General features: G+C 70.4%; 47 protein-coding genes (2 of these 47 running past the window's edge). 26 read left to right on the forward strand and 21 right to left on the reverse strand.

Features of this window, described 5'->3' with window-relative positions; translation table 11 throughout:
* A protein-coding gene (locus NR792_RS19125) for an MTAP family purine nucleoside phosphorylase (RefSeq protein WP_375761446.1) crosses the window boundary here: on the reverse strand, positions 1-708 show its 5' portion. 183 nt of this gene lie to the left of the window's left edge; the window shows 708 of its 891 coding nt (coding positions 1-708); its start codon is at positions 706-708; its stop codon lies off the left edge, out of view.
* 95 nt (positions 709-803) lie between these two features.
* Here NR792_RS19125 and NR792_RS19130 point away from each other — a divergent pair, with 95 nt between their 5' ends.
* Entirely contained in the window at positions 804-1,619 is an 816-nt protein-coding gene (locus NR792_RS19130; protein WP_375761447.1) for a hypothetical protein, read from the forward strand.
* 882 nt (positions 1,620-2,501) lie between these two features.
* Here NR792_RS19130 and NR792_RS19135 read toward each other — a convergent pair.
* Genes NR792_RS19135 through NR792_RS19145 form a run of 3 tightly spaced genes read right to left on the reverse strand, consistent with a single transcriptional unit; the run spans position 2,502 to position 5,013 of the window.
* Positions 2,502-3,428 carry a DMT family transporter gene (locus NR792_RS19135; protein ID WP_375761448.1) on the reverse strand — a complete coding sequence of 309 codons (927 nt, stop codon included), beginning with the start codon at positions 3,426-3,428 and terminating at the stop codon, positions 2,502-2,504.
* Positions 3,425-4,450, reverse strand: a complete 1,026-nt coding sequence (queG, locus tag NR792_RS19140) for a tRNA epoxyqueuosine(34) reductase QueG (protein ID WP_375761449.1) — start codon at positions 4,448-4,450, stop codon at positions 3,425-3,427. Before queG ends, NR792_RS19135 begins: the two co-directional genes overlap by 4 nt.
* Positions 4,451-4,452: 2 nt before the next feature.
* Positions 4,453-5,013: a cob(I)yrinic acid a,c-diamide adenosyltransferase gene (locus tag NR792_RS19145; RefSeq protein WP_120528091.1), complete on the reverse strand. Its 561-nt coding sequence runs from the start codon at positions 5,011-5,013 to the stop codon at positions 4,453-4,455.
* Between the two features lie 103 nt (positions 5,014-5,116).
* Between NR792_RS19145 and NR792_RS19150 the strand changes: the two genes are divergently transcribed.
* The 4 genes from NR792_RS19150 (at position 5,117) to NR792_RS19165 (ending at position 9,169) form a co-directional block, all read left to right on the forward strand.
* Positions 5,117-5,911: a thymidylate synthase gene (locus tag NR792_RS19150; protein ID WP_375761450.1), complete on the forward strand. Its 795-nt coding sequence runs from the start codon at positions 5,117-5,119 to the stop codon at positions 5,909-5,911.
* The gene (locus NR792_RS19155; protein WP_375761451.1) at positions 5,908-6,420 is read left to right on the forward strand and encodes a dihydrofolate reductase; all 513 of its coding nucleotides are present in this window, start codon (positions 5,908-5,910) and stop codon (positions 6,418-6,420) included. Before NR792_RS19150 ends, NR792_RS19155 begins: the two co-directional genes overlap by 4 nt.
* A gap of 122 nt (positions 6,421-6,542) precedes the next feature.
* On the forward strand, positions 6,543-8,423 hold the full coding sequence (locus NR792_RS19160; protein WP_375761452.1) for an FTR1 family protein: 1,881 nt from the start codon (positions 6,543-6,545) through the stop codon (positions 8,421-8,423).
* Between the two features lie 11 nt (positions 8,424-8,434).
* A complete protein-coding gene (locus tag NR792_RS19165) occupies positions 8,435-9,169 on the forward strand; it encodes a GlsB/YeaQ/YmgE family stress response membrane protein (protein ID WP_375761453.1) in 735 nt (244 codons plus the stop codon).
* A 14-nt stretch (positions 9,170-9,183) separates the two neighbouring features.
* Here NR792_RS19165 and NR792_RS19170 read toward each other — a convergent pair whose 3' ends face one another.
* Together NR792_RS19170 and NR792_RS19175 are read right to left on the reverse strand one after the other, a co-directional pair.
* Entirely contained in the window at positions 9,184-10,710 is a 1,527-nt protein-coding gene (locus tag NR792_RS19170; RefSeq protein ID WP_375761454.1) for an MBL fold metallo-hydrolase, read from the reverse strand.
* Positions 10,711-10,727: 17 nt separating this feature from the next.
* On the reverse strand, positions 10,728-12,026 hold the full coding sequence (locus tag NR792_RS19175) for an HD domain-containing protein (protein ID WP_375761455.1): 1,299 nt from the start codon (positions 12,024-12,026) through the stop codon (positions 10,728-10,730).
* A 168-nt stretch (positions 12,027-12,194) separates the two neighbouring features.
* Here NR792_RS19175 and NR792_RS19180 point away from each other — a divergent pair, with 168 nt between their 5' ends.
* The 3 genes from NR792_RS19180 (at position 12,195) to NR792_RS19190 (ending at position 15,280) form a co-directional block, all read left to right on the forward strand.
* Positions 12,195-13,295 (forward strand): D-alanine--D-alanine ligase, encoded by a 1,101-nt coding sequence (locus NR792_RS19180; RefSeq protein WP_375761456.1) that lies wholly within the window; start codon positions 12,195-12,197, stop codon positions 13,293-13,295.
* Complete coding sequence (locus NR792_RS19185; RefSeq protein ID WP_375761457.1) at positions 13,186-13,662, forward strand: GNAT family N-acetyltransferase; 477 nt, start codon at positions 13,186-13,188, stop codon at positions 13,660-13,662. The genes NR792_RS19180 and NR792_RS19185 overlap by 110 nt, the downstream gene beginning before the upstream one ends.
* Positions 13,663-13,747: 85 nt before the next feature.
* Complete coding sequence (locus tag NR792_RS19190; protein ID WP_375761458.1) at positions 13,748-15,280, forward strand: transglutaminase family protein; 1,533 nt, start codon at positions 13,748-13,750, stop codon at positions 15,278-15,280.
* A gap of 56 nt (positions 15,281-15,336) precedes the next feature.
* Here NR792_RS19190 and NR792_RS19195 read toward each other — a convergent pair whose 3' ends face one another.
* Positions 15,337-17,427 (reverse strand): thioredoxin domain-containing protein, encoded by a 2,091-nt coding sequence (locus NR792_RS19195; protein WP_375761459.1) that lies wholly within the window; start codon positions 17,425-17,427, stop codon positions 15,337-15,339.
* Between the two features lie 161 nt (positions 17,428-17,588).
* Here NR792_RS19195 and NR792_RS19200 point away from each other — a divergent pair, with 161 nt between their 5' ends.
* Both NR792_RS19200 and NR792_RS19205 read left to right on the forward strand, forming a co-directional pair.
* A complete protein-coding gene (locus NR792_RS19200; RefSeq protein WP_375761460.1) occupies positions 17,589-18,935 on the forward strand; it encodes an ArnT family glycosyltransferase in 1,347 nt (448 codons plus the stop codon).
* On the forward strand, positions 18,932-19,714 hold the full coding sequence (locus tag NR792_RS19205; protein WP_375761461.1) for a hypothetical protein: 783 nt from the start codon (positions 18,932-18,934) through the stop codon (positions 19,712-19,714). The genes NR792_RS19200 and NR792_RS19205 overlap by 4 nt, the downstream gene beginning before the upstream one ends.
* A 51-nt stretch (positions 19,715-19,765) precedes the next feature.
* Here NR792_RS19205 and NR792_RS19210 read toward each other — a convergent pair whose 3' ends face one another.
* Complete coding sequence (locus tag NR792_RS19210; protein ID WP_375761462.1) at positions 19,766-19,969, reverse strand: hypothetical protein; 204 nt, start codon at positions 19,967-19,969, stop codon at positions 19,766-19,768.
* Positions 19,970-20,083: 114 nt separating this feature from the next.
* Here NR792_RS19210 and NR792_RS19215 point away from each other — a divergent pair, with 114 nt between their 5' ends.
* Positions 20,084-21,403: a hypothetical protein gene (locus NR792_RS19215; protein WP_375761463.1), complete on the forward strand. Its 1,320-nt coding sequence runs from the start codon at positions 20,084-20,086 to the stop codon at positions 21,401-21,403.
* A gap of 48 nt (positions 21,404-21,451) precedes the next feature.
* Here NR792_RS19215 and NR792_RS19220 read toward each other — a convergent pair whose 3' ends face one another.
* Genes NR792_RS19220 through NR792_RS19240 form a run of 5 tightly spaced genes read right to left on the reverse strand, consistent with a single transcriptional unit; the run spans position 21,452 to position 27,495 of the window.
* Complete coding sequence (locus tag NR792_RS19220; protein ID WP_375761464.1) at positions 21,452-22,357, reverse strand: hypothetical protein; 906 nt, start codon at positions 22,355-22,357, stop codon at positions 21,452-21,454.
* Positions 22,354-25,050 carry a PEP/pyruvate-binding domain-containing protein gene (locus tag NR792_RS19225; protein WP_375761465.1) on the reverse strand — a complete coding sequence of 899 codons (2,697 nt, stop codon included), beginning with the start codon at positions 25,048-25,050 and terminating at the stop codon, positions 22,354-22,356. The genes NR792_RS19220 and NR792_RS19225 overlap by 4 nt, the downstream gene beginning before the upstream one ends.
* Before the next feature lie 14 nt (positions 25,051-25,064).
* Complete coding sequence (locus NR792_RS19230) at positions 25,065-26,039, reverse strand: NAD-dependent epimerase/dehydratase family protein (protein WP_375761466.1); 975 nt, start codon at positions 26,037-26,039, stop codon at positions 25,065-25,067.
* The gene (locus tag NR792_RS19235; protein WP_375761467.1) at positions 26,027-26,674 is read right to left on the reverse strand and encodes a methyltransferase family protein; all 648 of its coding nucleotides are present in this window, start codon (positions 26,672-26,674) and stop codon (positions 26,027-26,029) included. Before NR792_RS19235 ends, NR792_RS19230 begins: the two co-directional genes overlap by 13 nt.
* Positions 26,671-27,495: an AfsA-related hotdog domain-containing protein gene (locus NR792_RS19240; RefSeq protein ID WP_375761468.1), complete on the reverse strand. Its 825-nt coding sequence runs from the start codon at positions 27,493-27,495 to the stop codon at positions 26,671-26,673. The genes NR792_RS19235 and NR792_RS19240 overlap by 4 nt, the downstream gene beginning before the upstream one ends.
* 431 nt (positions 27,496-27,926) lie before the next feature.
* Here NR792_RS19240 and NR792_RS19245 point away from each other — a divergent pair, with 431 nt between their 5' ends.
* From NR792_RS19245 to NR792_RS19285, 9 genes are all read left to right on the forward strand, one after another.
* Positions 27,927-30,518, forward strand: coding sequence for an HYR domain-containing protein (locus NR792_RS19245; protein WP_375761469.1), 2,592 nt, complete (start codon positions 27,927-27,929; stop codon positions 30,516-30,518).
* 53 nt (positions 30,519-30,571) lie between these two features.
* Positions 30,572-31,114 (forward strand): DUF350 domain-containing protein, encoded by a 543-nt coding sequence (locus tag NR792_RS19250; protein ID WP_375761470.1) that lies wholly within the window; start codon positions 30,572-30,574, stop codon positions 31,112-31,114.
* Between the two features lie 8 nt (positions 31,115-31,122).
* On the forward strand, positions 31,123-31,998 hold the full coding sequence (locus tag NR792_RS19255) for a hypothetical protein (protein WP_375761471.1): 876 nt from the start codon (positions 31,123-31,125) through the stop codon (positions 31,996-31,998).
* 66 nt (positions 31,999-32,064) lie between these two features.
* On the forward strand, positions 32,065-33,357 hold the full coding sequence (locus NR792_RS19260; RefSeq protein WP_375761472.1) for a chitosanase: 1,293 nt from the start codon (positions 32,065-32,067) through the stop codon (positions 33,355-33,357).
* Positions 33,358-33,423: 66 nt separating this feature from the next.
* Complete coding sequence (locus NR792_RS19265) at positions 33,424-35,343, forward strand: AAA domain-containing protein (RefSeq protein ID WP_375761473.1); 1,920 nt, start codon at positions 33,424-33,426, stop codon at positions 35,341-35,343.
* Positions 35,344-35,544: 201 nt separating this feature from the next.
* Positions 35,545-35,730 carry a hypothetical protein gene (locus NR792_RS19270; RefSeq protein WP_375761474.1) on the forward strand — a complete coding sequence of 62 codons (186 nt, stop codon included), beginning with the start codon at positions 35,545-35,547 and terminating at the stop codon, positions 35,728-35,730.
* Between the two features lie 53 nt (positions 35,731-35,783).
* Entirely contained in the window at positions 35,784-36,671 is an 888-nt protein-coding gene (locus NR792_RS19275; protein WP_375761475.1) for an alpha/beta fold hydrolase, read from the forward strand.
* Positions 36,672-36,908: 237 nt separating this feature from the next.
* Positions 36,909-39,905 carry a choice-of-anchor D domain-containing protein gene (locus NR792_RS19280; protein ID WP_375761476.1) on the forward strand — a complete coding sequence of 999 codons (2,997 nt, stop codon included), beginning with the start codon at positions 36,909-36,911 and terminating at the stop codon, positions 39,903-39,905.
* A 135-nt stretch (positions 39,906-40,040) separates the two neighbouring features.
* Positions 40,041-41,711 (forward strand): serine/threonine protein kinase, encoded by a 1,671-nt coding sequence (locus NR792_RS19285; RefSeq protein WP_375761477.1) that lies wholly within the window; start codon positions 40,041-40,043, stop codon positions 41,709-41,711.
* Between the two features lie 84 nt (positions 41,712-41,795).
* On the opposite strand, the gene NR792_RS19290 is transcribed toward NR792_RS19285, so the two are convergent.
* Genes NR792_RS19290 through ttcA form a run of 3 tightly spaced genes read right to left on the reverse strand, consistent with a single transcriptional unit; the run spans position 41,796 to position 44,293 of the window.
* Positions 41,796-42,620: a phosphate/phosphite/phosphonate ABC transporter substrate-binding protein gene (locus NR792_RS19290; RefSeq protein WP_375761478.1), complete on the reverse strand. Its 825-nt coding sequence runs from the start codon at positions 42,618-42,620 to the stop codon at positions 41,796-41,798.
* Positions 42,621-42,632: 12 nt separating this feature from the next.
* Positions 42,633-43,457 carry a tellurite resistance TerB family protein gene (locus NR792_RS19295; protein ID WP_120528546.1) on the reverse strand — a complete coding sequence of 275 codons (825 nt, stop codon included), beginning with the start codon at positions 43,455-43,457 and terminating at the stop codon, positions 42,633-42,635.
* Positions 43,436-44,293 (reverse strand): tRNA 2-thiocytidine(32) synthetase TtcA, encoded by an 858-nt coding sequence (gene ttcA / locus NR792_RS19300; protein WP_375761479.1) that lies wholly within the window; start codon positions 44,291-44,293, stop codon positions 43,436-43,438. Before ttcA ends, NR792_RS19295 begins: the two co-directional genes overlap by 22 nt.
* A gap of 65 nt (positions 44,294-44,358) precedes the next feature.
* Here ttcA and NR792_RS19305 point away from each other — a divergent pair, with 65 nt between their 5' ends.
* Both NR792_RS19305 and NR792_RS19310 read left to right on the forward strand, forming a co-directional pair.
* The gene (locus tag NR792_RS19305) at positions 44,359-45,528 is read left to right on the forward strand and encodes a ribonuclease D (RefSeq protein ID WP_375761480.1); all 1,170 of its coding nucleotides are present in this window, start codon (positions 44,359-44,361) and stop codon (positions 45,526-45,528) included.
* 192 nt (positions 45,529-45,720) lie between these two features.
* The gene (locus tag NR792_RS19310; protein WP_375761481.1) at positions 45,721-46,077 is read left to right on the forward strand and encodes a hypothetical protein; all 357 of its coding nucleotides are present in this window, start codon (positions 45,721-45,723) and stop codon (positions 46,075-46,077) included.
* A gap of 17 nt (positions 46,078-46,094) precedes the next feature.
* Here the strand turns inward: NR792_RS19310 and NR792_RS19315 are convergent, their stop codons facing one another.
* Positions 46,095-47,600 (reverse strand): carboxypeptidase M32, encoded by a 1,506-nt coding sequence (locus tag NR792_RS19315; protein ID WP_375761482.1) that lies wholly within the window; start codon positions 47,598-47,600, stop codon positions 46,095-46,097.
* Positions 47,601-47,643: 43 nt separating this feature from the next.
* Between NR792_RS19315 and NR792_RS19320 the strand changes: the two genes are divergently transcribed.
* Positions 47,644-48,186 carry a hypothetical protein gene (locus NR792_RS19320; protein ID WP_171415836.1) on the forward strand — a complete coding sequence of 181 codons (543 nt, stop codon included), beginning with the start codon at positions 47,644-47,646 and terminating at the stop codon, positions 48,184-48,186.
* 18 nt (positions 48,187-48,204) lie between these two features.
* Here NR792_RS19320 and NR792_RS19325 read toward each other — a convergent pair whose 3' ends face one another.
* Together NR792_RS19325 and NR792_RS19330 are read right to left on the reverse strand one after the other, a co-directional pair.
* Positions 48,205-50,199, reverse strand: coding sequence for a hypothetical protein (locus tag NR792_RS19325; protein WP_375761483.1), 1,995 nt, complete (start codon positions 50,197-50,199; stop codon positions 48,205-48,207).
* A gap of 17 nt (positions 50,200-50,216) precedes the next feature.
* Positions 50,217-51,845, reverse strand: coding sequence for a peptide chain release factor 3 (locus NR792_RS19330; protein WP_375761484.1), 1,629 nt, complete (start codon positions 51,843-51,845; stop codon positions 50,217-50,219).
* A 121-nt stretch (positions 51,846-51,966) separates the two neighbouring features.
* On the opposite strand from NR792_RS19330, the gene NR792_RS19335 reads away from it, so the two are divergent.
* Together NR792_RS19335 and NR792_RS19340 are read left to right on the forward strand one after the other, a co-directional pair.
* Positions 51,967-52,365 (forward strand): RidA family protein, encoded by a 399-nt coding sequence (locus NR792_RS19335; protein WP_375761485.1) that lies wholly within the window; start codon positions 51,967-51,969, stop codon positions 52,363-52,365.
* A 64-nt stretch (positions 52,366-52,429) separates the two neighbouring features.
* Complete coding sequence (locus NR792_RS19340) at positions 52,430-53,335, forward strand: helix-hairpin-helix domain-containing protein (protein ID WP_375761486.1); 906 nt, start codon at positions 52,430-52,432, stop codon at positions 53,333-53,335.
* 60 nt (positions 53,336-53,395) lie between these two features.
* Here the strand turns inward: NR792_RS19340 and NR792_RS19345 are convergent, their stop codons facing one another.
* Positions 53,396-55,567, reverse strand: coding sequence for a Kelch repeat-containing protein (locus NR792_RS19345; RefSeq protein WP_375761487.1), 2,172 nt, complete (start codon positions 55,565-55,567; stop codon positions 53,396-53,398).
* 130 nt (positions 55,568-55,697) lie between these two features.
* Here NR792_RS19345 and NR792_RS19350 point away from each other — a divergent pair, with 130 nt between their 5' ends.
* Positions 55,698-56,636, forward strand: coding sequence for an MBL fold metallo-hydrolase (locus tag NR792_RS19350; RefSeq protein WP_375761488.1), 939 nt, complete (start codon positions 55,698-55,700; stop codon positions 56,634-56,636).
* Positions 56,637-56,640: 4 nt separating this feature from the next.
* Here the strand turns inward: NR792_RS19350 and NR792_RS19355 are convergent, their stop codons facing one another.
* A protein-coding gene (locus NR792_RS19355; protein ID WP_375761489.1) for an ABC transporter permease crosses the window boundary here: on the reverse strand, positions 56,641-57,018 show its end. The gene runs 417 nt beyond the window's last position; 378 of the gene's 795 nt are visible here — the last part of the coding sequence; its start codon lies off the right edge, out of view — the gene reads right to left on this strand; the stop codon is at positions 56,641-56,643.

A 57,018-nucleotide genomic window follows, 5' to 3' on the forward strand; every position in this document is an offset into this window, starting at 1 on the left:
GACGGCGTCCAGCCGCTGGGCGAACTGCGGCAGGAGCGCTTCGGGCTCCTGGCCCACGGGCTGCGGGCGCCAGGAGTCATGGTCGGTGGGCAGCGCGATGAGGGCGTAGTGCAGCTCCGCCTCGCGCGCGAGCCGCGCCTCCGGCATCGCGGTGAGCCCCACGAGGTCCGCGCCCCACGCGCGGTACAGCTGGCTCTCCGCCTGGGTGCTGAGGGAGGGGCCCTCGATGCAGACGTAGGTGGCCGAGGAGTGCACCACGGTGTCGCTCTTGCTGGCCGCGTCCGCGAGCGTCTGGCGCAGGGTGGCGCAGAAGGGCTGGGCCAGCTCCACGTGCACGGCGACGTCGTCGTAGAAGGTGCAGGGGCGGCGGTAGGTGCGGTCGAGGACCTGATCCGGCAGCGCCAGGTGGAGCGGCTGGATGGCGTCGCGCAGGCTGCCCACGGTGCCGGTGGCGACGACGTGGGTGACGCCGAGCGTTTTCAGGGCGAAGAGGTTGGCGCGGTAGGGGGCGCGGGTGGCGTTGTGGACGTGGCCCTGGCCGTGGCGGAAGACGAAGACGATGGGGACGCCGTCCAGCTCCGTGGCGATGAGCGGGGTGCTGTGGGGGCCGAAGGGCGTCTCCACGGAGAGGTGTTCGCCGCGCCCCTGGAGTCCCAGGGCCTGGTAGAGGGCGTTGCCCCCGATGATGCCCACCTTGACCGCCGGCATGCGTCTCCTCTCGCCCGGTCGCCGGGCGTGGGCCTGACGATATCGCGGGGGGCTCGCCCAGGAAGCGCGGAAGACTGGTAGCTTTCACATTTGCCATGCGTCTTCTTCCGCGCCTCGTCGTCCTCAGCGTCCTCTTCGGCACCCCTGCCCTGGCCGGCCCCGTCCCGCCCGGCTGCGAGGAGGACGCCACCACGTGCAAGGAGGACTGCACCATCGAGTACGGCGGCAACGGCGCCGCCATCAAGAAGCTGACGCGCTGTTTCGACGGCTGCCTGGACAAGCGCACGCAGTGTGCTCGTCAGTTCAACGCGCTGAACAACCGGGCGCCGGACGCACCGGAGGCCGCGCCCGAGCGCCGGGGCGGCATGACGGAAGCGGCCAAGCTGCGCGAGATCCAGGAGAAGGACCGCCGCCGCGAGGAGGACCCGTTCGGAGACGAAGAGAACAAGCAGCCGCGCGCGCGGCCGGTGCGCGACTCCTACGACGATCCGCCGGAGCCGCCCCCGGAGCGCAAGGGCTACCGCGCGTCGGATGAGAAGCCCGCGAGGAACAACCCGCGTCCGCAGGCCACCGTCCCTGCGCGAGCCACGGAGCCCGCGCGCCCGCCGCCTCCGCCGCCCTCCCCCGCCGTGGCGCCGGAGCCGGAGCCCAGGCGCTCCGAGGCCCCCGACATCGAGGCCTTCGCGGAGCCGCCGCCCCGCGCGGAGCCGCCGCCGAGGAAGCCCGAGCCGAAGCCGGTGGTGGCCGAGCCCGCACAGCCGAGCCGGTCGGACGACGAGGACCTGCCTCCGCCGCCCCCGCCGGTGGCGAAGAAGGAGCCGCCGCCCCGTATCTCGGAGCCGCCGCGCCCCACCATCCCGCCGGAGCCCGCGAAGAAGGACATCTCCGAATGGGACCCCAACGGCGACTGAAGCAGGGCCGTCAGCCCGCGGTTGCGCTCCAGGTGATGCCTCGTTCGTTGCGCTCGAACGCGCCCTGACGCCAGGGCGTTGAGCGCGCCAGGCCCCGGACATCCAAGCTGTCCTCCTCCGCCCGACGCGGTCGTTCCAACCGGTCCGACTGTCGGACAGGTTTCCGCTGCTCGAATGGAACGGGAGCCTCCCCCGCCCGACGCGGTCCCAACCGGTCCGACTGTCCGACAGGTTTCCGCTGCTCGGCTGGAACAGCCCCCTCCCCCGCTCGACGCGGTCCAAACCTGTCCGACTGTCCGACAGGTTTCCGCTGTTCGGCTGGGACACGAGCCTCCCCGGCTGCGGTCGTCCAAACCTGTCCGACTGTCCGACAGGTTTCCGCTGTTCGGCTGGGACACGAGCCTCCCCGGCTGCGGTCGTCCAAACCTGTCCGACTGTCCGACAGGTTTCCGCTGCCCGGCTGGAACAGGCGCCTCCCCGGCAGTGGCCGTTCCAACCGGTCCGACTGTCGGACAGGTTTCCGCTGCCCGGATGGGACACGAGCCTCCCCGGTAGCGGCCATCCAAACCTGTCCGACTGTCGGACAGGTTTCCGCTGCCCGGCTGGAACAGGCGCCTCCCCGGCTGCGGCTGTCCCAACCTGTCAGACAGTCGGACAGGTTTCCGCTGCCCGGCTGGAACAGGCCCCTCCGCCGCCGCGGCTGTCCCAACCTGTCGGACAGTCGGACAGGTTCGTGCCGTGCGCCGCCGCCGGGAGGTCCCAGCAGGGCTCCATCTTCTCAGCGGACAAGAACGCAGGTCCGAGGGCCGGCGCCGGTACCCGAAGCACCGCCTGGAGGGCGGGGGCCGCCGCCGCGGCTGAACGCGCCCTTCCTCAAGTCCGTCAGCCCGCGCGCACCACCACCGGCGCGGCCTTCATCGGTGTGCCCTGCGTCAGCCGCACGCCCACGAGCACCAGCGCGCCGCCCAGCGCCAGCTCCCAGTGCAGCGCTTCGTCCAGGAAGAGCCACGCCACCAGCGCCGTCACCGCCGGCTGCAGGTTGGAGAAGATGGCCACGCGCGACGCGGGCACCTTCGACAGCGCGTAGGACCAGAGCAGGTACGCCACCACCGACGTCATCAGCCCCACGTACACGATGGACGCCTTCGCGGCGGTGCTGGAGGCCCACACCGCCTCGGGCTCCAGCACGAACGGCACGAGCGGGAGCTGCAGCACCGTCGCCACCGTCATGGTCCACGCCGTCGCGCGCAGCGGTCCATGCTCGGAGGCCAGGGGCTTTCCTTCCGTCGTGTAGACCACCCACGCCACCACCGCCGCGAGGATGAGCAGGTCCCCCTCCAGCGTGCCCCGCGCGCTCGCGAGCCCCCGGCCCAGCAGCAGCACCACCACGCCCACCAGCGCCGTGAGGATGCCCGCCGTCGTCCGCGCGGAGGCCCGCTCCCGGCCCAGCACCAGGCTGGCCACGTACACGCCCAGCGGCGTGAGCGCGTAGAACAGCGCCGCGTGCGCCGCCGTGGAGCGCGACAGGCCGGAGAAGAACAGCGTCTGGTTCACCGGCCCGCCCATCAATCCCAGCAGCGCCACGCGCGGCCACGCATGTCGCGGCGGCAGCTTGCGCCCCGGCGTCAGCGCGAGCAGCGTCACGAACGCGGCGCCACACACGAGGAAGCGCCACAGCACCACCGTGAACGGCGACAGCTCCGTCATCGCGCGCTTGGCGGCCAGGTACGTGCCCGCGCTGATCAGCACCTGCACCGTCAGCGCCGCGTACACCCGCCCGAGCGGCGGCGGCGCGGCAGGAGGCGTCACGGCTCCAGTTGCAGAAGCGCCCATCGTGCGGCGCTGCGTACCAGCTCACTGTCGTCGCCGCTGAGTTTTTCGAGCAGCGGCCGGGCGTGCGCCTGCCGTGCGACCCCCAGTGCATAGACAGCGTTGCGCCTCAAACCGTCGTACCGCGCGCGCGCCAGCGCCGTGCCCGGGATGAGTTCCTTGTATTGCTCGGGGGTGAGCGCCGCCAGCTCCAGCGTGCCCAGCGACGCCACCGCGCGGGGCACGAAGCGGTCGTCCTCCGCGAACACCGGCTTCCTGTTCAGCGGACACACCTGCTGGCAGATGTCGCAGCCGAAGATGAGGTTGTCGAACTTGAGCCGGAACGCCTCCGGCACGTCGCGGTCGCGGTTCTCGATGGTCTGGTACGACAGGCACGCCCGCGCATCCACCTGCCGGTTGCCCACCAGCGCGCCCGTGGGACAGGCCATGAGACACCGCCGGCAGGAACCGCAGCGGTCCGCCACCGGCCCCTCCGGATACGCGTCCACCTCCGCGTCCAGGATGAGCGTGGCCAGGAGCACCCAGGAGCCGTGCGACTCCGTGATGAGGCAGCCGTTCTTGCCCACGTAGCCCAGGCCCCCGCGCGCGGCCCACACCTTCTCCATCATGGGTCCGCTGTCCACGCCGCCGTAGGTGCCCAGCCCCGGGTACCAGGCGTTGAGCGTCTTGCGGAACGCCTTCATCCGGTCGCGCAGCGTGGAGTGGTAGTCGCGGCCCCTCGCGTACCGGGCGATGGGCGAGCCCTGCGCCGGCGTGTCGTCCCGCCAGTAGTTGTTCGCGAAGGACAGCACCGTGCGCGCGCCCGGCAGGAGCACCGACACGTCGAGCCGCTCCTCCGCGCGCGACCCCATCCAGTCCATGTCCGCGTCGTAGCCGGCCTCCAGCCACGACATCAGCGACGACGGCGGGATGGGCTCCGCGCGCGCGAAGCCGATGAGGTCGAAGCCCACGTCCTGGGCGAGCTGCCTCAAGCGGGCAGTGGGCAGTTGCGTCGCGTACACGGCTACTTCGTCGGCTTCTCGGGGATCCACTTCACGTCCGGCAGGCCGGCGCGGAAGTTCACCAGCCGGGCCACCACGAAGAGCAGGTCCGACAGGCGGTTCAGGTACATGGCCACCGCGGGCGGCGCCTTGTCCTCACGCAGGAGCGTCACGACCCGGCGCTCGGCGCGCCTGCACACCGTGCGCGACAGGTGCAGCGCCGCGGCCGCGGGCGCCCCTCCCGGGAGGATGAAGTGCGTCATCTTCGGCAGCTCCTCCTCGTAGCGGTCGATGTGGCGCTCCATCTCCTCCACCCACTCCGGGTGCAGCTCCGGGATGTGGGCCGCCGCCTTGGTGTGCGGCGGCGTGGCCAGCACCGCGCCCACCGTGAAGAGCTGGTCCTGGATGCGCTGGAGCAGGTGGTCCAGGTCCGCCGGCAGCGGGGAGGTGCGCGCGAGGCCCAGCGTGGCGTTGAGCTCGTCCACCTCGCCGTACGCGTCCACCAGCGCGTCATCCTTCGCCACGCGGCCTCCGCCGAAGAGGCCCGTCTCTCCCGCATCGCCGGTCTTCGTATAGATCTTCATGGCAGCCCTTTTTATAGCGATGCAACAGATGCAACGCCGTGCGGAGGTGACCCGCGATCAATATTTTGATCACCCGTTCCACCCCGCCTAAGGAAAAAGCCCCATGCGGCCATACCTGAGTCTGATGGAGCACGTCCTGAACCACGGGACGAAGAAGGGCGACCGGACCGGCACGGGGACGCTGAGCCTCTTCGGCCACCAGCTCCGCTTCGACCTCACCCAGGGCTTCCCCCTGGTGACGACGAAGAAGCTCCACCTGAAGTCCATCATCCACGAGCTCCTGTGGATGCTCCGGGGGGACTCGAACGTGCGCTCGCTCCAGGAGGTGGGCGTCACCATCTGGGACGAGTGGGCCAGCGCCGACGGCAGCCTGGGGCCCGTGTACGGCCACCAGTGGCGCTCGTGGAACACGCCGGACGGCGGCCACGTGGACCAGATGAAGCAGCTGGTGGACGGGCTGAAGAAGAACCCGGACTCGCGCCGTCACCTGGTGAGCGCGTGGAACGTGGCGGACGTGCCCTCCATGAAGCTGCCGCCCTGCCACGTGATGTTCCAGTTCTACGTGGCCGACGGGCGCCTCTCCTGCCAGCTCTACCAGCGCAGCGCGGACATCTTCCTGGGGCTGCCCTTCAACATCGCGTCGTACTCGCTGCTGACGCTGATGGTGGCGCAGGCCACGGGCCTCACCGCGCACGAGTTCATCCACACCATTGGTGACGCGCACCTGTACCTGAACCACGTGGAGCAGGCCCAGGAGCAGCTGAAGCGCGAGCCGCGCCCCCTGCCGCGCATGCGCCTGAACCCGGACGTGAAGGACCTGTTCGCCTTCCGCTACGAGGACTTCACGCTGGAGGGCTACGACCCGCACCCCGCCATCAAGGCGCCCGTGGCCGTATGAGCCCGCGCGTGTCCGCCATCGTCGCCATGGCGGCGAACCGCGTCATCGGCCAGGGCAACACCCTGCCCTGGCGCCTGCCGCAGGACCTGGCGCGCTTCAAGCGGCTGACCCTGGGCCACACGCTCGTCATGGGCCGCAAGACGTACGACTCCATCGGCAGGCCCCTGCCCGGCCGCACCACCGTGGTCCTCACCCGCCAGCGGGACTGGGCCGCGCCCCAGGGCGTCCGCGTGGCCCACACCGTGGAGGAAGCGCTGGCGCAGGCCCGGGACGACAGCGAGGTCTTCATCGCCGGGGGCGCGGACCTCTACGCACAGACGCAGGCGCTGTGGCACCGGCTCTACCTCACCCGCATCGAGCGGGACTTCTCCGGCGACACGTTCTTCCCGCCCGTGGACCTCTCCGGATGGAGGCAGGTGGAGGAGGAACGGCACCCCGAGGGCGACCTGCCCTTCGGTTTCTTCACCTACGAGCGTCAGGGCCAGCCCCTGTTCCGGGGGCTGCCCTGAGTCATCCCGGGGAGCACCCCGAGTGTTGACCCCCGCGCCCCCTTCGGTTTCGGAGGGGGTGCGATAATTTGATCTTGATTCGCAGAATTGAACGCCCGGGGGGCGGTTGGTAGAAGACGGCCGTGAATCGCGCCGCCTCCCTCTCGCTGTGCCTGCTGCTCGCGCTGTCCTCTTCCGCCCGGGCTGAAGCGCCGGCGTCCGACGAGGGGCGCACCTGGCACCGGCTGGTGGGCATCCTCCAGTACCTCCAGGCGGACTACCCGGCGGCGGTGTCGTCGCAGTCGGAGTTCGAGCTGACGGAGCAGAAGAGCTTCGCGGCGGAGGCGCTGGCGGCGGCGAAGGAGCTGGGCCCGGCGGCGGCCACGTTCGTGCCGCGCGTGGAGGCCATCCAGGCGCGCGTCAACGAGGCCACGGACCCGGAGGGCGTGAGCCGCGACTGCGGAGAGCTGGTGGAGAACCTGGTGCTGGCGGGGGGCCTGGCGCGCAGCCCTCGCGTGGCGCCGGACCTGGAGCACGGCAAGAAGCTGTTCCAGGCCAACTGCGCGGCGTGCCATGGCGCGGAGGGCAAGGCGGACGTGGCCATCGCGGCCACCATGGAGCCGCTGCCGGCGAACTTCCACGACCCGGAGCTGATGGAGGACGGCCTGACGCCCTACAAGGCGTTCAACACCACCAGCTTCGGCGTGCCCGGCACCGCGATGCCGGCCTACCCCACGCTCACCGAGGACGACCGCTGGTCGCTGGCCTTCTTCGTCTTCACGCTGCGCCAGCCGCGGTGCCAGGGCGAGCCGCCCAACGTGTCGCTGGAGCGGTTGGCCACGTCCACGGACGCGGAGCTGACGAAGGCGTTCGGCGCGGACAAGGTGGCGTGCCTGCGCCAGAACATGCCGGACGCGGACGAGGAGAAGGTGCTGCTCGGCGCGCGCGCGGCGGTGGGCGACGCGCTGCGCCTGGGCGCGGACGGCGACTACGCGGCGGCGAAGACGGCGCTCCTGGACGCGTACCTCAACGGCCTGGAGCCGGTGGAGCCCAAGCTGCGCGGGCGCGACCCGGTGCTCACCCAGAAGCTGGAGGAGGCCTTCCTCCAGGCGCGGCTCGCCGCCGAGCGCAAGAGCCCGCACCTCCAGGATGAAGGGCGCGAGCTGCTGTCGCTGTTGGACCAGGCGCGCAAGTCCACCGGCAGCACGACGGACCTCGTGTCGGTGATGTGGCTGACGCTGCTCATCCTGCTGCGCGAGGGCTTCGAGGCGACCATCATCGTCACGGCGCTGCTGGCCGCGCTGAAGAAGATGAAGGCCATGGACCAGGTGCGCGTGGTGCACGCGGGCTGGGTGTCCGCCCTCATCGTCGGCGCCCTCGCGTACATCCTGGGCCGCAAGCTGCTGGCCGGCGCGCAGCGCGAGTGGCTGGAGGGCGTCACCGCGCTCGTCGCCGTGGCGATGCTGCTGTACGCGGCGCTGTGGCTCAACGCGCGCGCCAACGTGAGCCACTTCATGGGCGAGCTGCGCCAGAAGATGCAGGGCGCGCTGGGCAGGGGCAGCACGTTCGGCCTGTTCGCCATCGCGTTCACGTCCGTGCTGCGTGAGAGCTTCGAGACGGCCATCTTCCTCCAGGGGCTCGCGGTGGACTCCGCGGCGGGCGTGGCCTGGGGCGTGGTGGCGGGCGTCGCGGCGCTGGCGCTGCTGGTGCTCTTCGTCAACCGCATGGGCTACCGGCTGCCCATGAAGGCGCTGTTCAACCTCTCCACGGTGGTGATGGTGGTGACGGCGGTGATGCTGCTGGGCAAGGGCATCCACTCGCTGCAGGAGGTGGGCGCGCTGCCGCTGGTGCCGGTGCGCTTCCTCTACGTGGACATGCTGGGGGTGTACCCGGACGCCCTGTCGTTGGTGCCGCAGGCGTTGCTGGCCGTGGCGCCGCTCGTCTACCGGGCCCTGCGCCGCCGGCCCCGCATGGAGACGCCCGCCTCCGGGGACGGGGCGACGCCGACGCCGCCCTTGCGGTAGCGTGGGTCCTGGTGAAGCTCCCCCGTCTGTTCCCACTCCTCGCCCTGCTGCTCGTGTCGGGCCTGGCCTCCGCCCAGGAGGCCCCCGCCGAGCCGGCCCAGGCTCCCGCCGGGAGCCTCACGCCGCCACCGCTGGTGGGCGCGCCGGACGAGGACGTGCCTCCCCCGCCGGACGTCACCCCGCCGGAGCTTCCCACGCGCACCTCCGTCGCGCCGGAGGCCCTGCCGTCCGTGAAGGCCGCGCCCGCGAAGGACCCGGTGCCGCGCGTGGCGGTGGAGGTGCTGAGCGGCACGGCCGGCGGCGTCGTGGGCGCCACCGTCCTGGGCTCGGTGGGCTACCTGCTGGGCTCCGCCACGGTGGGCTGTGACGAGTGCCTGGTGATGGCCGTCGCGGGCGCCGCGGCGGGAGGCATCATCGGCATCCCGGTGGGCACGTACGCCGGCGGCCGGTTCATGGGCGGGCGCGGGCGCGTGGGCCCCACGGTGGCAGGCAGCATGGTGGGCTGGGGCGCGACGTTCCTGGCGCTCACGCTGGTGAACAGCGGCGGCACCGAAGCGCCCCCGGCCGTCAACGCGGCCCTCTTCATCCTGCCGGTGGTGGGCGCGAGCGCGGGCTTCGAATTGTCCCACGGCAAGGTCCTGCGCCTGGAGGCCGAGGCGCGGGCCTCCACGCCCTCCGTGAGCCTGATGCCCGTGGCCACCTACAGCAGCAGGGGCCCGCACCTGGGCCTGATGGGCAGCTTCTAGGCTGCGTCGCCGCTTCAGGCCCCGACGCGGAACCAGGTGAAGGAGTCCTCGCGCACGCGCCCTTCGGCCACCAGCTTCTCCAGCGAGGCCAGGGCGCTGCGCTCCGCCACCGGGTGCAGGATGGGCGGCGTGTCCGCGTAGGCCGTGGCCACCACCTCCGCCAGCGTCGCGCCCGTCGCGGGCACCGCGTCCAGGATGAGGGCCTCGCGCTGGGCGCGGTGGCGCAGGTACTCGTTCAGCTTGCCCGGGCCGTCCGGCACCGGCGAGCCGTGCGCGGGGTACAGCGTGGTGACGGGCCAGTCGCGCAGCCGCTTCAGCTGCTCGAGGTAGTCCACCATGTTGCCTTCCGGCGGGTCGATGACGATGGAGCCCACGCTCGCCACCATGTCGCCCACGACGGCGGACTTGCTGCGCGAGTCCACCAGGCACAGGTGCCCGCGCGCGTGCCCCGGCGTGTGCAGCACGTGCCAGCGCTGCACCATTGGCCCGTCGAGGTTCAGCACCTCGCCGTCCTCCAGCAGCCGCTCCACCGGGAAGTCCAGCCGGTCCGCCGTGCGCGCGTGGCACCAGAGCGGGATGCCCAGCCGCTCCTTCACCGCGAACGCGCCGCCCACGTGGTCACCGTGGTGGTGGGTGAGCACCACCGCCACCGGACGGGCGCCCTCCGCCTTCAGGCCCGCCACCAGCGACAGGAGCTTCGCGTACTGCTTCACGTCGGACGACCCCGGGTCCACGATGAGCAGGTCGCCCGTGCCCAGCACGTACGCGTTCGTGTGCGTCGCGGGCGGCAGCGTGGGCGTCTCCAGCGCCACCACCCGCACGCCGCGCTGGAACTCGATGCGCTGGGCCACGTAGCCCGGGCAGTACGGCGGCGTGCACAGCTTCGCGCGCGCGTCCGCTTCGTCCGTGAACTCCGACAGCACCTGCAGCGCGTGCTGCGCGGGCGGATGCAAGAGCGCCGTGCCGTCGCTCCAGCGCGACAGCCCGTCCTCCGGGCGGATCCACGCGCCTTCGGTCAGCTCGCCGGGGATGATGCTCGCGGCGGCGCCCTCCGGCAGCTCCACCAGGTAGAAGCGCGTGTCGAAGCGCACCGGGATGGCCGGCGGCGTCACCCACCGCCCCGCGGGCTTGAGGTCCTCGGCGCGCAGGCTCAGCGTGTGGCGCACCAGCCACTCGCTCCACTTCACGCTGCCCGCGAGCAGCGCCGCCCTCCCCTCCTCCAGCGTCTGGGGCGACAGCGCTCTCGCGCCTTCCGCCACCAGCACGCCCGCCTCCTCGAACAGCTCGCGCGCCGCCGCGGAGCGCAGCGCGGCCTCCTCGCCCTGGGCGCCCTGCACGGGCACGTCGTGGTCGTCCTTGTCCAGCTTGCCGCCGGGGAAGGCCTGGAAGCCGCCCGCGAAGGTGAGCGCGCGCTCGCGCTTCACCCAGAACACCTCCACGCCGGCATGCGCGCGGCGGTAGAGGATGACCACCGAGGAGGGCCGTGGCTCCACGGGGGTGTGGGGCCCGAAGAGGCCCATGCCGGGAAGGGGCTCGCTCATGGTTGCACCGTCGTCCTTCAGGGTTGCGTCGTCTGGCCGAGCAGCCGGCCCATCATCTCGCGCGCCCGCTCCGCCTGGTCCGGCCGGACGTAGAGCCGCGTCAGTCGCACCGCGCCACTGTAGCGCTGGTAGAGCGGCGTGTAGCGCGCCACCTCCGTCAGCCTTCCCGTGGACACGTCCAGGATGAACAACCCCGGGTTGCCGCCGCCCCCGGAGGACCCCACGTACTTGCTGAGCGCCCCCTTGGACTGCACGGTGTAGTGCTCGAAGCCGCCGCTGGTGAGCGCGCTGCTCAGCACCTCCAGGTCGTAGCCCGTGTCGCGCTCCGTGAACTGCGCCAGGAGCTTGAAGCCCTGCCGGCGGCTGATGCGCTCCGCCCACCGGTTCTTCGACCGGCGCAGCGTGTACCAGAGCGCCGCGTCGTCGCAGAGCAGGAAGGCCTCCGGGTCGTGCGGAATCTCGAACTCGCCGGGCGTCTCCTCGTAGTACCGGCGCAGCATGTGGTCGAAGTTCACCGACGTGTGGTGCAGGTACACCGACACGAACATGTGGTAGCGGCTGAGCAGGAAGTCCTCGAACGCGAACGCCGCCGCGCGCGACAGGGCCAGCACCGCCTTGCCGTCCTTCAGCGCCGGATTCAGGTTGGAGACGATCCAATCCATGTCGTACCGGCCGTAGTTCACGCCCGTGTAGAACGAGTCGCGCAAGAGGTAGTCCATCCGGTCCGCGTCCAGCTCCCCGGAGACGATGGCGCGCAACAGCGGCGTCCAGTCCACGCCCTTGTGGGTGAAGCCCGGGTCCTTGGGCGGCTTCGCGCCGGTGATGAGCGCCACCGCGGCCATGGGGGTGATGCCGCGCGAGCCGAACTCGCGCTGGATGATGTCCGTGAGAGAGCTGTCCAGGAGCAGCTTCGCCGTGTAGTCCTCGTGGGTCGCCTGCTCCCCTTCCGCCACGGAGTCCAGCCAGCCGGGCAGCCGCAGCAGTGAGCGCCGGGGCGCGATGCGCTCGGACGCGTGGGAGAAGGGCATGTGCCCCAGGTCGTGGCAGAGCACCGCCAGGCGCACGGCGGTGCAGAAATGTTCACGCACATCGTCCGGCAGGTCGGACCGGCTGGCCACGGCGTTGAAGACGCGCGAGGCGACGTACATGGCGCCCAGGCTGTGGGCATGGCGGGTGTGGGTGGCGCCGGGGAAGGCCAGGTCCCCAAAGCCCAGCTGCCGCACGTAGCGCAGGCGCTGATAGAAGCGGCTGTCGATGACGGCCTTCTCCGGGTCGCTCACCGGGATGACGCCGTGGATGGGGTCGCGAATCCGCATGTCGTCCTTGCCGGGCCCCTGCTCACCCAAGAGGCCCGGAACTGCTCCTACAGGTCACCCACCGTAGCGCATACCCTGGCAGGCGGTAGCCCTGTGAGGGGCCGACCGGCCACCATGTCACAGGCTGGGAAGGTCCCTGGGGACGTGCTAACCCTCGGGTCACTCCGAATGCACATCATCCTGCTGCACAATCGTGACCACGACCTCCTCGAGGACGACCCCGGGCGCGAAGCCCGCGAGGACGTGGTCCGGGTGGCCGAGAGCCTGGCCCACGCGCTCAGCCGGGACGGCGTGAACGCCGAGCCGCTCGCCATCGAAGGGGACAAGCTGGACTTCGTCGAGGCCCTGCGCTTCCTCCAGCCCGACCTCGTGGTGAACCTCTGCGAGTCGCTGGCCGCCGACAGCCGCGGGGAGATGGCCGTCCCCTGCCTCCTGGACGCGCTGGGGCTGCCGTACACCGGCTCGTCCGCCCTGTCGCTGGGGCTGGCGCTGCACAAGCCCAAGGCCAAGGACATCCTGCGCGCCCATGGCGTCTCCACGCCCGCCTCCTTCCTCGTGAAGAAGCGCGAGGACGCACTGGCGGTGGACCTGCCGTGGCCGCTCATCGTGAAGCCCGCGCGCGAGGACGCCAGCGTGGGCATGGACTTCGACTCCGTGGTGACGGAGCGCTCGGCGCTCGTGCGGGCGTGCGAGTCCGTGCTGCGCACCTTCCACCAGCCCGCGCTCGTGGAGCAGTTCATCCCGGGACGCGAGGTCTACGTTCCGCTGTTGGGCAACAGCCCCCGTCAGGCGCTGCCGCTGACGGAGATCCACTTCGGCCGCGCGTTCGAAGACCGGCCGAACATCGTGTCGTACCGGGCCAAGTGGGAGGCGGAGTCGCCGGAGTACCGGGACTCGCCCACGGGGCCCTGCCGGCTCGACGCAGTGCAGGAAGCGCGTTGCATCCAGACGGCGCTGGAAGCATTTGCAGCGCTGGATTGCCAGGACTATGGACGCGTGGACCTTCGGGTGTCGCCCGAGGGTGTGCCGTACGTCATCGACATCAACCCCAACTGCGACCTGCACCCGGGCGCGGGGTTCGCGAAGGCGGCGCAGGCCGCCGGCATGGACTACGCGACCCTGGCCTCCCGACTCGTGGAGGTCGCTCTCGAAAGAGCCCATGGAAATCCGCACACTCGAAAGAAAGGACCGGGAGCCGCTCGCCGCGCTGATCCGGCGAATCGAAACCTTCTCGCAGGAGGAGCAGGACTGCGCCATCGAGCTGGTTGACACCGCGCTCACGGCGGGCAACCGCGACTACACCATCCTGGTGGCGGACCGCGGCCAGGACGGGGGCGGGCTGGTGGGCTACGCCTGCTACGGCCCCACGCCGATGACGGAGAACACCTTCGACCTGTACTGGATCGCCTCCGCGCCGGAAGTCCGGGGCCAGGGCATCGGCGCGGGGCTCATCTCCGCCATGGAGGCCGACCTGCGCCGCCGCAAGGCGCGCATCATCCGCGTGGAGACGAGCGCCACGGAGGCCTACGGCCCCACGCGCGGCTTCTATGCCTCCATGAAGTACGGCGAGGAAGCGCGCATCAAGGACTTCTACAAGCAGGGCGACGACCTCATCATCCTGACCAAGCGCCTGTAGTCCCCCGCCGTCCCAAACCCCTGGGCGTGAAGACGCCGCCCGGGTCCCCGTCAGGAGGGGGCAGATGCCTTCCATGAACCGACCGATGCGACGCACCCGTCTGGGATTGTTGAGCCTGCTCGCCCTGCTGACAGGGGCCCCCTCCGCCGCCTGGGCCCAGGCCCCCGCCGCGCTGAAGAACCAGGCGAAGGCCGCGGCGGCCAAGGCCCAGGCCAGGACGGCCGGCGCCCCACAGGCGCAGGAGGTCTCCGACGTGCTGAAGGCCCCGCGCCCCAAGGGCGGCGAGTACTTCGGCCTGTACCTGATGGACAAGAAGGTGGGCTGGTTCTTCACCGACCTGACGGCGCTGCCGGGCAACAAGGTGCAGAGCATCAACGAGCTCATCTTCAAGGCGCAGGTGGGCACGCGCGTGTCGGAGCGCGTGCACCGCGAGGTGCGCGTCTACGAAGCGAAGCCGGGCGGCAAGCTGCTGTCCTTCACCGTCACGCAGAAGGGCGACGGCGGGGACAATGAGCTCGTGGGCACGGTGACGGGCGACGCGTTGCGCGTGGTGCGCAAGCGCCCGGGCCAGCCGGATGAAGTCCTCAAGCCGCTGCCCCTGCCCAAGGAGACGGTGGAGGACGCGGACCAGGCGCGCGTGGCGCTCCTGCGCGGCCAGAAGGTGGAGGGCGTGGCGCTGGACGGCACGGACCTGGAGGGCTACCGCACCGTCACGACGGTGGAGGCCCCCGAGGAGCAGGTGCTGGGCGGCGTGAAGGTGAAGCTGTCGCGGGTGAGCACGCTGTCGGACAAGGAGAAGGTGCCGGTGGCGGCCTTCCTGACGACGGACGGCAAGATGGTGCGGGTGGACTTCGGCCAGACGATGCAGGCGCGCGCCGAGTCCGAGTCGGTGGCGAAGCGGCTGGACCTGGTGGAGGTCTTCGGCCTCACGCGCGTGGTGCTGCCGCAGCCCCTGCCCGCGAAGGCGCGGGAGGTGCCCGGCCAGGTGAAGCTGGTGATGAAGAACCTGCCGGAGAAGTTCCAGCAGGACACGTACCGCCAGAAGTACAAGCGGCTGCCGGACGGCCGCGTGGAAGTCACGCTGATGGCGGCGCCGCCTTCTCCCAAGGGCCGGCTGCCCCGGCCGGTGGCGGATCCCGACAAGGGGGAGAACCTCAAGTCCACGCTCGCGGTGGAGGCGGACGCGCCGGCCATCAAGGCGCAGGCCAAGAGCATCATCCGCGAAGAGAAGGACGCGTACACGGCGGCGCGGATGCTGTCCGCGTGGGTGTACAGCAACCTGCAGAAGGACTACGGCGCCAGCGCGGACCGGGCCACGGACGTGCTGCGCCAGAAGAAGGGCGACTGCACGGAGCACTCGCTGCTCACGGTGGCGATGCTGCGCGCGTCCGGCATCCCCGCCCGCCGCGTGGACGGCGTCATCTACATGGTGAACTCCGACGGCGTGCCCGCGCTGTACTGGCACGAGTGGGTGGAGGCCTACGTCGGCGAGTGGACCCAGCTGGACCCGACCTTCAACCAGCCCGTCGCGGACGCCACCCACTTCTACGTGGGCTACGAGGGGAACGCGGAGATCACCCCCCTCATCGGGTCGCTGCAGGTGACGGACGTGAAGTAGTTCGCGGCCCGGCCGCCGCGGTTCTCCCAACCTGTCCGACTGTCGGACAGGTTCGTTCAGTGGCCCGGGGCCGCCACCAGCCGCTCCGCGAGCAGGCCTGCTTCCGTGATGGGCCGCTCGCAGACGAAGCCGCGGCAGAGGTACGCGGCGCCCTTGCCCTCCACCGGGTCGCGTCCCGCGAAGAGCTCCTGGAGGCGCGCGGGCGGAGCGGAGCCCGTGTCGTGCCAGCCGAAGGAGAACACCGGCGCGTAGGTGCGGTTCGCGGACGCCAGCAGCGGGGCCACGGCCTCGCGCGTGCCCGCGAAGGTAACGCCCGACGCGCCGTCCAGCAGCGAGTCCGCCGCGAGCGCCAGGTGGCCGTAGCCCAGCGGGTTGCGCACGAGCTGATCATGCAGCTTGGCCACGTAGTGCTCCGGGTGCTCCAGGTGGCACACGTCGCCGGTGAGCGCGGAGAGCGTCACCTGCGCCTCCGTCAGCGTGGACGCACCGGACGGGAAGGCGTTGTCGAAGAGGGAGAAGGCCGCCACCACCAGGTCCTTCTGTCCCCGGGGCGCGGAGAGGTACGCCTGCTTCTCCTCCTCCCAGAACAGCTCCACCGCGCGGTGCGCGAGCGCGTCCGCCGCGTCCAGGTACTTCGCGTCGAACGTGGCCTGATAGAGCGCGGTGAGCCCGGAGGCGAAGTCGCCGTAGTCCTCGAGGAAGCCGTCGATGCGGCCCTGGCCGTCCTGGTGCGAGCGCAACAGCCGCTTGCCGTCCCACATGTTCGCGAGCACGAAGTCCGCCGCGTTCGCCGCGAGCTTCGCCCAGTCCGGGCGGTTGAACACGCGTGACGCCAGCGCGAGCCCGCGGATCATCAGCCCGTTCCAGCCCGCCAGAATCTTGTCGTCGCGGCCCGGCTTCACGCGCTGCTCGCGCAGGAGGAAGAGGACGCGGCGCGCTTCGGCCAGCTCCTTCTCCACCGCCTCCACGGGGCGGCCCTGCTCCTTCGCGAGCTGCTCCACGGGGACGACCACCTCCAGCACCGTGGCGCCGTGCTCGAAGTTGCCGCCGGGCTTGATGCCGAAGTGGCGCAGCACGGTGTCCGCCTGCTGGCCCACGGCCAGGGCCGCGCGGACCTCCTCGGGGCGCCAGACGAAGAACTTCCCCTCCTCGCCCTCACTGTCCGCGTCCTGCGTGGCGTAGAAGCCGCCGGCCGGGTCGGTCATCTCGCGGCGGACGTACTCGACGGTCTCCTCCACGACCTTGCGCCAGAGCGGCCGTGACTCCACCTGCTCTGCTTCCGAGTACAGGTGCAGGAGCTGGGCGTTGTCGTAGAGCATCTTCTCGAAGTGGGGCACCAGCCAGCGCTCGTCCACGGAGTAGCGGTGGAAGCCGCCGCCCAGCTGGTCGTAGATGCCGCCCAGGGCCATGCGCTCCAGCGTGCGGAACACCGCCGCCTTCAGGGGCTCCCCGCCGCCGCGCCGCCATGCGCGGAGCAGCAGCGCGACGTTCATGGGGTTGGGGAACTTGGGGGCGTTGCCGAACCCGCCGTTCACCGGGTCCATGCGCTTGAGCATCGCCTGGCCCATGGCCACGATGTCCTCCGCGGACAGGTGCGCGGGGTCGGCGTCCAGGCCGTGCGTGGACAGCTCTCCCAGTCCCTCCTGGAAGCGGCTGGCCTGCTCCTCGATGTCGCTGGCCTTGTTCACCCACGCGTCGCGCAGCGCGGAGAGCAGGCGCGGGAAGCCGGGCCGGCCGTAGCGGTCCGACGGAGGGAAGTAGGTGCCGCCGTAGAAGGGGCGCAGGTCCGGGGTGAGGAACACGGTGAGGGGCCAGCCCCCGCCCTGCCCCATGAGCTGCACGACGCCCTGGTAGATTTGATCCAGGTCGGGGCGCTCCTCGCGGTCGACCTTGATGTTGATGAAGCCGTCGTTCATCAGGCGCGCGATGTCGGGGTCCTCGAAGGACTCGTGGGCCATGACGTGGCACCAGTGGCACGCGGAGTAGCCCACGGAGAGCAGGATGGGCTTGTTCTCCGCGCGGGCGCGGGCCAGGGCTTCGTCCCCCCAGGGGTACCAGTCCACGGGATTCGTGGCGTGCTGGCGCAGGTACGGCGACGGCTCCTGGGCCAGACGGTTGGTTTTTCCAGAGGGGGGATGGTCGTCCATGGGGTACTCCCGGTGCGAAGCGGCTTCGCGGCCCTTCACATTGTGAGCCTGGGTGCGCGGGGGCAAGCTGAAATGGCCTCACTCCCCGCTGGCCAACGGCCTCCCGGTGCGCTTTGTCCAGGGGCGTGCGTGCGTCCGCCCACTCCAGCCCCGGCCCGGGAATGAAGACGTGCCTCGCCCTGGTGGCACTGGGCGTGGGGGTGCGGCTCGCGCTGGCGCTGGGAACGGACGTCTACTTCGACGAAACCTATTACTGGCAATGGGCCCGGCATCTCGCATGGGGATATTTCGACCATCCGCCGATGGTGGCGTGGCTCATCGCCGCGCTGGGCATCCGGGGGACGGCGCTCCTGTGCGGGCTGGGGACGGGCGTGGCGGTGTGGGGGCTGGCGCTGGACGTGTACCGGTCCAGGGACGCGGCCTGGCGCGCGGTGGCGCTGTGGAGCGCGGTGCCGGTGGGCATCCTCTCCGGCGTCTGGGCCACGCCGGACTCGCCCATGCTGTTGTTCTGGGCGCTGGGGTTGTGGGCGCTGTACCGCGAGAAGTGGGTGCTGGCGGGGCTGACGTGTGGGCTCGCGCTGCTGTCGAAATATCCGTCCGTGCTGCTGGGGCTCGCGTTCATGGTCGCGGCGCTGCGGGCGCGGAGGCTGCCGGCGGGCGCGTGGCTCACGGCGGGGCTGGGCTTGCTGTGCTTCCTGCCGGTGGTGCTGTGGAACGCGAGCCATGACTGGGTGGGCTTCAAGTTCCAGCTGAACCACGGCCTGGGCGGGAGCGGCGGCTGGGCGACGTTCGGCGAGTACGTGGCGGGTCAGTTCGCGATGGGCGGGCCGGTGCTGTTCCCGCTGGCGCTGGTGTACGCGGTGCGAGGGCCCAGGGAGCAGTTCCTGCTGCGCATGGCAGCGGTGATTCCGCTGCTGTTCTTCGGCTACGCGGCGGCGAAGACGCGAGGCGAGGCGAACTGGCCCGCGGCGGCGTACGTGGCGGCATGCATCGGCGTCGCGGGGATGCGGCCGGTGTGGCAGCGGGCGGCGACGTGGAGCGGGATGGCGGTGGTGCTGGCGGTGACGTCGCACCTGCTGTTCCCGGTGCTGACGTTCGAGAGGGACGTGGTGCTGGCAAGGACGCACGGCTGGGGCGTGCTGGAGCGGTTGAGGACGCCGGAGCAGTTGTTCCCAGGCATGGCGCCGGGTCCCACGGCGGTCTACGCGCCGACGTACCAGCTGGCGTCGCAAGTGGCGTACGCGACGGGCGCGGAGACGGACACGGTGGGCCCGTCACGGCGCAAGAGCCAGTACGACGTCTGGCCTGAGCTGGAGTTGAAGCCGGGCCAGGACGTGCTGTGGTGTTCGGAGAACGGCGCGGCGCCGCCGGAGGAACTGGTGCAACGCTTTGGGTCCGTGGAGGGTCCCGTGAAACTCACGGGGGTCTTCCGGGGACGGCGGCTGCACACGTTCACGGTGTGGCGCATAAAACGGGCGAAGGTAGGCTTCGAATCGCCTGCGCGGTGAACGAAGATGGCGAACATCACCAACCACTCTGCAATCCAGCCAAGCAAACCATAAAAGCCATGCATGCAACAAAGAAACGCGAATTCCGTACCGCATTCATCATCGACGAACCTTCGATGGAGAAACTCGATCAAATCCTGAGCGAGTTCGGCCCGCGCTCCTACTCCATATCGTACACGGACGGACTCACGCTCAACTGTGGGGATAGCAGAGGTTTCAAACAGCAGCCCAACAACAGCAACAATCAAATCATCGAAATTCTCGTCAGCACTCCCTGGCAATCCACTCAACGAGCGGCCGTTCGCCTCCGCAAGCCAGAAAACTCAGAAGTCTCATCAATCGATTACGATATCGCCGGAGAAGAGAAGGACGTATTCATCCTCTCCGGAAAACTCGACCAATGGATCGCAGCCAGACGACCCGCGTATGCATATCTTTCCCGCTGGGAATTAATTCCAATACTCAGCGCCACGAGTGGACTCATGCTCATTCTGATGGCACTCATCGCACTACCAAACAGCGAATCTGCCGTCCGCGAAGCTCAGGCCACCGGGAAACCTTTGCCAGTTGTTGTAATGGCGCCACCATGGGCATGGGTTACAGCCTTCGTTGGACTCACAGCAACATGGCTAAGAAATCGCGTAATGCCGATTTCCGATTTCGCCATTGGCGACGGTGCGGAGAGAAGCCGACGGCTTAGCTTTTGGAGAAACACCGTTATCCTGGCCTCTTTATTGGGAATTGCAACAAGCGTCTTGACTGGAAAACTGACCCAGTAGAATTAGGACTGGAGACGGCTCGTACCCCCAGTATGGCGGCTGGGGGACTGATCATTCTGGGCTGAGGAACTTGTTCACGACCGGGTTGTCGCTGGAGTCCCAGCCCAGCACGCCCAGGTACATGCTCCGGCGGCCTCCATCGTCGGTCTGCGCGTCGATGCTCACTGGGCAGGGACTGCTGCCGCACAGCCAGCCGTGGAAGAAGATGCGCTGTCCGCCATCGAGCGCCGCGATGATGTCCGCGCCGCCTATCAAGACTGGCCTACGACCATCCAGTTCTGGCTTTCGATAGGCGCTGACACCTAACATCACTCGGGCAGGAAAACAGGCCCAGAGACGCCCCAACATCCAACGCAGGCACGGAATTAAATGGCACCGCTATCCAAGCTAGCAACCAATCGAATCGACGACCTGTCTCGTCGCTGGACCGCATTTCCCAACCTTGAAACAGTCGGTTACTACGAATATTTCTCTCAATCGATCCACACACCAAGCATCGAACAAAAACACGTAGACCAGTCCAAGACACTTCAAGATTTTACACTTAAACGCAGAACACTCGGCGTTTTTACTCACGAACTAACGCACTGGCTTGACCACACATCAACTTTATGGGGACACGGGAATCTCATTCGTCTCTACGAAGCAATCGATGCACGCAAACACGGACGCGAGGTTGACCTGTGGCGGATTCCACTTGCGCTCGCCGACAACAAACGGACTCACTTCAATGAATACTACACAGAATACGGGCCGGCCGCAGATTCAGGCAGGCCTTGGGTTGCAACATACACCTGCGGTCGCGAGTACGGACTTGATGGCCGAATCCGGAACGATCGGCCGGTGATGTTTGTCAGATTCTCGACGCCTTCCAATAGACTTATCGTACGCGCACCGCTATCCGTGGCTGCTCTTCTGGAAACCAGAGCGGTCTATGCAGAGCTCAGAGCCGACCTGCATTTCATATCAAATCTGAGTGAGGACGATCGAATCATTACCACGAAGCTATGGCAAACCGAATTCATGGATCGACTGTACATGGCCCGCTACGCCGCCTACACAGTCGCAGCGCACTTTGTCGCCAACAAGGCGAAAATGACAAACGCACTCGAGGCCTTCAGGTACTCATCATTGTTGGCCGGCCTTGCACTCAATCTTCCTCCGACACTCTTCACAGCTTTGCGACAGCCCGATGGGCTTGAGCCATGGCAAGAGTTAATCCCATATTTAATCGCCAGCCAGAATCGCGGGTACGCATTCTTAGTTTTGGCGAGCTCGCTCCCCCAGGAAGAACTGCCAGTCGAAGAGCGCATAGGACTCATGCTAGAGAACGCTGGGCTGCCGACTGCGCCAGAAATCTATACCCAAACCCTCACCGAGATGCAGGCACTTGGCGGCGGCGTGCACTTGCGCAACACAGGACGGGAGCAAAGACTGAACGGCCTACTATCCGTGGGATTTGCATACCAGAAATCTTTTGGTCCAGCATCCGCTCCTTATCTGGCAAACGACGCCGTCCTCAAAGCCGACATGAGGGCAGTTTTGCCCCCAGTGATTCTTGGCGACGGGCAACTTCTACAATACGGCACTCCGCTGCCAAAACAATGCGAGATCACCGAAGACTGGGTGACACAGTCTTGGGATGAAGAGAAGCAGCTTCAGGAATTTTTCGGTGCTTGTCTGCCATAATCGGCGACCGAAGATTCGAGGGGGACTGATTTCCATTTCTGGCCGAACTCACCAAACATGCAGGATTATCCCCAAAAAAAATGCAAAATAGCTCTGGGCCGCCAGCCGTCCCGAAAGAGCCCGGGGCCTGCGGTCCCTGAAGAAGAGCGTCAGATTGGCGATTGCCATTCCCAGGGGCAGCAGGAAGAACCAACCCGCAGTCTGTGAATGCCAGGATTTTGTCAGCCACAGGTAGAGCCCTGACGCTCCGACCATCATCGCGAAGGCAATCACGGCGCTAGTGGTAGAACCTACTTCGTCGCTGTAGAGCTTTTCCCCGGGCTTCGTGGTCCCGGGCCACGCGGTCTTCCGCATCACCTCCCAGTGCAGGTACAGGAAGACCATTCCCAGGATGGCCAGCAGCCCCTGTGGATTCAGCGGCGTTCCGGTGCGCTCCGCGTGCGCCACCCAGACGTAGAGGCCGTGGCCCACGTGGAGCTGGATGGCAATTCCTATCATCAGAAACATGCTGCGCTGGTACGCAGCCCAGTGCTTCTCCAGCACCCAGAGCACCAGCGCGTGCACCATTATGCCCAGCAGGATGGCGGCCCTTACCCAGGACACCGCCAGGTTCGTCCCGAGCAACACGGCCGCGTTGAGTCCCAGGGCCAGGTACAGGTCTCCGAAACTCACGTCCCCTTTCGCCAGACCCCGGTTGGGGTTGTGGACGAGGTCGTATTCGTAGTCGCGCAGCTCATCCACGATGCGCATGAAGTAGCCCACTCCGAAGATGCTCAGCGCGACGTGCAGCAGGTCCGGGGAGAACGCCAGCCCCCGGGCCCCGTCGAGCACTCCGAACATCCCGTCCAGGCTCACGCACCAGAGCGTGACCACCAGCAGGTAGAACAGCGGCGGATAACGCTGCACCGAGAAGCGCAGCGTGGCCCTTGCCCGCTCCATGACGGACCTGCTCATGCCGCCACCAGGGTGACTGTTCCCGTGGAACCATCCACGCGGACCCTCGCTCCGTCCGGGATTCGCGTGGTCGCGTTCGCCACTCCCACCACCGTGGGGATTCCGAACTTCCGGCCCGCGATGGCTGTGTGCGACAGCATGCTGCCTCGCTCCACGACGATGCCTCCCGAGGCCAGCATCAGGAACAGCCAGCCCGGATCCGTCTCCTTCGCGATGAGGATATCGCCCTTGCCCAGCGTGCCCACCGCTCCCGGGTCCAGCACGATGCGCGCGTTGCCCTCCACGATTCCCGCGCTCGAACCGATTCCCTTGAACAGCGAGGCATTGTCGCTGGCGGCCTCCACCACCCTGGGGATGCCGTCCGCCACGCTGCCCACCGTCGTGAAGTCACGCGGCGGCTGACGGTCCTGGTTGTCCTGCTGCTCGCGCCTGCGCAGCTTCGCGAGCTCGCCCAGGTTCCTCGTGACGCTTCGGCCCTCGAAGTGGTCCAGGACCTCGCGCATCGTGAGGTAATGCACGTCCAGCGGTGCATTCAGCACGCCCCGCTCCGCCATCCGCTGCCCCAGCGCCGCGAACACCTGCTTGCTGAAACCGAAGAGCTGGCCTCGCCAGAACCGGCTGTCCTCTCGCAGGCCAATCACCGTCCGCAGCTTTTCCAGCAACTGCTCGATGGCCAGCTTCTTCAGCGAATGCCCCTGGAGGAGCGTGGCCAGCTGCGCCTCTGCCTCCGTGCGTCTTGCCTTGTCCGACGCCCTCAGCTCCTCGCGCGTGACGGACGTGCGCGCGTAGGACTGGACGACCCGCACCAGGTCCCAGGGCGTGTCCCGCAGGTTCGGGCGCTCCACGTTCAGCTCCTGGACGCCCCGGTCTCCGTACTCGCTCAGGTGCTCTCTGAAGGCTCGGGCGAACGCGGGCGGCACCTCCCCGGCGTCGATGCTTCGCCAGAGGGCTTCCGCCTCCCCTTCGTCGAAGCGCTTCGCCAGCGCCGGGTCCGCTCGCACCATCTCCGCGAGCGCCACCGCGGAGAGCAGCGCGTGCGTGCCCGCGTCCGGCTTCGCTCCGCACATCAGGCCCACCAGCAGCGCGCTGGGGTCCTCTCCGGTCCACTTGAGCAGCAGTCTGCGCGCCAGTCCGAAGCACGTGTTGATGTACCAGTGATTGATGAGCGTCAGCCCCCACCAGTTCCCCACCTCCGTCCAGACGCGCCGGAAGTGATGGATGAGGACCAGCGGGTCTTCCCTCTCCACGGGCAGCGACCTCAGCCCCGCGAGCGTCTGCTTCCACCATGTCTCGAACGCTTCGAAGTCCCGCTGGAACGTCGCGGTGACGGTCAGCGCTCCCAGCGCCGAACGGCCCAGCGCGTACGCGTAGCTCGCGGTGCTGGGGAAGCTCTCACGGTGGCCGGGCAGCCGGATGACCAGCGACGCGTCTCGCTGGAGCACGTCCTCCAGGTCCCGCATCGACGTGGCCGCGATGAACGGGTTGATGCCATTGACGTGCATCAGGTTCGACAGCGAGTGGTAGACGCGCCCGTCGATGAACCCCAGCATGTTCTGGAAGGCCGGCGTCTGGTCGTGCAGCGCCCTCGCGTCCGCGCCCTTCATGCGGCGCAGCAGGTCGTAGAAGATGACCTCGTAGAAGTAGCTGGCCAGCGAGTACGTCAGCGGCGTCGTGACGCCCGGGAAGCTCTCCGACACGTTTCCGCAACCCCACACGCGGATCTTCCGGAAGTCGAAGGCGATGGGCCGCGCCTGCAACACGTGCAGCGTGCCGTCCTCCGTGAACGTGCCCTCGATGTCCTGGGGCATGCCGAAGCTGCGCTCAATGTCCTTCGCCAGCGTGGCCAGCCGCTTCAGCTCCTCGTCCGTGAGGCACGGCGCGTCCCGCTGGGGCTCCGGCACGGGGCGGCGGACCAGCTCGCCTCCGGGCTCCGGGTTCTCGCAGAGCATGTCCGCCTTGTGGCCCAGCTCCCGGTCGATGTGGCCCGTCTCCGGGTGGATGAAGTAGTGGTCCACGCCCACCTTCTCCTGAACCACACCCTCCCCGATGCCGTGCCCCGCGACCACCAGCGTGCGCCGCTCGGTTGTCTTCGGGTCGCAGGTGAAGGCCACGAAGGAGCGGCGGCCCGGAATCATCCGCTGCACGCCCACCGCCACCATCAGCCCGCGGACGTCGCGGCCCTGCGCCAGCCGGTAGATGAGCCCTTCTGGTGTGTAGGCTGACGCCCAGCAGCGGCGAATCCGGTCCAGCAGCGTGTCCCTCCGCACGTAGAGGAACGTGGAGCTCACGCCCGCGAACGGATCCGTCTCCGAATCCTCGCCCTCCTCCAATGCCCGGCCCACGACGGAGGCCCGCACGGCCACCATGCCCCCCTCGCCGAAGGTCCGGTCAAAGGCAGCCAGGATGGCGGCTTCGCGGTCCGCGCCCAGGGGGACCTGGAGGAAGAGCTTTTCAATCTCCTCCGCGACGCGGCGGATGTCCTGATGGGACGTCCGGTCCACCGCCGTGGTGAGCCGGTCGATGGCGGGCTGGAGGGGCCGCGCCACCTCCTGGAACATCGTGGTGGTGAGGCAGAAGAACTCGGGGACCGGGAAGCCGTGCTTCGCCAGGTGCTGCTGGCGCGCGAACTTCTGGCCGACGTGCTGCGGATCACCGGCCTCGGTCATGGAGACGAGCGGAAGGGGGGAAGCCATGTCAGGGGATTCCTTCAGGAACGAAAGTCATTGAGCGCGCTTCGCAGGGCATCCACCGGGGACCGCGCCAACACGTCCTCCGGCCCGAGCACCTCCGCGAGCCGCGAGACATCCAGACACTGTGAATGGGTCAGCAACTCCAGACGCTCCGCCATCGCCCGGGCACGCCGGCTGGGGACCTCCCGCATGACGCGCAGGAGCGCTCCGGGAACACGCACCTTCACGGCGGGGCGCTCCAGCCCCAGCCGCTGGGCCACCGTGCCCAGGAACTCCCCGCGCAGGAGCGGTTGTGCATAGGCGACGTTGAGCGCCTGCTGTTCCGGGTGCGGCGTCTCCACCATCCGGCTCGCGAGCCGCCAGAGGATGCGGCCCAGGTCATCCACGTCGATGACCGAGCACCCCACCCTGTCGTCCCCGACCTGCACGCCTTGCTTCAGGAGCTTCACCATCGCGGGCAGGACGAACCGGTCCCCGCGCCCGAGGAGGAAGCGCGGCCGGAGCAACGCCGCGTGCAGACCGTTCCGGACCGCGTGCTCCATGACGACGTCCTCCGCCGCCACGCGCGAGCGGGCCAGGGCGGTGATGGGACGCAGGGGATGCTCCTCCTTCACGCCCCGGTGCGGCCCCGGGCCATAGACAGACATGGAGCTGCCGAGCAGGACACCCCGGCAGTCCCCTCGAGGCCGCGTCAGGAGCCGCCGCGTGCCGTCCACGTTGGTCCGCTCGAAGCCCGTGTTGTCGGTGTCCCTTTGCTTCATGGCGAGGTGCAGGACGACGTAGGGGTACGGGGGAAACAGCGCGTCGGGGATGCCGTGCAGGTCCCCGCGCACGACGTGCACGCCGGCTCCCCAGTCACGGCCATCGGGCGAGCGCACCAGCGCGTGCACAGGATTCGGCCCGCGGTGGCGCAGGAAGGCCTGCCCCACCATGCCGGTCGCGCCCGTGAGCACGACGCCGAAGCCTCCGGGCGGCAGCGCTACCAGACCCATGGGACCAGCCGCTTGCGGCTCGCCGCGTACTCGGCGTAGCCCGGGAAGGAGCCCAGGAGCAGCCGCTCCTCGTGCCGGATGCGCAGGAGCACCGCCGGGACGAACAGCAGCGCGAACACCGCGATGCCCACGACGGCAGGAAACACCAGCAGGTAGCCCACGTGCGCCAGCAACATGCCGGTGTACGCCGGATGCCGCAGCTTCCGGTACACGCCCTCCGTGACGAGCAGGCTCGCGTCCGGCAACCGCACGCGGTGCGAATAGGCCTTCCCCAACGTGCGGATGGCCGTGAGCCGCAAGGACACCCCGGCGATGAAACAGAACACCCCCGCCGCGCGCGGCACGGGGCCCACGTCCAGCGTGGGGAGCGCGACCGCGAGGAGGAGCGTGGCCAGGCGGGCAATCGCATACAGCTCCAGCGTGGCGCTGTCCCGCTCCGCGGTGGGCTTGCGCGTCTCCCGCAGCGTCACCCGGCTCTCCACCAGCATCCACGTCACGTACAGCCCCAGCATCAGGGCCGCGATGGGCCGGCTGTCCTCCGGCGTGCGCAGGACCTGCCGGATGCCGAGCGGAATCAGCAGCCCCACGCCCGTCACCAGCAGCAGCGTGGGCATCCAACGGTGCAGGTTCTTCATGACGCCTCCTTCGCGCTCAGCGCGCCAATGAGCCCGTGGAAGCAGCAGGTGTCCTCCTGCCAGCCCTGCACGGCGATCCACATGCGGCTGCGCTTCCCGACGGTGCGCACCGGCTCCGCCCACTCGGGCAGCCGGAAGCTGACGAAGGTGCGGATGATGACCGGCACGTCGTTGCGCACGAAGCGCCGGAACTCCAGGGACAGGCGCGTCATGATGAGCGACCAGTCCAGCGGCAACCCCACGCCGTGGATGGTGGCGATGCTCGCCTGCCGCGCCAGCTCCGTGAGCAGCATGCCCTGCACGTGGCCTGAGGGATGGTCGAAGACGAACTCCGGGGACTCGGTGAAGCAGTTGAACTGCTGGAGCGCGCCCACCCGGCACGCGTTGGCGAGCAGCACGTTCGCCGGGTCGCGCTTGTGCACGAGCACCGGGTCGATGCGCGCCAGCGGCCTGGCCTGCTCCGCCTCACTGAAAGCCTGACGGCCTGCCGAGACGGAGTTGCGCACGGGGATGCGGGCCAGGAGCTCCGAGACGTTCTCCGGCGGGTCCCGCTTCCACGGGTCACCCACGCGCACGCCCACGGGCGTGGCGTCCGCCCACTCGGCCAGCGCGGGGAAGTCAGCGGCGCGCGCGCCCAGGTAGAGGCCGCAGTGTTCCTGGAGCACGGCGGCCAGGAACTCCGCCTCCTCCACGTCCTTCACCGGGATGCGACAGGGGTGCTCGACCTCCGGAAGCAGCGGCTCCGGCACGAGCAGGAACGGGACGGCCTCCGGCGACGCCACCCGCACGCGTCGCTCGGGATGGCTTGAATCGGAATCCATGTCTGCCTTTCTCCAGCTGAGGGGGAAAGGCAGTCTAGGAATCGCGATGTCTCAATACGAGAACCGGGGAAGGCCCGCTTTCACGCGTCGAGGAATCAGACCCGGAGGATTTGCGGGGTCTGTTTCATGAACCGTCATGACACGTCGCGAAATGCGTCTTGGATTGAGACGGACGGTGCGGCCGCGGGCTCACTGCCCCTCGGGCGTCACCGGCTCGCAGCGGACCCGCACCTCCAGCTTCTCTCCCCCCACCGCCCAGGTAGAGGGTGCCCGTGGTGGGCGTCGTGTCGGAGTACTGGCGCCGGCCCTCCGCGGACGCCTTCGATGGGGCGACGGCCGGTGGTGAACACATGAACCCGGTGTGACACCGGCCGGGACGCTGGCTGGCGAACAGTCGAGCGGGCCCCGGGTTGTAGCCGGACGGGTGCGTGATGACGGTGCGCCCCGAGTACGGCTGTTCGGGCAGGGCGGGCGTGGGAGGGGTGGGCATGGGGACGGTCAGCGGTCGTGCGTGGCTTTCGGCATTGGCGTTGGTGGTGGGCGCCACCCCGGCGTTCGCGCAGGGCGAGCCCGTCGCGCCGGATCCGATGAGCGTGCGCCGGGTGGCGGACCTCCCCGCCGAGCCCCGCTTCATCCCGGATCCGATCCAGCCCGGTTCGCAAGCCACCGCCGAGCTGAACGGGCGCCTGTACTTCCTCTCCGCCGCGAGGGACGACAGCACCGGGTCCACCGTCCAGGAGCTCTGGGTGACGGACGGAACGCGCGTGGGCACCCGCTCCTTGCAGGAAGAGCTGCTGCCGCCGGGCGCGCGCATCGACCCGGGCACGCTGCGCGCCACGGCCCACCGCCTGTTCTTCGCCGCGACGTCGCCGCAGACCGGGCGCGAGCTGTGGACGAGCGACGGCACGCGCGAGGGCACGCACGTCACGCGCGAGCTCAACCCCGGTCCGCTCGACGGCATCACCTTCCCGGCGCAGGTCTTCGTCTTCGGTGACTCCGTGCTCTTCACCCCGGTGGGGCTGGGCGAGACGAACTTCGACCTCTGGAAGTCGGACGGCACGGAGGCGGGCACCGTGCCCGTCAAGGACATCTACCCCGGGCCCTCCACGGCCTCCGCGGGCGGCTTCGTGCGCATGGGGGACAGGGTGTTCTTCACCGCGAACAGCCCCCTGGGCACCGAGCTGTGGCGCACGGACGGCACCGAGGCGGGCACCGCGCTGGTGCGCGACATCCACCCCGGCATGTATCACTCCACTCCGCGCCAGCTCACCGTCATGGGCGGCACGCTCTACTTCACCGCGGACAGCGGCAGGTACGAGCGCGCCATCTGGAAGTCGGACGGCACCACCGAGGGCACCGTGCGCGTCGCCGGGCTCGTGCCCCAGGCGCAGGGGCCCAGCCTCCACCACTTCACCGCGCTGGGCGACCTGCTCTTCTTCCTCGTGACCAACCCCGGCACCATCGAGCTGTGGCGCACGGATGGCACCGAGGCGGGCACCCTGCCGGTGAAGACCCTGCCCCGGGCGATGCTCGAAGGGCCTCCGGGCATGACGCTCGTCCCGGTGGGCGACCGCGTCTACGTGGTGGGCCAGGGCGCCGCCTCCGGTGACCTGCTGTGGGTGACGGATGGCACCGAAGCGGGCACCGTGCGCATCCCGCTCCCGTTCGGCAACGCGCTCCAGTTCGTGCGTGGCTTCACCCCGTGGGAGGGGGGGCTCGCCTTCATCGCGACGTCGGGCTCGGGCGTGAGCGAGCTGTGGCTCACGGATGGCACCCAGGCGGGCACGTCCCGGCTGACGCGGTTGCCTTCAAGCAGCATGTACGGGCCGCCCACCGGGCTGGTGCCGTTCCAGGGCGCGCTGCTGACGTCGTCCGCGGACCCGTGGACGCCGCGCGCCCTGTGGCGCATGGAGCGGGATGAAGCGCCGCCGACCTTCGTGTGCCCGGCCGCGCGGGAGGTGGCCTCCAACCGGCCCGAGGGCACGCTGCTGGTGCGCAGCCCGCCCCCGGCGCTGGTGGGCAATCCGCCCCAGGTCGCCCTCCGCACCACCCATCCGGACTCCAGCCTGCTGCGGCTCCACCAGCCCACCCTCGTCACCTGGCAGGCCGAGGACGCCACGGGCCGCCTCGCGTACTGCTCCACCACGCTGACGTCGCGGGACCTGACGGCGCCCGCGATGACGGGCTGCCCCACGGAGCTCACCCTGGGCACGCGCTCGCCCCTGGGCCTCACCTTCTACTATCCGGACCTGGGCATCCAGGATGAGACGAGCCAGGACGTGCTCGTCACCCACAGCCCGGAGGACGGCAGCGTGCTGCCCCTGGGCACCACCCGGGTGACGATGACGGCGAAGGACCCGTCGGGCAACGTCAGCACCTGCTCCTTCCCCGTCACCATCCGCGACGGCCAGGGGCCCGCCGGAGCCTGCAAGGTGAGCGAGGTCCGCGTGGAGGCGGAAGGGCCCCAGGGCGCGCATGCGTACTGGCCGGACCCCGCGCCCACCGACACCATCTCCAGCCAGGTCAGCGTCACCAGCACGCACGCGTCCGGGGACCTGTTCCCGCTGGGCCTCACCCGCGTGGAAGTCATCAGCACCGACGAGGCGGGCAACAGCACCACCTGTGAGATCCAGGTGCGGGTGCGCGACTCGCGGCCGCCCGTGCTCAGCTGCCCGGAGGACCAGACGCTGACCTCCGCGGTGATGACCGGCACCCGCGCGGAGTACCCACTCGCCACCGCCGAGGACGCCGTGTCCGCGACGGAGCTCTCCTACAGCCCCGTCGTGGGCACGCCGCTCGCGCCGGGCCACCACGCGGTGCAGGTCACCGCCATCGACGCGGCCGGCAACGCGGCGCTCTGCAACTTCCAGGTGACCGTGCAGTACGACCCGACGACCGACATGCGGCAGGGCCTGGGCTGCTCGGTGGGCAGCGGCCCGTCGTCGGCGGTGGGCTGGGTGGCGCTGCTCGCCCTCGCCTGGACGGTCAGCCGCCGTCTGAAGGGCGGCAAGCCGCGCGGGTGAGCGGAGAGCCATGGCGGCGCGGGGGACTTCCGCTACAGTCCTCCGCGCTCCCCATGGACCTCACCCTCTTCGTCGTCGGACTCGTGAAGGTCGTCCTCGGTGGCCTCGTGGCCGCGCTCGGCATCGGCCTGAGCATGCGCGGCCTGGGCCGCCTGCTGGACAGCCACCCCGTGGAGGAGCTGCGCCAGGGCAACGTCGCCGCCGGCCTGGTGCACGCGACGAGCCTCGTGTCTCTGGGCCTGCTCGTGCAGCACGCGCTGAAGGCCACCAGCGACGCGGTGGACCTGGCGGTGCAGAACCCGCCCGTGTCCGCCGTCTCGGTGCTCCAGCTGCTGGGGCTCGCGCTGGTGCACGTGGGGCTGTCGCTCGCGGTGGGCGTGGCGGTGCTCGCCCTGGGCGTGCGGCTGTTCGACAAGATGACGCCCGGCATCGAGGAGCTGGAGGAGGTGCGCAAGGGCAACATCGCCGCCGCGCTCCTGCTCTGCGCCTTCCTGCTGGTCATCGCGCTGCTCACCGCCCCCGGCCTCCAGGCCGCGCTCAACGGACTCATCCCCTTCCCGCAGCTCCCTACCGGAATGCTGCGCGCGCCTGCCTGAGCCCTTCCATGGTCTCGCGCTCGTGGAAGCTGCTGCTGTCGCTGGTGCTGGTGGGGGCGCTCCTCGCCTTCATGGGCTTCGAGGGAGTGCTGGCGCGCAAGGCGGGCCGGCTCGCGGAGGCCCCCCGCCCGGAGACGGAAGCGCCCCCGGCCAACGCCCCCCAGGAAGCGCTGAAGGACCTGGGCGTGGTGCTGGTGCCGGAGGACACGCCGCCGGAGCGCGCGAAGGCCTATGACTGGCGCGTGGAGGGCCTGGAGCCCGCCCGTCAGCAGGTGGCCTACGGGCTGGGCGAAGCGGTGGAGCGCGGGCTGGAAGAGGCGCACCGCGACTACAGCGTGCGGCTGCGCTACCGCGCCATGGGCCCGGAGCGCTTCACCTACGTGGCGCCGCCGGGCTGCGGCACGGACATGCGCTGCATCTACGCGGAGCTGATGAAGAGCAACGCGGAGCCGGTGCGCGTGCTGGGCAATCGCTTCGCCACCTCCATCCGCGAGCGCGACCTGGACGCGGCGCAGGCCACCGAGCTCATCCTCGGCTTCGTGCGCCGCATCCACTACGAGCTCCCTGGAGACGAGCCCTTCGGCATCGTCCCGCCGGGGCTGGTGCCCGCACAGGACCGGGGCGACTGCGATTCCAAGGCGGTGCTCGCGCTGATGCTGCTGCGGCAGGTGGGCGTGGACGCGGTGATGCTCTATTCAGACGCGCTCGCGCACGCGGCCATCGGCGTGGGGCTGCCCGGCACCGGCACCCGCATCCCCTTCGCGGGGCGCGGGTACCAGTACGCGGAGCTCACGGCGGAGGGCTGGCCGCTGGGGATGATTCCGCCGCAGTACGACAAGCCGCAGCTGTGGCGGGTGCTGCCGCTGCCGGACGTGCAGGGCTGAGCGCTGGCGACTCGCCTTATTTACCTGTATTCCTGCTCTATCTCCTTCCCAGGTGGGAGCAGGCACATGACAGGTTCACGGACGTGGATGACGGTGGGGCTGGTGGCGCTGGCCACCGGTTGCGGCGCTGCGGGGGACGCGGAGTCGCCGATGGCTCCGGGCGCGGTGGCACAGGCGCTGGGCGCGTGCACGCACTCGGTGACGACGAACACGTACAACGGCCCGGAGTACTGGGGCACGCTCGTGTTCAAGAACACGGGCACGGTGGCCATCGCCAACCCGGTCATCGCGCTGGACGTGCCCACGGGGGTGACGTGTGACGATGATCAACCCGGCTGGACGCACACGCAGTCAGGCCGCACGTGCACCTTCACGCGCACGTCGTCGCTGACGGTGGCGGTGAACACGTCCTACACGTTCAACTACTCCACCAACTCCAACACGTCCTTCACCGCGGCCAACGTGAAGGTCCAGTCCGACAGCTGCGGCGGCACGTCTCCCGGCGGCACGGGCCTCACCGCGAACCAGAAGAAGGTGGCGGAGGGCCTGACGAGCATCTGGGAGAACGACACGCCCACGCTGGACTACGCCTACTCGGAGAACATCGGCGACGGGCGCGGCTACACCAACGGGCGCGCGGGCTTCTGCACCGGCACGGGCGACGCCATCCAGGTGGTGCAGTGCTACCGGGCCCTGCGCACGGAAGGGAATGGCAACCGCCTGGCGAAGTACTGGAACGGCCTCACCGTCATCAACAACCGCTTCCTGTCCACCGGCCAGTCGCAGGCGTCCACGGCGGAGCTGGATGCCGTGGGCAACTGGACGGCGGACTGGGCGGCCAGCTTCAACACCGCCGCCACGAAGGCGGACTTCAAGCAGTGCCAGGACCAGGTGAGCGACGCGCTCTACTACACGCCCACCATCACCGAGGCCGCCAGGTGGGGCCTCACCCAGGCGCTCACCAAGGCCGCGCTCTACGACGCGTCCATCAACCACGGCTTCGACGGCATGAAGGACCTCATCCGCCAGGCCAACACCGCCCTGGGCAACAGCGGCCAGGTGGCGCCGGTGGTGGGCTACAACGGCATCACGGAGAGCGCGTGGCTCCAGAAGTTCCTGGAGAAGCGCCGCGACGTGCTGGCGGGGGACTCCACCTGGGTGGAGGCGGTGGACCGCGTGGCCGCGTACGAGAAGCAGCGCCGCCGCGGCAACTGGGACCTGGGAGTCGCCCTGCGCAACGACGTGCGCGCCCGCGACTGCTGGGGGACGGCCTACCCGGCGAGCGGCTACACCGTGCGCAACATCAACCCGGACGGCACCTGGAGCACGCCGTCCTCGTACACGTACTCCTGCCAGTAGGACGACAGGACAGTCCCGCACACGGACCGTGACGGCGGGCGCCCCGGGGTGGCATGACCCGGGGCCATGGCCCGTGACGTCTCGTTCTTCGACAAGCTCGCCTCGCTCCTCGCCCAGGAGCGCGAGGCAGAGAAGGCCCGCACGACCGCGTTGGCCCAGGGGCTCTCCCTGCGCGAGCGCGAGGAGCAGGGCCTGTCCGTGCTGGACCTGGAGACCGTCGAGGAGGAGGTGGGCCTGGGCGGCCGCATCCTCCTCACGCTCGCCCGCGCGGACCGGGGGAGGCTGCCCACGCGCCTGTCCAACGGCGACTTCGTGGCGGTGCTGCCCCGCCGCGCGGAGGTGAAGGAGCCGGCGAAGGCGCTCGTGTCGCGCGCCACCTCCACCCGCATCCAGCTCGCCTTCGACCGCGAGCCGCCCGCGTACCTCTCCGAAGGGCTGCTGCGCCTGGACGTCGTCCCCAACGACGTCACCTATGAGCGCGTGCGCGCGGGCCTCCAGCGCGTGAAGGCGATGGACAAGGGCCAGGAGCGGCACAAGCGCGAGGTGCTCCTGGGCAACGAGCCCCCGCGCTTCGACAACACCCAGGACTTCACCCCCACCCGCCCGCTCAACCCGGAGCAGCAGGACGCCGCGAAGCGCGCCCTGGCCGCGGAGGACTTCTTCCTGGTCCACGGCCCGCCCGGCACCGGCAAGTCCACCGTGCTGGCGGAGGTCGCGGCCCAGGCCGTCGCGCGCGGAGAGCGCCTCCTGTGCACCGCGGCCAGCAACGCCGCCGTGGACCACCTCTTGGAGCTGTGCCTGGAGCAGGGCCTGCGCGCCTTGCGCGTGGGCCACCCCGCGCGCGTCGCCGCCCGGCTCCAGGAGCACACGCTGGACATCGTGGTGGAGGAGCACCCGGACCGCGTCGTCAGCCGCGACCTGTTCGACGAGGCCTTCGACCTCTTCGGCTACGCGCGCCGCCAGCGCAGCCAGGGCCGCAGCCGCGAGCGCTTCTCCAACGCCCGCTCCTCCACGGCGGAAGCCAAGGACCTGATGGACGAGGCGCGCAAGCTGGAGAAGAAGGCCGTGAAGGCCGTGCTCGCCCGCGCGGACGTGGTGTGCGTGACGCTCGCGAGCCTGGGCTCCGGCGTGCTCGCGGGCGAGGAGTTCGACCGCGCCCTCCTGGACGAAGCCACCCAGGCCACCGAGCCGCTGGCCCTGCTGGGCTTCCTGCGCGCGCCCAAGGTGGTGCTCGCCGGAGACCCGCAGCAGCTGCCGCCCACCGTGCTGTCCCAGGAGGCCGCGAAGGCGGGCCTGGGCACGAGCCTCTTCGAGCGCCTGCTGAAGGACCACGGCGACGACGTGAAGCGCATGCTGCGCGAGCAGTACCGGATGAACGCCGCCATCATGGCCTTCCCCTCGAAGGAGATGTACGGCGGGGAGCTGCGCGCCCACCCGTCCGTGGCGGACCGCACGCTCGCGCAGGTGCTCAGCCCCGGCGCGGAGGCGGACGCCCCGCCCGTGCTCTACCTGGACACCGCGGGCAAGGGCTTCGACGAAGAGGTGGAGCCCACCACGCACAGCCTCCTCAACCCGGGCGAGGCCACCTACGTCATCGCCCGCGTGCGCGAGCTGCTGGCGAAGGGCCTGTCCCCGCGCGAGGTGGCCGTCATCGCCCCATACAGCGCCCAGGCCCGGCACCTGCGCGAGGCGCTGGAGGCCGTGCACCCGGAGGTGGAGGTGGACACCGTGGACGCGTTCCAGGGCCGGGAGAAGGACGCCATCCTCGTCAGCCTCACCCGCTCCAACAGCGAGGGGCAGCTGGGCTTCCTCAACGACCTGCGCCGCATGAACGTGGCCCTCACCCGCGCCCGCCGGCACCTGTTCGTCGTGGGCGACTCCGCCACCCTCAGCAGCCACCCCTTCTACGCGCGCTTCATCGAGGGCACCCAGACGGACGGCGGCTACCGCTCCGCCTGGGAGTGGCCGGACCCGGCTGAGCAATGATTGTCATCCCAACGACTCCGGGCTGCCCCGCGGGACTACGCAAGGAGTGCGGCCCGGGCGCGCGAAATTTGTCGCATCGCTGAACGAATTTTGTCACCCGCCTAGCCGCCTGGTTCCGGCGACGGCCGGAAATCAGGCATTTGGGCCCATCCCCGGGGTCGGCACGAAGGATGCTTCTCTTGCCGGGCACGGAGGGAATGCATGTCCCAAGCGCCTGTGGTGACCAAGGAGAATGACGTCTGGGTGATTCGGATCGACCGGCCCAACGGCAAGGCCCAGGAGTACCGCTGCGCCACGGAGAGCCAGGCCCGGCAGCTGGCCATGGTGCTCGGCAAGCCGGACACCGGCGGCCCGCCGCGCCCGGCCGCGTCCAGCAGCCTGGTCTAGGGTCGCCAGTACCCGGGGGGACGGAGTAAGGCGTGAAGGCACGAGGAGGCTCCGTGCCCGCCGCCGCATTCGAATCCCTCACCGTCGACGCCGAAGGGCTGCCGCTGCACGTGCGGCAGCGCGGCCCCCAGGGGGCCCCCGCCGTGCTGTTCCTGCATGGCTGGCTGGACCACTCCCACAGCTTTGATCCGCTCTGCGAGCACCTGCCCCAGGCCTGGCGCACGGTGCTGCTCGACTTTCGCGGCATGGGCCAGAGCGGCCACGCCGGTCCCGGCGCCGCGTATCACTTCAGCGACCACCTGCTGGACGTGGAGGCCACCCTGGACGGGCTGGCCCTGCCCCCGGTGCACCTGGTGGGGCACTCGCTGGGCGGCATCGTCGCGCTCGCGTACGCCGCCGCGCGCCCGGAGCGCGTCCTCAGCCTGACCCTCATTGAAAGCCTGGGCCCCTCCGGCGGCCCGGCCACGGGCGCCCTGCAGCGGCTGCGCGGGTTCCTGGACGACTCGCGCCGGCCGCCCAACCGCAAGCGCTACCCCACGGTGGAGGCCGCTGCGGAGCGCCTGCGTCAGGCCAACCCCACCCTCTCCCCGGACGCGGCGCTGCTCTTCGCGCGCCACGGCACGCGCCGGACTCAGGAGGGCGACTTCGCCTTCACCTTCGACCCGCGCCACCGCCGCCGCTTCGGCCAGGGCTTCGACGAGGCCCAGTGGCTGGCGCTGGAGGCCGCCGTCACCTGTCCCGTGCAGCTCCTGCGCGGCACCGAAGGGCTGTCCCCCGCCCCGGAGCTGCTGGAGGCACGGCTGGCCGCGCTGCGCACGCTGGCCGCCCCGCCCCGCTCCTTCGAAGGCGGGCACCACGTGCACCTGGAGCAGCCGGCGGCCATCGCCGCCGCGATCGCGGCGTTCATTGCCGGAAGCCCTGCCGAAGCGTCATCTGCATGACCTGAAAAGTTGGGGGTGAAGGTTGGCAAAAGGTCGGGAAAAACCTTTCACCCTCCAGGGCAACCCGGTTCCCTCCAGCGCTCACTTGGCCGCTGAAGCTTGAGCCAAGTCCCTGAATTCAGGTGGCCGCGGCGTGACGGCCCCGGGCGGCACGGGTCTTGATTAGGGGGAGCCCGAGTTGGATCACGTGTCCCGGGCATCCGTGTGCGTGTGGTGGGGAAGGGTGGGGAGCGGACAATGGTGATGGGGTGGAGGGGTCGGTTCGTCCTGCTGGCGTCGTTGGTGGCGGGGACGATGGCGTGTCACGAGGAGGACCAGACGCGCGGGGTGCAGGCCACGGCGGTGCTGGACGTGGACGCGCTCGACTTCGGCGAGGTGCCGGTGGGCGAGTGGCGTGAGAAGGAGGTCCGCATCCGCAACGTCGGCTACGTGCCCTTCTCCGCGCTGGAGGCGCTGGGGATTGGCAACAACCCGTCGTACCAGGTGGAGCTGACGGACGGTGGCGGCCGCGTGCCGCCGGGCGAGTCGCATGTCGTCAAGGTGCGCTTCCACCCCCTGAAGGAGGGGCCCGTGGAGGAGACCTTGCGCGTGACGACGGACGCCAACGTGGGCGCGCTGCAGCAGCTGCCCGTGCTGGGCCTGGGCACGCCCACGCGCATCGGCGTGAACCCGCCGGTGCTGGACTACGAGACGCTGGAGGTGGACAGCGACCGCACGCTGGAGGTCACCGTCACCAACCCGGTGGACCTGCCGCTCACGCTGAAGGTGGCGGGCGACCAGGCGGATCCGTTCACGCCGGACACCATCACGGTGCCGCCCCTCAGCACCCAGGTGGTGAAGACGAAGTACCTGCCCCGCTCGCTGGGGCAGATGGGCGCGCGGCTGGAGGTCATCTCCTGCGAGACGTGCACCCCGTCCGTCGTGGACTTGAAGGGCAACTCCGTGGCGAGCGCCTTCGTGTTCGACCCGGCGCCCGTGCCCTTCGACGAGATCCCGGTGCACGAGCGCACCGAGTCCTTCACCCGCGCGCGCAACATCACCTGGCGCCCGGTGACCATCTCCGCGCTGGCCACCAGCGACCGGGCCTTCTCGCCGCTGACCAAGCCGGAGGGCTCCACGGTGCAGCCGGGCGAGGTGGTGGAGATGCGCATGGAGTTCGCCGCGCGCTTCTCCGGCCCCAACGTGGGCAACCTCACGGTGGCGTACGCGTCCGACAAGGCGCGTGAGGCGCGCGTGATGCTGGATGCGCGCGGTGGCCGGCCCACGCTGGCGGTGGCGCCGGTGGCGCTGGACTTCGGCGAGCTGCCGGTGGGCGGCAAGCTGGAGCAGGTCATCCGCATCACCAACGCGGGCAGCAACGGCCCCCTCACCTTCACCGGCGTGCGCGCCGACGGCGACGCGGCCCAGTTCGCCGTGGGCACGCCCACGCGCGGCACGCAGAACTTCCCCTGGAAGGGCGGCACCTGGCCCGCGCTGGAGGCCAACGGCCTGCAGATTCAACCGGGCAACGACGCGCTGGAGCTGAAGGTCTACTTCGAGCCCAAGAACGAGGGCACCTTCTCCGCGACGCTCTACGTGCAGTCCAACGACCTGTTCACGCCCGAGCGCGCCATCACCCTGACGGCCCGCGCCCGCACCTCCGGCCCCTGCGTGTACGAGCTCTTGCCGCAGCCGAAGCTGGAGTTCGCCAACGTAGTGCCGGGCCGCGGCGCGGTGCTGGGCTTCTACTTCCGCAACCCGGGCCGGGCCGAGTGCGCCATCAAGGACGTGCACCTGTCCAATGACGGCGGCGGCGTGTTCTCCATGCCCGGCGGTCCCATCACTGGCGGCGTGGTGCTCTACGACACGGCCTTCAGCTCCATGATTGCCTTCCGCGCGCCCACCACGGGCGGCGAGTTCAACGGCGAGCTGATGCTCACCGTCAACAACCCGGCCCACCCCACGGTGACGCTGCCCATCCACGCGGTGTCCAACCCGTCCTGCCTCGTGGCCACGCCGTCCTTCGTGGACTTCGGGCCCATCCGCTACGACTGCCCGGCGAAGCCGCGCAAGACGTTCCTGTCCAACCGCTGCAGCGAGCCGCTCACCGTGGCGGACGCCACCATCGGCAACGGCACGTCGAAGCAGTTCTCCCTGATGACGCCGGTGACGGCGCCCATCACGCTCCAGCCCGGCGAGGGCTTCGAGATGGAGGTGGACTACGCCCGCAACGTGCTGGGCCAGCACTACAGCCCGCTGTACTTCCAGACGGACACGGAGGCGAACCGCTTCCTCGTGCCGCTGCTCGCGGAGACCAACCACGAGGGCATCCAGGTGGACCGCTTCACGCAGGGCACCGACAGCCAGCTGGACGTGCTCTTCGTGGTCTCCAACACCACCACCATGGACACCTACCAGCAGCGCCTGCGCAACGCGATTCCCGGCTGGCTGCAGCGCGCCAGGGAGCTGAACGTGGACGTGCGCGTGGGCGTCACCAGCACGGGCCTGGTGCAGCGCCAGGGGCTGTGCGGCGGCGGCGCCAACGGCGGTGAGGCCGGCCGGCTCTTCCCGGTGGACGGCAGCCGCGCCCGCGTGGTGTCCGGCAACAGCGCCAACGCGGCGGCCACCATCCAGTCCAACCTGGGCGTGGGCCTCTGCCACAACCTGGTGCAGGGCCTGGAGACGACGCGCCAGGCCCTGTCCGCCCCGCTGTCCGAGCAGGCCGACGACGTCCGCACGCCGCAGCCCAACGACGGCAACCTGGGCTTCGTCCGCGCCGCGGCCCGCATGGCGGTGGTGGTGCTGGCGGACGAGGACGACCACTCCGGCTTCGAGCCCGACAGCTACATCCAGTTCCTCCAGACGCTGAAGGGCACGGGCATGTCCCAGCGCAGCAACCTGCACGCGCTCATCCCCAACGGCGCCTGCTCCACCGCGAGCAGCAGCGCGCCCCGCTTCGCCGCGGTGGCCAGGGGCACGGGCGGCACGGTGGGCTCCGTCTGCGAGGGCGACTACCGCGGGTTCCTGGACCCCATCATCCAGCAGGCCGGTGAGCCGCAGGCGGACTTCCACCTCACCGCGACGCCGGACGGCACGCAGGAGATGAGCGTGCGCGTGAACGGCCGCACCCTGGGTGCGGACCAGTGGACCTACGACGCGGGCCGCAACGCGGTCATCTTCGCCCAGGGCTCCGTGCCCACCCCGGGCCAGTCCGTGGAGATCCGCTACCGCAGCGTCTGCGCCCCCACTCCGTAGCAGGGGCCGCGGCCGGTACGGAGTCGTGACGCAGCGCGGCCGGGCCGGTTCCCAAGGGGGGCCGGCCCGGTTCGCGTTTTTGGGGGTGCTCGGGCTTTTGAGATCCGCGCTGACGCGGCTATCGTCACGGCCGGAGTGGAAACGTTCGGCCGCTATGAATTGCTGCGCAAGCTGGCCACCGGCGGCATGGGGGCCGTCTATCTGGCCCGGCAGAAGGGGCCGGTGGGCTTCCAGAAGCTGCTGGTGGTGAAGCGGCTGTTGCCCCACCTGTCGGAGGACGACGAGTTCCTCCAGATGTTCCTGGACGAGGCGCGCATCGCTGCGCTGCTCAACCACCCCAACATCGCGCAGATCTACGAGATGGGGGACGTGGACGGGCAGTACTACATCGCGATGGAGTACGTGCACGGCGAGCCCTTGGGGTCGCTGGTGCCGCGCGCGTCGGCGCACCCGGGCGGCTTCCCGCTGGGCCTGCGCTGCCGGATCATCGCGGAGGCGGCGGCGGGGCTGGACGCGGCCCACAACGCGCGCAGTCCGTCCGGCCGGAAGCTGTCGCTCATCCACCGGGACGTGTCGCCGCAGAACGTGCTGGTGGGCTTCAACGGCGGCGTGAAGCTCATCGACTTCGGGGTGGCGAAGGCGCAGGGGAAGCTGTCGCAGACGGTGGTGGGCACCATCAAGGGCAAGCACGCGTACATGTCCCCGGAGCAGGCGCGGGGCGAGCCGCTGGATGCGCGCTCGGACGTGTTCGGGCTGGGGACGGTGTTCTACGAGCTCCTGACCGGCGGCCGCCTGTTCAAGCGCGAGACGGAGATGGCCACGCTCAAGGCCGTCGTGGGGCACAAGATCGTTCCCCCCTCGGAGGCGGTGCCGGGGATTCCGAAGTCGTTGGACCCCATCGTCTTCAAGGCGCTGGCGCGCAAGCGCGACGACCGGTTCACCACGGCGGGCGAGCTGCAGCTGGCGCTGGAGGAGTTCCTCCAGCAGGAGAAGCTGCACGGCACCAGCGCGCACCTGGCGGCGTTCATGCGGGACGTCTACGCGGACGAGCTGGAGGAGGAGCGCTTCGCGGCCGAGCCGACGATGATCTACTTCGACCCGCGCCTGATGGCCCGGCCGGGCAGCGCGGCCTCCGCGAAGGCACCGGCCGCCGGGACGACGCCGTCCGCGAGCAAGGCGCAACCGGCTCCGGCGAAGACGCCGCCCCGTGCGCCGGAGCCGTCGGTGAGCCAGTCGTCGACGAAGGCCGCCGCGTCGCCGGAGGACTCCGGCGTGGGGCGGCCGCCGCGCACGAGGGAGACGTCCGGCCTGAGCCGTCCGGATGCCCGGCCCGTGAGGACGCGGGAGAACACCGGCGTGAGCCTCGCGGACACCCGTCCCCTGAGCGACGAGGAGGCGGGCCAGTCCACCGCGAAGCACGAGGCCGTGCGCGCGGAAGGCGCCCGGTCCTCCACCGCGAGGCATGAGGCCGTTCGCGCCGATGCGGAGGCCGGCCGTTCATCCACCGCGAAGTTCAGCGCCGTGCGCGAGGACGCCGCGAAGCCGTCACGCGCGCCGGAGGGCTCCACCGGAGGCCGTGCCGCGGGCAAGACCGTGCGCGGACCGGAGGACGCCGACAGCCGTCCCGCCGCGAAGGCCGTGAAGTCCTCCGCGGACACGACCGGCAGCCGCTCCGCCGCGAAGGCCGTGCGCGCACCGGAGGACTCCGTCGGAGGCAAGGTGCCCGCGAAGACGGCGCGCCCCACCGAGGGCTCCGTCTCCTCCGCCCGGCGCCCCCCGCGCGGCGGTTCCGACTCCGACAAGTAGACCCGAGAAGCACCGCGACAGGCCGCCTCGGGCTCTCCTCGAAGCGCGTGCCCCAGGCCCTGCGAGCAACGCGGGCCTCGCGGCCTACAGGCTGGCCAGGGCCACGCGGTACAGCGCGCGGTAGCCCATGCGGGGCGCCACCTCGAACCGCTCCGCGTTGAAGATGTCCCGCATGAGCGCCTGCCCGTCCGGCGTGGACGGCAAGCCCAGCAGCGCCGTCTCCAGCGCCGTCACCAGCGGCGCGGGCAGCCCCATCGCCACCGGCACGCCGTCATTGGGGGCCTCGTCCGTGTACGCCAGGAGCTCGAACTTCGAGCCCATCCCCGGCCCCAGCACGTCCTCCACGCCCGTGGTGAACGTGAGGCCCGTGGAAGCGGGCGGACAGAAGACGCTCGTCACCTGCGCCCTGCCCTCCAGCACCGCCTCCAGCGCGCCCTGGTACGAGCCCGTGAACTGCTGCGCCACGAACACCCGCGAGGGCTCCAGCCCCTGCGTCTTCAAGAAGGCGCTGGGCAGGAGGTAGCCCGCCACCGAATCGCGGTCCACCCACGCCGCCGTGGAGCCCTTCAGCTTCTCCAGCGTCAGCCCGGAGCCCGCCCGCCCCACCAGCGCGGAGCGGTAGCTGGACATGCCCCGGCGCACCCCGCGCGCCAGCACCCGCACGCCCATGGCCTCCATGCGCGCGCACACGAAGGGCGGCGCCCAGGCCGCGTCCGCGCGCCCTGACAGGAGGTCCTTGGCCAGGGTCTCGTAGCTGGTGGCGACGTTCACCTCCACCAGCTTGCCCAGCGCGCGCTGCAGGAACGACGCGAGCCGTTCCGCACGCTCGCGCGCCGTCTCACTGCCCAAGGACGGCGGCAGGCCGAAACGGAAGGAGTGCCGCGAACCGGAGGGGACGTGCGGGGTCATGCGCCTCCCTGCTTACCCCTGCTGGTCCAACCGCGCCACTTCATCGTCTGCCAGGCCGAACGTCGCCTGGAGCAGATCCAGGATGCGCTGCTCCGCGGTGCTCGTCCGCCCGGACGCATGGGCGATCTTGGTGGCCAGCTGGTACGCCTTGACGCGCTGCGAGTGCGTGGCCAGCCCGTGCGCCAGGACATGGAGCCGCTGGGGCAGCCCGTCCGACGCTAGCGCCGCCACCGACTCGCTGACGAAGCCCTGCGCCCGCTCCGGGCTCACGTTCTGGAAGAGGGGATCCGCCGCGAAGCTCTCCACCATCGCGCGGGCCTCCGCCTCCTTGAGCTGGCCGTCCGCCGCCAGCACCAGCACCATCACCTCCGCGAACAGCCGCTCCAGGGGCTCGCCCAGCGCCTCCGACAGGCTGCCCCCCTGCTCGATGACGTCGATGATCTGCGCGACCTCGTCCTCGGAGATGCCCAGGGCCGCCTGGAACGTCTTGAGCAGCCCCAGCTCCGAGCGCGTGGCCCGCTGGTCCGCCAGCGCCACCGCCGCCGCCAGCCCGAAGGCCAGCATCCGGTTCTTGTGGTCCGGCAGCCGCCGCCGCAGCGAGGCGAGCACCTCCTCCAGGTTGCGCGCCTCCGACAGCCGCACCGCGCTGGACTCCACCAGCAGGTTCAGCTCGCCGGACTGCGTGCCCTCGAACTCCGGGCGCTCCAGCACGCGGGCCAGCAGCGTCTGCATCTCACGCTGGGACACGCTGCCGTCCGCCATGGCGGCCAGCAACATGGCCTCCACCAGCGCCGCGTTGCGCTCCTTGCGCGCCTTTACTGCCTGCTCTCGAGCCATGGACTGGCGCTCCCTTGCGTGTCGGGGGTGGGGGGGGTGACCGCGGGCCCGTCTTCCGTCGCGTTCAGCGGGTCCGGGTTCAGCGTCTTGTCCAAGAGGTGCGTGGGGCGCACGTTCGACATCGCGTTGAGCAGGCTCTGGCGGACGTTGGGGATCTCCTTGCCCAGGTCCTCCACCAGCTTCTGCATCCGCTTGCGCTGCAGGTTCTCCTGCGACCCGCACAGGTCGCAGGGGATGAGGGGGAACTGCTTCGCCTCCGCGAACTGGATGATCTCCTTCTCCGGCGCGTAGCACAGCGGCCGGATGACCACGTTGCGGCCGTCGTCGCTCTTCAAGAGCGGCGGCATCGCCTTGAGGCTCCCGGCGAAGAACATGTTCAGGAGCATCGTGTGGATGAGGTCGTCGCGGTGGTGGCCCAGGGCGATCTTGTTGCAGCCCAGGTGCACGGCGGCGTTGTAGAGGATGCCCCGGCGCAGGCGCGAGCACACCGAGCACTGCGTCTTCCCGGGCGGGGTCTTCTCCAGGACGATGCTGTAGGTGTCCTCCTTCAGCATCTTGTAGGCGTAGCCTTCCTTCTGGAAGTAGCCCTCCAGGACGTGGCCCGGGAAGCCCGGGTGGCCCTGGTCCAGGTTCACCGCCAGCAGGTCGAACTTCACGGGGGCCCGCCGCTGCAGCTCCCGCAGCAGGTGGAGCATCGTGTAGGAGTCCTTGCCTCCCGACACGCCCACCATGATGCGGTCCCCGGCCTCGATGAGGCGGAAGTCCGCGATGGCCCGGCCCATGTGGCCAAGCAGGCTCTTTTCAAGACGTTGGGCGTCGTTCATCGGCGGGGCCATCCTAGCGGCGGTTCGGGAAAAAACACGTCAAAGGGGCGGGCCGGTCCGCTAGCCTGCTCCCCGCGATGCCGACCTTTCCTCAGGGAGCCGTGGATGTGGTGGACCGCGCGGGCGAGGAGGCCGCCACGCGGGTGCTGGAGGCCGCGCCGGAAGTGGCGGTGGACCTGGAGGCGGACGCCATGCACGCCTTCCGGGCCCGCCTGTGCTTCCTCCAGCTGGGCACCGACACGGACATCTTCCTCTTCGACACGCTCCAGCCGGGCGTGGATCCACGCCTGCTCTCCCCCATGATGGAGGACCCCGGGCGCACGAAGTACTTCCACGCCGCCCAGGGCGACCTGCAGTTCCTCGCGGAAGCGGGCGTGCGCGTGCGCGGCCTCTTCGACACGCACCGCGCCGTGACGCTCCTGGGGTGGCCCAAGGTGGGCCTGGCGGACCTGGCGCGTGAGCGGCTGGGCGTGGAGCTGCCGAAGGAGCACCAGCAGTCCGACTTCTCCCTGCGTCCCCTGCCCCCGGGCATGCGGGACTACATCGCCAACGACGTGCGCTACCTCTGCGAGCTGGGCCGCCAGGTGAAGGGCGCGTGCCGCGAGGCGGACATCCTGGAGGAGGTGCTGCTGGACTGCGAGCGCATGTGCGCGGAGGCCGAGGCCCGGCCGGAGGTGGGCGCCGAGTACAAGCCCAAGCTGTCGCGCAGCGGCCTGTCCCCGGTGCAGTACGCGCTCGCGCACGCCATCGCGCAGGGGCTGCACAAGCTGCGGCTGGAGTGGGCGGAGAAGGACAACGTGCCCATGGGCCGCATGCTGTCCAACATGGCCATCACCGACCTGGCCCTGAAGCAGCCGGACACGCACAAGGACCTGGCGCGCGCGGCCGGCGTGCGGGGCGCGGTGGTGCGCGCGCACGGCGACGCCATCCTCGCCCTCATCCGCGACCTCCAGCAGAAGGCCACCCGGGGCGAGCTGGACCTGGACAAGGAGCCCAAGGGTCCGCGCGACCCCCACCGGCGCAAGCGCGAGGACGCGCTCAAGGCCTTCCGTGTCGAACAGGCCACCCTGCGCAAGGTGACGCCCAGCGTGGTGCTCACCAATCCGCTCATGGACGCGCTGGCGTCGAAGCCGCCCGCGGACGTGGAGGCGTTGTCGCAGGTGCCCTACTTCGGGGAAAAGCGGATCAAGCTGTACGGCGACAAGCTCGTCACGCTGCTCAAGCCGTTTCCGGTGCTGGGAAGCTGACGTTCGCCCGCGACGCAAAGGCAACTGGGGTACGCTTCGGCTGAATCGTGCGCGGGCCTTGTGCATCCCTTGTCGGCTCGCTGTCCATGACCCCGGAACGCAGGTGTTCAAGCGCCATCTGCGGCTCCGGTGCCGGTTGCGAGAACCGCGTGCGTGCGTACCTTTGACGCCGCACACAGGGAGGGCGTGGTCATGCTGGGAGCCAGGACAGGCGGGGCGCGGACAGAGGTCTCCCGGTGCATCGCCGCGAGCCTGCAGTGCCAGACGGCCTGCGAGGCGGGCATGGCGCGCCTGGTGGCGCAGGGCTTCGCGGCGGATGACGACGCGGTGCGCCTCTTGCGCCAGTGCGCGGAGCTGTGCGAGCTCAACGTGCGCGCGCTCCAGAAGGAGAGCCGGCTGTCGCGCCGCACCGCCAGCCTGTGCTTCGAGCTGGGCAGCCAGGTGGCCCGTGCCGCGTGGCTGGAGGCGCAGGACCCGGCCTCGCACGCGCTCGCGCGGGACGCGCTGCACCTGGCGCGCGCGTGCCGCCCGCTGGTGTTCGCGGCCTGAAGCGAGCCTGAAGCCCGCTAGAGCTTGATGCCGTACAGCGCGCCGTACTTCGCGCGCAGGTACGCCAGGAAGTCCCGGTCCGTGAGCCCCTCGCCGGTGATGGCGCGCACGCGCTCCTCCGCGGGCAGCCGGAAGCCCTGCGCGTGCAGGTTCGCGCGCAGCCAGCCCAGCAGCGGCGCCGTGTCCCCCCGGGCGAGGTCCGCCTCCAGCGACGGCAGCGCCCGGTTCGCGGCGGCGTACAGCGAGGCCGCGTAGAGGTTGCCCAGCGAGTACGTGGGGAAGTAGCCCAGCTCTCCCCAGGCCCAGTGGATGTCCTGGAGCACGCCCTGGGTGTCGTCCGGGGGCGTCATCCCCAGGTAGCGCCGCATGCGCTCGTTCCACGCGGACGGCAGCTCCGACACGGGCAGCTCGTCGCGCAGCATCGCCAGCTCCAGCTCGTAGCGCAGGGCGATGTGCAGGTTGTACGTGACTTCGTCCGCCTCCACGCGGATGAGCGACGGCACCACGTGGTTGATGCCCGCGTGGAAGCCGTCCAGCTCCACGTCCGCGAGCGCCTCCGGGAAGGCCTCCTTCAGCGCGGGGAAGTGGTGCACCCAGAAGGCGCGGCCGCGGCCCACCAGGTTCTCCCAGAGGCGGGACTGGGACTCGTGCAGGCCCATGGAGGGCACCGACGCGAGCGGCGTGCGGTGGTGCTCCGGGGAGAAGCCCTGCTCGTACAGGCCGTGGCCCGCCTCGTGGAGCGTGCCGAAGAGGGCCGCGGGCGGCCACGCCGCGTCCAGGCGCGTGGTGAGGCGCACGTCCTGCGCGTGCACGCTGTTGGTGAAGGGGTGGATGCTGACGTCCTGGCGGCCCGCCTCCAGGTCGAAGCCCACGGCCTTCAAGAGCCGCATCGTGAACTGCCACTGCTTGCCGGTGTCGTAGGCGCGGCCGGAGAGGAACGCGGGGAAGGCGCGCTTCTGCTCGCCCAGCGCGGCCACCATGGGGATGAGCGAGCCGCGCAGCGCGGTGAGCACCGGCGTGAGGCGCTTCACGCGCATGCCGGGCTCGAAGCCCTCCAGCAGCGCGTCGTAGCGCTCGCCGTCGTGGCCCTGCGCGTCCGCCTGCTCACGCCGCAGCGCGAGCAGCGCCTCCAGCGCGGGCTGGAAGCGCTCGAAGCGCTTCGTCGTGCGCGCCTCGCGCCAGGCCTGGAGGCCCTCCCCCTGCGCCTCCGCCAGCGCGGTCACCAGGCGGGCGGGCAGGCGCACCGCGCGGTCGCGCTCGCGGGTGAGGACGCGCACCATGGCGCGCTCGTCGGGCGTGAGGGCCTCGAAGTCCGGGCCTCCCTCCGCGGCGCGGGCCAGGGCCTCGCCCAGGCGGGGGTCCACCAGCCGCTCGTGGTGGAGGGCCTGGACGGTGGCCAGCTGCTGGGCGCGGGCGGAGGCCGCCTTGGAGGGCAGGTAGACCTCCCGGTCCCAGGAAGCCAGGTTGATGACGCTGTTCAGGTCGTTCAGCTCGTGCATCCGCGAGCGCAGCCAGGTGTCCATGGCTGTGTTTCTAGCGTGCTTCCAGGGTATGAGGTCGCCCGCGATGGCCAACATCCTCCAATTCTTCATGGCACCCGACGACGAGGTCGCCTTCTTCCGCTTCCTGGAGCGCCACGTCCTGGAGGTCTACCCCCGGCGCGTGCCCCCGGACTGGGTGCCCTTCCGGGCCACCCCGGACAACATCCCGCGCCTGCCGGAGGAGGACCTCTACCTGGTGGCCAGCGAGATTGGCCCCGCCATGGTGGACAAGGTGAAGCGCGGCCCGGACAAGGGCTTCTGGCGCATCGACGAGGTGCGCTCGCCCGTCATCTTCATTGAGCGCTCGCGCCGCAACGAGGAGGGCGAGCTGCTCAGCGGGAAGATGTGGGTGGAGCTGGAGGTGACGTCCCAGACGGGCCGCCGCGACGCGGCCCCGGACAAGTTCCGCCGCCTGTACATGGAGGTGGAGGAGTTCGTGAAGAAGACCTTCCGCCGGGGCGACCCCAAGGACTTCTTCGTCGGCAACCGCGCCGCGCGCCTCTTCAAGGAAGGCCTGGTGCTGCGCGACTCCGCCTTCCGCGGCGGCACGGTGGTGCCGCACAAGTAGGCCGCGGGAGGCCCCGCCCTACGCTTGCGCCTCGCTCTTGCGCCGCGGCCGGGGCGCCAGCGCGAGCGCGAGCAGCAGCGGGGCCAGCAGCACCGTGGGGAAGAGGAAGCGCAGGTCCGGGTTCGGCGACAGCAGCAGCCACGAGAGCGTGTTGAGCACCGCGGTCATCACCGCCAGCAGCGCGCCCAGGCTGCGCTGCCGCCAGAGCACCACGACCAGCCCCAGCACGAACGCGTACAGCGACGACGAGGGCTGCCACACCAGGGTGCGCAGCAGGCCGTGCTTGCCGTACGAGTCGAAGATGACGTGCTCGTAGAAGTTCTGTGCCGGGGTGAACCACGAGTGGGGACGGACGCCCACCCGGTTCGGGTCCACGGTGTTGCCGCCGCCGTTGAAGGGCCCGATGTAGAGGTCCCCCTCGGGCGCCCAGACGTAGCGCGTGACGCACACCTGCTGCTCCCACAGCTGCTCCGGGTGGCGCTTCGCGTAGCGCCACGCGATGTCCGCCAGCTCCAGCGTGCGCCCCGCCAGCATCTCGCGCTGCAGGGGCGAGCCGAAGACGAGCGGCCCCACGGAGAGGCAGGCGTAGCGCTTGCGCCACTGCTCCAGCGGCATCAGCTCCTCGAGCACGCGGGCGTCCTCGGGCGGCAGCTGGGGGTCCTTCGACACGGCGCCCAGCCGGTGCACGAGCAGCACCTGCTTGAGCACCGGCGGCGCGGGCTCCACGTCCGCCAGCGCGTAGCCGGGGCCGCGCACCATGAACGTGAGCAGCGCCATCACGGACACCATCGTGCCGCGCGCGCGCCGGTCCCCGTAACGCCACAGGCAGGCCAGGAGGATGGGCACGCTCAGGGCCGGCCCGTTGTGGCGCAAGAGCGTGATGCACGCGAGGCACGCGCCCAGCCACGCCGCGTCCGCCACGCGCAAGCCCTCCCGGCGCTCCGCCCGCAGCACCAGCAGCATCACCGCCAGGCACATCAGCGTGAACGGCGCGTCCTTCCACGCCGCGATGACGTTGCTGCCCACCGCGGGCGACAGGGTGACCCACGCCACCACGCCCCACCGCGCCCACGCGGGCACCCGCCAGTGCCCCAGCTCCTCCAGCACCTTGCCCAGCACCGTCGCGAACAGCACCGCCTGGAGCGCGCCCACGGGCGCCAGCGAGCCGAACGGCCACCCCACCACCCACAGCCAGAAGGTGTGGAACGCCGGGTGCCAGTCCTCCAGACGGCCCGTCTGGAGCTGCTCCCACTGCACCAGCGGATCATACGAGATGATCCCCGGGAAGAAGATGAGCCACCACGCGCCCCAGGACAGCAGCGGCAGCAGCGCGTAGCGCGCCCAGCCGGACTGCCGCCGCGCGAACGCCGCCGCCCTCCCCTGCCCCCAGCGCGCCTCCAGCACGAGCCAGAAGAGGGCCCACACCGTCACGGCGAAGAGCACGTCCGCCACGTCCACGTTCCAGAAGCCGGGCCGCAGCCGCGCCACGCTCACCGTGCGGGAGCCATCCGGGTTGGCGCGCTGTTCGAAGGGCAGCGCGCGCACGCCGGGGCCGCTCACCACGGCCCCGCGCAGCGGGAACCACGTCACCTGCTCCACGGTGAGGTCGGCCAGCGGCCGCAGCGTCACCTCCGCGGAGCGCGCGTCCCGGGGCAGCTGGACGCGCACCTCCTGCTGTCCCTCCGGGATGCCGTCGCCCAGCACCTGCTCGACCTCCGCCGGCGTGAGCGGACGCGCCACCGGCGGCGCGTCCTTCTCCACCGTGAAGGACACCTCGCCCGCCAGGGGCCAGCCCGCGGCGGGGAAGCGCACGCGCAGCTCGTTCGCGGGCCCCAGGTACAGCTTGAACGCGGGCCACAGCGCGAGCATCGCCGCCAGCGCGACGAGCGCGAGCCGGGACGACGGGACGGCCCGCCGCGAGGGGGCGGGAGGGGACGCCTGGGGGGCGGGGACGGACGGAGCACCGCCCCCCGGGGAGACGGGGGACGGGACGGCGGGCGCTTCCGCGGCCATGGACGGTTTCCTTCTCTCTAGCTTCCGGTCGCGGCCGACGCGGACTGACGCAGGAGGGGGGCCTCCGACAGGAACTTCAGCTCCGGGTGCTTCTCCTCGGCGTGCTGGAGCGCCCAGTCGTCGCGGAAGAGCACCAGGGGCAGCCCGTCGCGGTCCTGCACCGTCTGGCGGTTGCCTTCCCAGTCGAACGACTTCGGGTCGAAGTTCTGCCCCACCACCCAGCGGGCGTGGCTGAAGGGCAGCCGGTCCAGGGCGATCTTCGCGCCGTACTCATGCTCCAGGCGGTACTGGAGCACTTCGAACTGGAGCGCGCCCACCACGCCGACGATGGGGTCCTTCATGCCCATGGCCAGCTGCTGGAAGATCTGCACCGTGCCCTCTTCGGACAGCTGCTCCAGGCCCTTCTCCATCTGCTTGCGGCGCAGCGGGTCCTTCGAGCGCACCACCGCGAAGAACTCCGGGCTGAAGCGCGGCACGCCCTCGAAGAGCACCTCCTGGTTGCCTTCCGCCAGCGAGTCGCCGATGCGGTACTGCCCCGGGTCGAACAGGCCGATGACGTCCCCCGGCCACGCGTCTTCAATGGACGTGCGCTCCGCGGCCATGAACTGGCTGGGCTTCGCGAGCCGCACCTCCTTGCCCAGGCGCGAGTGGAACGCGTTCATGCCCTTGACGTAGCGGCCAGACACCACGCGCATGAACGCGATGCGGTCGCGGTGCGCGGGGTCCATGTTCGCTTGAATCTTGAAGACGAAGCCCGCGAACTTGGGGTTCGTCGGCTCGCGCGGGCCCTGCGTGGTGGGGCGCGCCGTGGGCGCGGGCGCCAGGTCCAGGAACGCGTCCAGGAAGGGCCGCACGCCGAAGTTCGTCATCGCGCTGCCAAAGAACATGGGCGTCAGCTGCCCCGCGTCGGACTTCTCCCGCGTGAAGGCGTCACCGCCGATGTCGAGCAGCTCGATGTCCTCGTGGAGCTTCGCCAGCTCCGCGTCCGTGAGCACCGACTTGATCTCCTCCGAGTCGATGGACACCGAGCGCTCCGACACCTCCGACTCGCCGTGCGAGCCCTCCGCGGAGAACACGTGCACCACGCGCGCCTGCCGGTCGTAGACGCCCCGGAACTCCGGCCCCATGCCGATGGGCCAGTTCATGGGGTACGAGCGGATGCCGAGCACCTGCTCCAGCTCGTTCATCAGCTCCAGCGGCTCGCGGCCGTAGCGGTCCAGCTTGTTGACGAAGGTGAAGATGGGGATGCCGCGCATGCGGCAGACCTTGAAGAGCTTCTTCGTCTGCGGCTCGACGCCCTTCGCCGCGTCAATGAGCATCACCGCCGCGTCCGCCGCGGAGAGCGTGCGGTAGGTGTCCTCGGAGAAGTCCTGGTGGCCCGGGGTGTCCAGCAGGTTGACCGCGTGGTCGCGGTAGACGAACTGGAGCACGGAGGACGTCACGGAGATGCCGCGCTCCTTCTCCAGCTCCATCCAGTCGCTGGTCGCGTGCCGCCGCGCCCGCTTGGCCTTCACGCTGCCGGCCAGGTGGATGGCGCCGCCGTAGAGCAGCAGCTTCTCCGTCAGGGTTGTCTTTCCCGCGTCGGGGTGGGAGATGATGGCGAAGGTCCGTCGCCGGGCGACCTCCCTCTCGAGCTCGTTGGCCATGATCCGAGGGCAACTATCACGGGCGGTCGTTCCTTGCAGCTTCGCAAGCAGCGCCTGGAGGTCCGGCCGGGCTCCGGCCCTCCGGGGCACCCCTCCTTCCCGCCCACACCGGAGCCACGCCATGCAGCGCATCCTCCATGCCACGGGTACCCCCTGGGAGCCCCGCGTGGGCTACTCGCGGGCGGTGCGCGCGGGCGCCTTCGTGTCCGTCTCCGGTACCACCGCCACGGACGCGGACGGCCAGCTTGTCGGTGAGGGGGACGCCTACCGGCAGGCGGCCCAGGCGCTCGCCAACATCCGCGCCGCGCTGGAGGCGGTGGGCGCCCGGGTGGAGGACGTGGTGCGCACGCGCATGTACGTCACCGACATCTCGCGCTGGGAGGAGATTGGCCGCGCGCACGGTGAGGTGTTCGCGGCCATCCGCCCCGCCACCTCCATGGTGGAGGTGAAGGCGCTCATCGACCCGCGGATGCTGGTGGAAATCGAAGCGGACGCGGTGGTGGCGTCCGCTCCGGCCTGAGGGTGCGCGGGGGGCGGCTCACGGGGTGGCCGTCCTCCGTGGGAGTCCCTACCTTCCAGGTACCATGGGCGTCGAATGGAAGAGCAACATCGACATCGCGGACACGCTGGAGCGGGTGGCGGACCTGCTGGACACGCAGGACGCGATGCCCTTCCGGGTGGGGGCCTACCGCAAGGCGGCGGCCACCATCGCGACCTGGCCGGACTCCGTGGCGCAGGTGCTGGCGGAGAAGGGCGAGGCGGGCCTGAAGGAGCTGCCCGGCGTGGGCAAGAGCATCGCGGCGGCCGTCGCGGAGCTGGTGCGCACCGGGCACATGGAGCTGCTCCAGCGGCTGGAGGGTGAGTCGTCCCCCGAGGGCCTGCTTGCCAGCGTGCCCGGCATCGGGCCGGAGCTGGCGAAGCGCATCCACGAGGAGCTGGGCATCACCACGCTGGAGGCGCTGGAGCTGGCCTCGCACGACGGGCGGCTGGAGCGGGTGGAGGGCTTCGGGCCCCGGCGCGCGGAGCAGGTGCGCGAGGTGCTGGCGGCGCGGCTGGGACGCAACCGGCGGGAGCGCGAGCGGGCGCGCTCCCATGGCGGAGAGGACGGGCCCCGGCCTTCGGTGGCGCTGCTCCTGAAGGTGGACGCGGACTACCGGCGCCGGGCGGAGGCCGGGGAGCTGAAGCGCATCGCGCCCAAGCGCTTCAACCCGTCCGGTGAGGCCTGGCTGCCGGTGATGCGCGAGCACGTCAACGACTGGAACTTTCGCGCGCTGTTCTCCAACACGGCGCTGGCGCACCAGCAGAACGCCACGGATGACTGGGTGGTCCTCTATTACGACCAGGACGACGTCGAGGGCCAGTACACGGTGGTGACCTCCCACGTAGGGCCGCTCAATGGCAGACGCGTGGTGCGCGGGCGTGAGGAGGAATGCCTCGCGTACTACGCCCGCGAGGACACGGCGCACGAAGCGCCGCACGCGGGGGCCTGAAGCGGGAACGACCCGGGGCAGGCAGTGCGCCCGCCCCGTGCCAGTCGCCGGCTCAGGGACTCAAGGCGCCGGTGAGTACACGTCGACGCCCACGCGCGCGCCGCCGCTTCCGCTGCCGCCCGCGACGAGCACGCGGCCCGAGGGCAGCAGGGCCAGCCCGTGGTGCGTGTTGCGCGTGGACAGGGTGCCCGCGACCGTCCACGCGTTCATCGCGACGTCGTACACCTCCGCGGAGTCGAGCACGCCCAGCCCGGAGCCGCCCTCCCCCGTCACCACCAGCACGCGGCCCGAGGGCAGCACCGTGGCGTGCGGCAGGTAGCGCGGCAGGCTCATCGGCGCCACGGTCCTCCAGGTGCCGCGCGCCATGTCGTACAGCTCCGCGGAGCGCAGCGGTCCATCCACGCCCCAGCCGCCCGCCACCAGCACCTGGCTGCCATTGCCCAGCGGCACCGCGATGTGGCCATAGCGCGCCACCGCCATGGACCCCGTGGGCCGCCACGTCCCCGTGGCCGGGTTGAACAGCTCCGCGCTCGCGGTGATGGGGTCCGCACCGGTGGAGCTGCCGCCCATCACCAGCACCTCGCCCGAAAGCAGCGGCACCGCCGCGTGGTACGTGCGCGCGTGTCCCATGGCGCCCGTGGGGCTCCAGGTGCCGGTGGCCGGATTGAACAGCTCCGCGCTGGCGAGCGTGGCGGACGTGCTCGCGCCCGACGCGCCGCCCGTCACCAGCACCTTGCCGGAAGCCAGCAGCGTCGCGGTGTGGCGGGCCCGCCCCGTCCCCAGGTCCCCCACCGGCGTCCAGGTCCCCGTGGCGGGCGCGTACACCTCCGTGGCGGACAGCCAGGTGGAGGCGTCCCGCTGCCCGCCGCTCACCAGCACCCGGCCGTCATTCAACGGCGTGGCGGAGTGCAGGAAGCGCGCGGTGCCCAGCGCGGTGGTGTCCCGCCAGGTGTTCGTCGCCTCGTCGTACAGCACCGCGCTGGACAGCGCGCCGCCCGCCGAGGACGCACCGCCCGCCACCAGCACGTCGCCCGTGTTCAGCCGGGTGGTGCTGAGCTGCGAGCGCGCGGTGACGAGGCTCGCGGCCGGGCTCCACGGAAGGACGGCCGGACGGTAGCGCTCCGCGGACGCATTGCGCGAGCCGGCCTGGGGCACGCCGCCCAGCACGAGCACGTCTCCCGACGTCAGCAGCGCGGCGGCGTGGCTGATGCGGCGCGTGGCCATCGTCGCCGTCTCCGTCCAGGCGCCGGTGGCCGGGCTGTAGAGCGCGGCGCGGTCCAGGTAGGGCTGGCCGCCCGTGGAGCCGCCCGTCACCAGCACCTGCCCGGAGGGCAGCAGCGTCGCCGTGTGGAAGACGCAGAGGAACGGCAGCAGGCCCTGGGACGTCCAGGTGCCGGTGTCCGGGTCGAACAGCTCGGACGTGTCCGTGGCGAGGCTGCCCGCGAAGCCGCCCGACACCAGCACCTGCCCGGACAACAGCAGCGTCGCCGTGTGGCCCGTGCGCTGCGTGGTCATGGTGCCCACCGGCGTCCACTCGCCCGTCATGGGGTCGTAGCGCTCCGCCGTCGCGAGCACGGTCCCGTTGGCGCTGTCCCGGCCGCCCGACACCAGCACCTGACCATCCGGCAGCAGCGTCGCCGTATGGCCCAGGCGCGCCGCGCCCATCCGGCTGGTGGCCGACCAGGTGTTCGTCGCGGGTGAATACAGCAGCGCGCTGGACAGCGCGTTGCCGGAGCCGCTGTCACCGCCCACCACCAGCACCCGGCCGTCGGGGAGCAGCGTCGCGGTGTGCTGGGAGCGGGGCACGTCCAGCCCCGTCACGGCGGACCAGCCGTTGGTGTCCGGGTCGAACAGCTCCGCGCCGCCCGCGGCCAGCACGGAGCTGCCTCCGCCCACCACCAGCACCTTGCCGGAAGCCAGCAGCGTGGCGGTGTGGCGCTGACGGCTCGTGGCCATGGCGCCCAGCGAGAACCAGCGGCCGGTGCGCGGATCATACAGCTCCGCCGCGGACGTGCCCCCGCCCGCGACGAGCACATAGCCATTGCGCAGCGGGGTGGCGGTGGCGTCCACGCGCACCGACGCCATGGTGCCGGCGCTGCTCCACGAGGACGTGTCCAGGCGCGAGGTGGAGGTCGTGGGAGCGTCCATGAAAGACGGTGCTTCGGGGGCGCAGGCCAGCGCGGACGCGAGCGCGAGCGCGGCCAGCAGGCCGTTGAAACGGATACGGGTCATCGAGGGGAGGTCCTTCACTTCATGGGGGATGCGGCTTTCGCCACAGGGGGGCGGCCCCTTAACCCAGACGGACGCAAGACACCACAGCGGAATTCCTCTCAGCCCGACCTCACGGGTAGAATCGGCATTCATGCGAATGCTCACCGCCGCGGTGCTGGCGTCCTTCCTGTGGGGCTGCGGCGCGGCCCAGCCGGTCGTCCCGACCCACTACCGCTCCCACTCCGCCCAGGAGCAGGGGGACCTCCGGATCGGCGGATACATCTCCTCCGAGTGGTCGCTCCAGACGGCTTCGTACTGGATTGAAGGACCGGAGGGCCTGGTCCTCATCGACACGCAATTGCTGCCCTCCGCACTGCTCAAGAAGCTGAAGTTCGCGAAGGACGTCACCGGCAAGGAGCCGAAGCTCGCCATCGTCCTCCACCCGAACCCGGAGAGCTTCAACGGCACGGCCCTGCTCAAGGAGCAGGGCGTCCCGGTGGTCACCTCCGGCCCGGTGCTCGCGCGCATCCCCGCGGTCCACGAGAAGTGGGCGCCCGACCTCTTCAAGCAGTACTGGAACGGCCGCTATCCCCGGACGCTCGTGCTCGCGGACAGCTTGGGCGACAGCACCCGCGAGCTGAGCGCGGCCGGCCTCACGCTGAAGGTCCACGTCCTGGGCGCGGGCTCCAGCGCGGCCCACGTCGTCGTGGAATGGGAGGGCCACCTCTTCACCGGCGACCTCGTGGCCCGGGACACCCACAACTGGTTCGAGGGCGGCGACACCACGGAATGGCTCCAGCGGCTGGAGGAGCTGCGCGCATTGAAACCCAAGTGGATCCACCCGGGGCGCGGACTCCCCGGCGGCCCGGAACTGCTGGACGCGCAGGCCGCCTACGTCCAGGCCGTGCGGGAGGAGGTGACGCGCGAGCGGCGCACGGCGCACCCCAGCAGCGACCCGCTCGCGGCGGTGGAAGCGAAGCTGAAGGAGCGCTACCCCGGCTACGCCTACGTGAAGCTCCTGCCCCACGTGGTGCGCGCGGAGTGGGCCCGGCAGGCGCCCCGGCCCTCCGTCAGCGCGCCCGGGCCCTGAGGCCTCAGCTGCTCGCGGACGTGTAGTGGCGGATGGACATGAGCCACACCCACCGCGCCACCGCCGCGAACGCCACCGCGCCCACCACCGCGCCCACGAGCCACGTCCACGGCAGCCTGCCCAGCAGCGCGAGCGCGGGGAAGGTGGTCATCAGCGCCAGCGGGATGATGAAGGTGAACACCCACGCCAGCGAGCCCCGGAACACCGAGGACGGCCAGCGGGCCGCGTCGAAGATGGACGTGAACAGGTACGTGAGGTTGTCCACCTTCACCACGAAGAAGGCCGCGCTCACCACGAGGATCCACATCGAGTAGAGGATGAGCATGCTCGTCCCAAGCAACACGAGCGACGCGAACACGCCTGGCAATGACGGCCAGCGCCC

The organism is Corallococcus exercitus, from assembly GCF_042231735.1.
In the GTDB taxonomy this organism is placed as follows: Bacteria; Myxococcota; Myxococcia; order Myxococcales; family Myxococcaceae; genus Corallococcus; species Corallococcus exercitus_B.

Excerpts from the sequence above, each read along its gene's own strand:
- NR792_RS19130 (WP_375761447.1), top strand. The coding sequence starts at position 804 with ATGCGTCTTCTTCCGCGCCTCGTCGTCCTCAGCGTCCTCTTCGGCACC.
- NR792_RS19145 (WP_120528091.1), bottom strand. The coding sequence starts at position 5,013 with ATGAAGATCTATACGAAGACCGGCGATGCGGGAGAGACGGGCCTCTTC.
- NR792_RS19150 (WP_375761450.1), top strand. The coding sequence starts at position 5,117 with ATGCGGCCATACCTGAGTCTGATGGAGCACGTCCTGAACCACGGGACG.
- NR792_RS19155 (WP_375761451.1), top strand. The coding sequence starts at position 5,908 with ATGAGCCCGCGCGTGTCCGCCATCGTCGCCATGGCGGCGAACCGCGTC.
- NR792_RS19170 (WP_375761454.1), bottom strand. The coding sequence starts at position 10,710 with ATGAGCGAGCCCCTTCCCGGCATGGGCCTCTTCGGGCCCCACACCCCC.
- NR792_RS19175 (WP_375761455.1), bottom strand. The coding sequence starts at position 12,026 with ATGCGGATTCGCGACCCCATCCACGGCGTCATCCCGGTGAGCGACCCG.
- NR792_RS19180 (WP_375761456.1), top strand. The coding sequence starts at position 12,195 with ATGCACATCATCCTGCTGCACAATCGTGACCACGACCTCCTCGAGGAC.
- NR792_RS19185 (WP_375761457.1), top strand. The coding sequence starts at position 13,186 with ATGGAAATCCGCACACTCGAAAGAAAGGACCGGGAGCCGCTCGCCGCG.
- NR792_RS19190 (WP_375761458.1), top strand. The coding sequence starts at position 13,748 with ATGCGACGCACCCGTCTGGGATTGTTGAGCCTGCTCGCCCTGCTGACA.
- NR792_RS19195 (WP_375761459.1), bottom strand. The coding sequence starts at position 17,427 with ATGGACGACCATCCCCCCTCTGGAAAAACCAACCGTCTGGCCCAGGAG.
- NR792_RS19200 (WP_375761460.1), top strand. The coding sequence starts at position 17,589 with ATGAAGACGTGCCTCGCCCTGGTGGCACTGGGCGTGGGGGTGCGGCTC.
- NR792_RS19215 (WP_375761463.1), top strand. The coding sequence starts at position 20,084 with ATGGCACCGCTATCCAAGCTAGCAACCAATCGAATCGACGACCTGTCT.
- NR792_RS19220 (WP_375761464.1), bottom strand. The coding sequence starts at position 22,357 with ATGAGCAGGTCCGTCATGGAGCGGGCAAGGGCCACGCTGCGCTTCTCG.
- NR792_RS19225 (WP_375761465.1), bottom strand. The coding sequence starts at position 25,050 with ATGGCTTCCCCCCTTCCGCTCGTCTCCATGACCGAGGCCGGTGATCCG.
- NR792_RS19230 (WP_375761466.1), bottom strand. The coding sequence starts at position 26,039 with ATGGGTCTGGTAGCGCTGCCGCCCGGAGGCTTCGGCGTCGTGCTCACG.
- NR792_RS19235 (WP_375761467.1), bottom strand. The coding sequence starts at position 26,674 with ATGAAGAACCTGCACCGTTGGATGCCCACGCTGCTGCTGGTGACGGGC.
- NR792_RS19240 (WP_375761468.1), bottom strand. The coding sequence starts at position 27,495 with ATGGATTCCGATTCAAGCCATCCCGAGCGACGCGTGCGGGTGGCGTCG.
- NR792_RS19245 (WP_375761469.1), top strand. The coding sequence starts at position 27,927 with ATGACGGTGCGCCCCGAGTACGGCTGTTCGGGCAGGGCGGGCGTGGGA.
- NR792_RS19250 (WP_375761470.1), top strand. The coding sequence starts at position 30,572 with ATGGACCTCACCCTCTTCGTCGTCGGACTCGTGAAGGTCGTCCTCGGT.
- NR792_RS19255 (WP_375761471.1), top strand. The coding sequence starts at position 31,123 with ATGGTCTCGCGCTCGTGGAAGCTGCTGCTGTCGCTGGTGCTGGTGGGG.
- NR792_RS19260 (WP_375761472.1), top strand. The coding sequence starts at position 32,065 with ATGACAGGTTCACGGACGTGGATGACGGTGGGGCTGGTGGCGCTGGCC.
- NR792_RS19265 (WP_375761473.1), top strand. The coding sequence starts at position 33,424 with ATGGCCCGTGACGTCTCGTTCTTCGACAAGCTCGCCTCGCTCCTCGCC.
- NR792_RS19270 (WP_375761474.1), top strand. The coding sequence starts at position 35,545 with ATGTCCCAAGCGCCTGTGGTGACCAAGGAGAATGACGTCTGGGTGATT.
- NR792_RS19280 (WP_375761476.1), top strand. The coding sequence starts at position 36,909 with ATGGTGATGGGGTGGAGGGGTCGGTTCGTCCTGCTGGCGTCGTTGGTG.
- NR792_RS19290 (WP_375761478.1), bottom strand. The coding sequence starts at position 42,620 with ATGACCCCGCACGTCCCCTCCGGTTCGCGGCACTCCTTCCGTTTCGGC.
- NR792_RS19295 (WP_120528546.1), bottom strand. The coding sequence starts at position 43,457 with ATGGCTCGAGAGCAGGCAGTAAAGGCGCGCAAGGAGCGCAACGCGGCG.
- ttcA (WP_375761479.1), bottom strand. The coding sequence starts at position 44,293 with ATGGCCCCGCCGATGAACGACGCCCAACGTCTTGAAAAGAGCCTGCTT.
- NR792_RS19305 (WP_375761480.1), top strand. The coding sequence starts at position 44,359 with ATGCCGACCTTTCCTCAGGGAGCCGTGGATGTGGTGGACCGCGCGGGC.
- NR792_RS19310 (WP_375761481.1), top strand. The coding sequence starts at position 45,721 with ATGCTGGGAGCCAGGACAGGCGGGGCGCGGACAGAGGTCTCCCGGTGC.
- NR792_RS19315 (WP_375761482.1), bottom strand. The coding sequence starts at position 47,600 with ATGGACACCTGGCTGCGCTCGCGGATGCACGAGCTGAACGACCTGAAC.
- NR792_RS19320 (WP_171415836.1), top strand. The coding sequence starts at position 47,644 with ATGGCCAACATCCTCCAATTCTTCATGGCACCCGACGACGAGGTCGCC.
- NR792_RS19325 (WP_375761483.1), bottom strand. The coding sequence starts at position 50,199 with ATGGCCGCGGAAGCGCCCGCCGTCCCGTCCCCCGTCTCCCCGGGGGGC.
- NR792_RS19330 (WP_375761484.1), bottom strand. The coding sequence starts at position 51,845 with ATGGCCAACGAGCTCGAGAGGGAGGTCGCCCGGCGACGGACCTTCGCC.
- NR792_RS19335 (WP_375761485.1), top strand. The coding sequence starts at position 51,967 with ATGCAGCGCATCCTCCATGCCACGGGTACCCCCTGGGAGCCCCGCGTG.
- NR792_RS19340 (WP_375761486.1), top strand. The coding sequence starts at position 52,430 with ATGGGCGTCGAATGGAAGAGCAACATCGACATCGCGGACACGCTGGAG.
- NR792_RS19345 (WP_375761487.1), bottom strand. The coding sequence starts at position 55,567 with ATGACCCGTATCCGTTTCAACGGCCTGCTGGCCGCGCTCGCGCTCGCG.
- NR792_RS19350 (WP_375761488.1), top strand. The coding sequence starts at position 55,698 with ATGCGAATGCTCACCGCCGCGGTGCTGGCGTCCTTCCTGTGGGGCTGC.